This window comes from Streptomyces sp. HSS9-12 (assembly GCF_054963655.1).
In genome coordinates this window covers 56,630-112,323 of the sequence record NZ_JBUEGC010000006.1, presented here as the reverse complement: position 1 = coordinate 112,323, position 55,694 = coordinate 56,630, and the positions used below count along the sequence as shown (strand labels likewise).

At 70.9% G+C, this 55,694-nt stretch carries 49 protein-coding genes and 2 pseudogenes (1 of these 51 cut by a window edge); 28 read left to right on the top strand and 23 right to left on the bottom strand.

The annotated features are described in order from the left end of the window. A pseudogene (locus ACY34J_RS05250) lies at positions 1-228 on the bottom strand (TetR family transcriptional regulator); the annotation flags it as partial. A gap of 136 nt (positions 229-364) precedes the next feature. On the opposite strand from ACY34J_RS05250, the gene ACY34J_RS05245 reads away from it, so the two are divergent. Then, positions 365-1,807: a lipase maturation factor family protein gene (locus ACY34J_RS05245; protein WP_462725297.1), complete on the top strand. Its 1,443-nt coding sequence runs from the start codon at positions 365-367 to the stop codon at positions 1,805-1,807. Positions 1,808-1,853: 46 nt separating this feature from the next. Here ACY34J_RS05245 and ACY34J_RS05240 read toward each other — a convergent pair whose 3' ends face one another. Both ACY34J_RS05240 and ACY34J_RS05235 read right to left on the bottom strand, forming a co-directional pair. Next, entirely contained in the window at positions 1,854-3,068 is a 1,215-nt protein-coding gene (locus ACY34J_RS05240; protein WP_462725296.1) for a D-alanyl-D-alanine carboxypeptidase family protein, read from the bottom strand. A gap of 127 nt (positions 3,069-3,195) precedes the next feature. Beyond that, the gene (locus ACY34J_RS05235) at positions 3,196-4,227 is read right to left on the bottom strand and encodes a rod shape-determining protein (protein WP_462725295.1); all 1,032 of its coding nucleotides are present in this window, start codon (positions 4,225-4,227) and stop codon (positions 3,196-3,198) included. Positions 4,228-4,832: 605 nt separating this feature from the next. On the opposite strand from ACY34J_RS05235, the gene ACY34J_RS05230 reads away from it, so the two are divergent. Then, entirely contained in the window at positions 4,833-5,258 is a 426-nt protein-coding gene (locus ACY34J_RS05230; protein ID WP_462725294.1) for an OsmC family peroxiredoxin, read from the top strand. A 78-nt stretch (positions 5,259-5,336) separates the two neighbouring features. Here ACY34J_RS05230 and ACY34J_RS05225 read toward each other — a convergent pair whose 3' ends face one another. The 4 genes from ACY34J_RS05225 to ACY34J_RS05210 form a co-directional block, all read right to left on the bottom strand. Further along, a complete protein-coding gene (locus ACY34J_RS05225) occupies positions 5,337-5,987 on the bottom strand; it encodes a M23 family metallopeptidase (protein WP_462725293.1) in 651 nt (216 codons plus the stop codon). Between the two features lie 169 nt (positions 5,988-6,156). Further along, positions 6,157-6,654, bottom strand: a complete 498-nt coding sequence (locus ACY34J_RS05220; RefSeq protein WP_462725292.1) for a hypothetical protein — start codon at positions 6,652-6,654, stop codon at positions 6,157-6,159. Between the two features lie 555 nt (positions 6,655-7,209). Next, on the bottom strand, positions 7,210-7,641 hold the full coding sequence (locus ACY34J_RS05215) for an SPW repeat protein (RefSeq protein ID WP_462725291.1): 432 nt from the start codon (positions 7,639-7,641) through the stop codon (positions 7,210-7,212). Between the two features lie 463 nt (positions 7,642-8,104). Continuing rightward, positions 8,105-8,521 (bottom strand): ankyrin repeat domain-containing protein, encoded by a 417-nt coding sequence (locus ACY34J_RS05210; RefSeq protein WP_462725290.1) that lies wholly within the window; start codon positions 8,519-8,521, stop codon positions 8,105-8,107. A gap of 248 nt (positions 8,522-8,769) precedes the next feature. On the opposite strand from ACY34J_RS05210, the gene ACY34J_RS05205 reads away from it, so the two are divergent. Continuing rightward, the gene (locus tag ACY34J_RS05205; protein WP_462725289.1) at positions 8,770-8,964 is read left to right on the top strand and encodes a hypothetical protein; all 195 of its coding nucleotides are present in this window, start codon (positions 8,770-8,772) and stop codon (positions 8,962-8,964) included. 50 nt (positions 8,965-9,014) lie between these two features. Continuing rightward, positions 9,015-10,568 carry a hypothetical protein gene (locus ACY34J_RS05200; RefSeq protein ID WP_462725288.1) on the top strand — a complete coding sequence of 518 codons (1,554 nt, stop codon included), beginning with the start codon at positions 9,015-9,017 and terminating at the stop codon, positions 10,566-10,568. A gap of 69 nt (positions 10,569-10,637) precedes the next feature. On the opposite strand, the gene ACY34J_RS05195 is transcribed toward ACY34J_RS05200, so the two are convergent. Beyond that, positions 10,638-12,143: an SCO1417 family PLP biosynthesis transcription factor gene (locus tag ACY34J_RS05195; RefSeq protein WP_462725287.1), complete on the bottom strand. Its 1,506-nt coding sequence runs from the start codon at positions 12,141-12,143 to the stop codon at positions 10,638-10,640. A 112-nt stretch (positions 12,144-12,255) separates the two neighbouring features. Here ACY34J_RS05195 and yczE point away from each other — a divergent pair, with 112 nt between their 5' ends. The 4 genes from yczE to ACY34J_RS05175 all read left to right on the top strand — a co-directional run bounded on the left by yczE (position 12,256) and on the right by ACY34J_RS05175 (position 15,820). Continuing rightward, entirely contained in the window at positions 12,256-12,912 is a 657-nt protein-coding gene (gene yczE, locus ACY34J_RS05190) for a membrane protein YczE (RefSeq protein WP_462725286.1), read from the top strand. Then, entirely contained in the window at positions 12,909-13,670 is a 762-nt protein-coding gene (locus ACY34J_RS05185; protein ID WP_462725285.1) for a glycerophosphodiester phosphodiesterase, read from the top strand. The genes yczE and ACY34J_RS05185 overlap by 4 nt, the downstream gene beginning before the upstream one ends. Before the next feature lie 143 nt (positions 13,671-13,813). Next, on the top strand, positions 13,814-15,190 hold the full coding sequence (locus tag ACY34J_RS05180; RefSeq protein ID WP_462725284.1) for an MFS transporter: 1,377 nt from the start codon (positions 13,814-13,816) through the stop codon (positions 15,188-15,190). Positions 15,191-15,445: 255 nt separating this feature from the next. After that, complete coding sequence (locus ACY34J_RS05175; protein ID WP_462725283.1) at positions 15,446-15,820, top strand: RNA polymerase-binding protein RbpA; 375 nt, start codon at positions 15,446-15,448, stop codon at positions 15,818-15,820. A gap of 143 nt (positions 15,821-15,963) precedes the next feature. Here ACY34J_RS05175 and fxsA read toward each other — a convergent pair whose 3' ends face one another. Then, positions 15,964-16,554, bottom strand: a complete 591-nt coding sequence (gene fxsA / locus ACY34J_RS05170) for an FxsA family membrane protein (protein ID WP_462725282.1) — start codon at positions 16,552-16,554, stop codon at positions 15,964-15,966. Positions 16,555-16,738: 184 nt separating this feature from the next. Here fxsA and ACY34J_RS05165 point away from each other — a divergent pair, with 184 nt between their 5' ends. Both ACY34J_RS05165 and ACY34J_RS05160 read left to right on the top strand, forming a co-directional pair. Continuing rightward, positions 16,739-16,975 carry a WhiB family transcriptional regulator gene (locus tag ACY34J_RS05165; RefSeq protein WP_462725281.1) on the top strand — a complete coding sequence of 79 codons (237 nt, stop codon included), beginning with the start codon at positions 16,739-16,741 and terminating at the stop codon, positions 16,973-16,975. 120 nt (positions 16,976-17,095) lie between these two features. Further along, positions 17,096-17,368, top strand: coding sequence for a hypothetical protein (locus ACY34J_RS05160; protein WP_462725280.1), 273 nt, complete (start codon positions 17,096-17,098; stop codon positions 17,366-17,368). 36 nt (positions 17,369-17,404) lie between these two features. Here ACY34J_RS05160 and ACY34J_RS05155 read toward each other — a convergent pair whose 3' ends face one another. The 5 genes from ACY34J_RS05155 to ACY34J_RS05135 form a co-directional block, all read right to left on the bottom strand. Next, positions 17,405-18,373: an LLM class F420-dependent oxidoreductase gene (locus ACY34J_RS05155; protein ID WP_462725279.1), complete on the bottom strand. Its 969-nt coding sequence runs from the start codon at positions 18,371-18,373 to the stop codon at positions 17,405-17,407. Between the two features lie 300 nt (positions 18,374-18,673). Next, positions 18,674-19,489, bottom strand: coding sequence for a polyprenol monophosphomannose synthase (locus ACY34J_RS05150; RefSeq protein ID WP_462725278.1), 816 nt, complete (start codon positions 19,487-19,489; stop codon positions 18,674-18,676). Further along, a complete protein-coding gene (lnt, locus tag ACY34J_RS05145) occupies positions 19,486-21,282 on the bottom strand; it encodes an apolipoprotein N-acyltransferase (protein WP_462725277.1) in 1,797 nt (598 codons plus the stop codon). Before lnt ends, ACY34J_RS05150 begins: the two co-directional genes overlap by 4 nt. Before the next feature lie 635 nt (positions 21,283-21,917). Further along, positions 21,918-23,567 carry an amidohydrolase gene (locus ACY34J_RS05140; RefSeq protein WP_462725276.1) on the bottom strand — a complete coding sequence of 550 codons (1,650 nt, stop codon included), beginning with the start codon at positions 23,565-23,567 and terminating at the stop codon, positions 21,918-21,920. Positions 23,568-23,612: 45 nt separating this feature from the next. Further along, positions 23,613-24,053 (bottom strand): Lrp/AsnC family transcriptional regulator, encoded by a 441-nt coding sequence (locus ACY34J_RS05135; protein WP_462725275.1) that lies wholly within the window; start codon positions 24,051-24,053, stop codon positions 23,613-23,615. Between the two features lie 398 nt (positions 24,054-24,451). Between ACY34J_RS05135 and ACY34J_RS05130 the strand changes: the two genes are divergently transcribed. After that, entirely contained in the window at positions 24,452-24,892 is a 441-nt protein-coding gene (locus ACY34J_RS05130) for a hypothetical protein (RefSeq protein ID WP_462725274.1), read from the top strand. A 308-nt stretch (positions 24,893-25,200) separates the two neighbouring features. Here ACY34J_RS05130 and ACY34J_RS05125 read toward each other — a convergent pair whose 3' ends face one another. Further along, on the bottom strand, positions 25,201-26,373 hold the full coding sequence (locus ACY34J_RS05125; protein ID WP_462725273.1) for an acyl-CoA dehydrogenase family protein: 1,173 nt from the start codon (positions 26,371-26,373) through the stop codon (positions 25,201-25,203). A gap of 280 nt (positions 26,374-26,653) precedes the next feature. On the opposite strand from ACY34J_RS05125, the gene ACY34J_RS05120 reads away from it, so the two are divergent. The 5 genes and pseudogenes from ACY34J_RS05120 (at position 26,654) to ACY34J_RS05100 (ending at position 32,287) form a co-directional block, all read left to right on the top strand. Continuing rightward, positions 26,654-27,538, top strand: a complete 885-nt coding sequence (locus tag ACY34J_RS05120; protein ID WP_462725272.1) for an SDR family oxidoreductase — start codon at positions 26,654-26,656, stop codon at positions 27,536-27,538. 386 nt (positions 27,539-27,924) lie between these two features. Further along, positions 27,925-28,578: pseudogene (gene dhaL / locus ACY34J_RS05115) on the top strand (dihydroxyacetone kinase subunit DhaL); the annotation flags it as partial. A gap of 3 nt (positions 28,579-28,581) precedes the next feature. After that, positions 28,582-29,133 (top strand): PTS-dependent dihydroxyacetone kinase phosphotransferase subunit DhaM, encoded by a 552-nt coding sequence (locus tag ACY34J_RS05110; protein ID WP_462725346.1) that lies wholly within the window; start codon positions 28,582-28,584, stop codon positions 29,131-29,133. A 129-nt stretch (positions 29,134-29,262) separates the two neighbouring features. After that, positions 29,263-30,426, top strand: a complete 1,164-nt coding sequence (locus ACY34J_RS05105) for a PP2C family protein-serine/threonine phosphatase (protein ID WP_462725271.1) — start codon at positions 29,263-29,265, stop codon at positions 30,424-30,426. A 130-nt stretch (positions 30,427-30,556) separates the two neighbouring features. Further along, entirely contained in the window at positions 30,557-32,287 is a 1,731-nt protein-coding gene (locus ACY34J_RS05100; protein ID WP_462725270.1) for an ABC-ATPase domain-containing protein, read from the top strand. A gap of 41 nt (positions 32,288-32,328) precedes the next feature. Here ACY34J_RS05100 and ACY34J_RS05095 read toward each other — a convergent pair whose 3' ends face one another. From ACY34J_RS05095 to ACY34J_RS05080, 4 genes are all read right to left on the bottom strand, one after another. Then, on the bottom strand, positions 32,329-34,398 hold the full coding sequence (locus ACY34J_RS05095) for a SpoIIE family protein phosphatase (RefSeq protein ID WP_462725269.1): 2,070 nt from the start codon (positions 34,396-34,398) through the stop codon (positions 32,329-32,331). Positions 34,399-34,617: 219 nt separating this feature from the next. Beyond that, on the bottom strand, positions 34,618-35,580 hold the full coding sequence (locus ACY34J_RS05090; RefSeq protein ID WP_462725268.1) for an SCO0930 family lipoprotein: 963 nt from the start codon (positions 35,578-35,580) through the stop codon (positions 34,618-34,620). 151 nt (positions 35,581-35,731) lie between these two features. Further along, on the bottom strand, positions 35,732-36,520 hold the full coding sequence (locus ACY34J_RS05085; RefSeq protein WP_462725267.1) for an alpha/beta fold hydrolase: 789 nt from the start codon (positions 36,518-36,520) through the stop codon (positions 35,732-35,734). Between the two features lie 175 nt (positions 36,521-36,695). Then, positions 36,696-37,259 carry a TIGR03086 family metal-binding protein gene (locus ACY34J_RS05080; protein WP_462725345.1) on the bottom strand — a complete coding sequence of 188 codons (564 nt, stop codon included), beginning with the start codon at positions 37,257-37,259 and terminating at the stop codon, positions 36,696-36,698. A 501-nt stretch (positions 37,260-37,760) separates the two neighbouring features. Between ACY34J_RS05080 and ACY34J_RS05075 the strand changes: the two genes are divergently transcribed. From ACY34J_RS05075 to ACY34J_RS05045, 7 genes are all read left to right on the top strand, one after another. After that, entirely contained in the window at positions 37,761-38,012 is a 252-nt protein-coding gene (locus ACY34J_RS05075) for an SCO4226 family nickel-binding protein (RefSeq protein WP_462725266.1), read from the top strand. A 100-nt stretch (positions 38,013-38,112) separates the two neighbouring features. Then, on the top strand, positions 38,113-38,739 hold the full coding sequence (locus ACY34J_RS05070) for an amino acid permease (protein WP_462725265.1): 627 nt from the start codon (positions 38,113-38,115) through the stop codon (positions 38,737-38,739). Then, positions 38,736-39,062 (top strand): hypothetical protein, encoded by a 327-nt coding sequence (locus ACY34J_RS05065; protein ID WP_462725264.1) that lies wholly within the window; start codon positions 38,736-38,738, stop codon positions 39,060-39,062. The genes ACY34J_RS05070 and ACY34J_RS05065 overlap by 4 nt, the downstream gene beginning before the upstream one ends. A 306-nt stretch (positions 39,063-39,368) precedes the next feature. Beyond that, complete coding sequence (locus ACY34J_RS05060) at positions 39,369-40,781, top strand: APC family permease (RefSeq protein WP_462725263.1); 1,413 nt, start codon at positions 39,369-39,371, stop codon at positions 40,779-40,781. 104 nt (positions 40,782-40,885) lie between these two features. Then, the gene (locus tag ACY34J_RS05055; RefSeq protein WP_462725262.1) at positions 40,886-41,671 is read left to right on the top strand and encodes a (Fe-S)-binding protein; all 786 of its coding nucleotides are present in this window, start codon (positions 40,886-40,888) and stop codon (positions 41,669-41,671) included. Continuing rightward, positions 41,668-43,218: a lactate utilization protein B gene (locus ACY34J_RS05050; protein ID WP_462725261.1), complete on the top strand. Its 1,551-nt coding sequence runs from the start codon at positions 41,668-41,670 to the stop codon at positions 43,216-43,218. Before ACY34J_RS05055 ends, ACY34J_RS05050 begins: the two co-directional genes overlap by 4 nt. Continuing rightward, a complete protein-coding gene (locus ACY34J_RS05045; RefSeq protein ID WP_462725260.1) occupies positions 43,215-43,868 on the top strand; it encodes a LutC/YkgG family protein in 654 nt (217 codons plus the stop codon). The genes ACY34J_RS05050 and ACY34J_RS05045 overlap by 4 nt, the downstream gene beginning before the upstream one ends. Here the strand turns inward: ACY34J_RS05045 and ACY34J_RS05040 are convergent. Next, on the bottom strand, positions 43,858-45,672 hold the full coding sequence (locus ACY34J_RS05040) for an ABC transporter ATP-binding protein (RefSeq protein ID WP_462725259.1): 1,815 nt from the start codon (positions 45,670-45,672) through the stop codon (positions 43,858-43,860). The genes ACY34J_RS05045 and ACY34J_RS05040 overlap by 11 nt on opposite strands. Before the next feature lie 94 nt (positions 45,673-45,766). Between ACY34J_RS05040 and ACY34J_RS05035 the strand changes: the two genes are divergently transcribed. Further along, positions 45,767-46,222, top strand: a complete 456-nt coding sequence (locus tag ACY34J_RS05035) for a MarR family winged helix-turn-helix transcriptional regulator (protein ID WP_462725258.1) — start codon at positions 45,767-45,769, stop codon at positions 46,220-46,222. A 32-nt stretch (positions 46,223-46,254) separates the two neighbouring features. On the opposite strand, the gene ACY34J_RS05030 is transcribed toward ACY34J_RS05035, so the two are convergent. After that, positions 46,255-46,980 carry a L,D-transpeptidase family protein gene (locus ACY34J_RS05030; RefSeq protein ID WP_462725257.1) on the bottom strand — a complete coding sequence of 242 codons (726 nt, stop codon included), beginning with the start codon at positions 46,978-46,980 and terminating at the stop codon, positions 46,255-46,257. A 235-nt stretch (positions 46,981-47,215) separates the two neighbouring features. On the opposite strand from ACY34J_RS05030, the gene ACY34J_RS05025 reads away from it, so the two are divergent. After that, a complete protein-coding gene (locus ACY34J_RS05025; RefSeq protein ID WP_462725256.1) occupies positions 47,216-49,099 on the top strand; it encodes an ABC transporter transmembrane domain-containing protein in 1,884 nt (627 codons plus the stop codon). Further along, positions 49,096-50,877: an ABC transporter ATP-binding protein gene (locus ACY34J_RS05020; RefSeq protein ID WP_462725255.1), complete on the top strand. Its 1,782-nt coding sequence runs from the start codon at positions 49,096-49,098 to the stop codon at positions 50,875-50,877. Before ACY34J_RS05025 ends, ACY34J_RS05020 begins: the two co-directional genes overlap by 4 nt. An 11-nt stretch (positions 50,878-50,888) precedes the next feature. Here the strand turns inward: ACY34J_RS05020 and ACY34J_RS05015 are convergent, their stop codons facing one another. Then, positions 50,889-51,680 carry a metal-dependent hydrolase gene (locus ACY34J_RS05015; RefSeq protein WP_462725254.1) on the bottom strand — a complete coding sequence of 264 codons (792 nt, stop codon included), beginning with the start codon at positions 51,678-51,680 and terminating at the stop codon, positions 50,889-50,891. A 112-nt stretch (positions 51,681-51,792) separates the two neighbouring features. Between ACY34J_RS05015 and ACY34J_RS05010 the strand changes: the two genes are divergently transcribed. Both ACY34J_RS05010 and ACY34J_RS05005 read left to right on the top strand, forming a co-directional pair. Further along, positions 51,793-54,318 carry a DEAD/DEAH box helicase gene (locus ACY34J_RS05010; RefSeq protein ID WP_462725253.1) on the top strand — a complete coding sequence of 842 codons (2,526 nt, stop codon included), beginning with the start codon at positions 51,793-51,795 and terminating at the stop codon, positions 54,316-54,318. Positions 54,319-54,352: 34 nt separating this feature from the next. Beyond that, positions 54,353-55,213 carry an acyl-CoA thioesterase gene (locus ACY34J_RS05005; protein ID WP_462725252.1) on the top strand — a complete coding sequence of 287 codons (861 nt, stop codon included), beginning with the start codon at positions 54,353-54,355 and terminating at the stop codon, positions 55,211-55,213. 66 nt (positions 55,214-55,279) lie between these two features. Here ACY34J_RS05005 and ACY34J_RS05000 read toward each other — a convergent pair whose 3' ends face one another. Beyond that, on the bottom strand, positions 55,280-55,694 hold the 3' portion of the coding sequence (locus ACY34J_RS05000; RefSeq protein ID WP_462725251.1) for a DUF6397 family protein. 506 nt of this gene lie beyond the right edge of the window; only the last 415 of its 921 coding nucleotides appear in the window; its start codon lies beyond the right edge, outside the window; its stop codon occupies positions 55,280-55,282.

The window sequence follows — 55,694 nt, the reverse complement described above, 5'->3', positions numbered from 1 at the left end:
CGGCAGGGGGGCTCGGACCACGGCGAGGCCCCGCATCTGCAGCTTGGCAGGCCAGTGGCACACCGCCGTCTTGCCGGCTCCGGCAGGCCGGGCGACGGCCTCGATGGTCAGCCGCCCGTACCCGGCCACCGCCAGCTCCTGGAACACCGCCGCGCGGATGGCCGCCGTGACGTCGTCCTGGAGTACGGCGGCTCCCGCTGGAGCACGCCGGTGCCCCGGTCGCCCCAGAACGCAACGGTTGCGTACTGTCGTACCCCGCCATGCGGATGAATGGGACTGCGTGCCGTAGCCCGACCCGAGTGGCAGCGGCTGAGATGGTGGAAGGGAAGGCCCATCGGCGGACCGTGACCGAGGAGCAGGCGGTATGGAGTGGTTCACGGCACCCGAGTACTGGCTGAGCCGGCTGGTCTTCCAGCGGGGACTCGCCGCCTTGTATCTGATCGCGTTCCTGACAGCGGCCAACCAGTTCAGAGCGCTCATCGGGGAGCGAGGCATGCTGCCGGTGCCGTCGTTCCTGCGGCGGGTGCCGTTCCGGATGGCGCCCAGCCTTTTTCACTTCCACTACTCAGACCGCTTCTTCGCCGCCGTCGCATGGTTCGGCGTCGCCCTCTCCGCCGCTGTCGCGGCCGGCGCGGCCGACCATGTGCCGCTGTGGGCGGCGATGCTGATGTGGGCAGTCCTGTGGGCGCTGTATCTGTCGATCGTCAACGTCGGTCAGACCTGGTACGGCTTCGGCTGGGAGTCCCTGCTGCTGGAGGCGGGGTTCCTGGCGGTCTTCCTGGGCAACGAGCGGACGGCGCCGCCGGTGCTCGTGCTGTGGCTGACACGGTGGCTGCTGTTCCGGGTGGAGTTCGGCGCAGGGCTGATCAAGATGCGTGGGGACCGCTGCTGGCGCGACCTGACCTGCCTCTACTACCACCACGAGACCCAGCCGATGCCCGGGCCGCTGAGCTGGTTCTTCCACCATCTGCCGAGGCCCCTGCACAAGGTCGAGGTAGCGGCCAACCATGTGGCGCAGCTCATCGTGCCCGTGCTGCTGTTCACGCCGCAGCCGGTGGCGAGCGTGGCCGCGGGCATCATCATCGTCACCCAGCTGTGGCTCGTACTCTCGGGCAACTTCGCATGGCTGAACTGGGTGACGATCGTGCTCGCCATCCCGGCGATCGACGGGGCGATGGCAGCCGAGGTGCTGCCGCTGCCCACTCCGCCGAAGCTCCCGGCGCCACCGCTGTGGTACGAGGTCGTGGTGCTCGCGGCGACCGCCCTGGTGGCTGTGCTCAGCTACTGGCCGGCCCGCAATCTGATCTCCCGCACCCAGCAGATGAACCGCTCCTTCAACCCGTACCACCTGGTGAACACCTACGGCGCGTTCGGCTCCATCAGCCGCACCCGCCGGGAAGTGGTGATCGAGGGCACCGACGAGCCGCAGATCACGCCTGACACGGTGTGGAAGGAGTACGAGTTCAAAGGCAAGCCTGGCGACCCACGGCGGATCCCGCCCCAATGGGCCCCATACCATCTGCGGCTGGACTGGCTGATGTGGTTCGCGGCGCTGTCACCGGTCTACGCGCAGTCCTGGCTACTGCCGTTCGTCACCCGCCTGCTGGAGAACGACCGGGTGACGTTGAAGCTCCTGCGCTCCAATCCGTTCCCCGACACCCCACCCATCCATGTACGGGCGCGGCTGTACCAGTACCGCTTCACCACACGCGAGGAGCTGCTGCGGACCAGAATGTGGTGGCACCGCAAGCTCATCGGCGACTACCTGCCGCCCGTCGCACTTGAGAAGCAAAATTCCGGCACATGACCGCCGTTGACCGAGCATCCGGGGCGCGACCCACGCCCCCGGCGGGTCACGATCGTGCCGGACCGCGCGGAGTCCGCCGACGCCACAACACCGGGACGGCTCCGCACACCACGGCAGAAGCGGCGCCTGCAGCAAGCCACAGCCCGACCGGCGAGGTGTCGTGCCGGCGATCCGCGGAGGCCACGCGCGGGGCACCCATCGCCCCCATGACGGGGGGCCGGCGCAGCGTCCGGGATGTCGTGCTGCCGCGGGACGCGCCGAGCGGGCCGAGCGAGGAGACCTTGCCGCTTGCCGCGAATCCCCAGTCCAGAAGGGCACGGGCTTCCCGGTAGACGGCGTTGTGCAGCCCTGACCGGGGGTTCATGACGGTGACCACGAGGGTCCGGCCGCCACGGCGGGCGGCCACGACGAGGGTATTGCCGGCCCGGCTGGTGTAGCCGTTCTTCACCCCGATCAGGCCCCGGTACGGCTTCAGCCCGGGCGCACCGACCAGCAGGCGGTTGGTGTTCTGGATCTCGAAGGAGCCCGTGACTCTTCCGTCCCGGGCCCGCCCTTTGGGAAAGTCCGTCCTGCGCATCGAGCTGTACCGGACGAAGCGGGGGTCAGCGAGTCCGGCGCGGGCGAACACGCTCAAGTCGTAGGCCGAGGAGACCTGGCCGGGCGCGTCGTACCCGTCCGGTGTGACGACGCGGGTGTCCAGAGCACCGAGCGCACGGGCCCTGGCCTGCATCTGCCGGACGGTCTTCGGCATCGAGCCGTTCATGGCGGCCAGCGCGTGCACCGCGTCGTTGCCCGATCTGAGGAAGACCCCACGCCACAGATCCGCCACGGTGTACCGCTGCCCAGGCCGGATCCCAACCATGCTGCTGCCGGCGCCGATGCTCTGGAGGTCGCGGGCCCTCACCTTGCGGAGCCCGTCCTGCGGCAGTGCCGACAGCACCGTCACCGCGAACAGGGTTTTCAGCGTGCTTGCGGGAGGCATCCGCCGGTGGGCGTCCTTGGCTGCCAGCACCTGTCCCGTGCGCGCGTCCGAGACCACCCAGGAGAGCGATGAGAGTCCCCCGGGGAGGGCGGGCGCCCCGGGTTTTGGCAGTACGTGCACCCCCGGGCGCTCCAGCAGTGACCTGCCGGCCGCGGCGGCGGGCGCGTTCCGCTGTCCCTCGTCGTCGGCGTACGCGGGTGCCGACGGGCAGGCCACCGCCAGACATGTGACGACGGTGGCCACTGCGGTGCGCGTCTTCAGTCCAGGCATCGTGTCCATATCTGCACCGTAGGAACGATCAGCGGCGGGTGCCGCGCGTTTCTGCTCCATAAGGGGAGTCAGCCTGACGGAACATCAGTGACTCGTGGCATCAGTACGACTGATGATGTATCGGGAGCGACGGCTGTCACACCGGCGCGAGCAGCGGCTGGTGGGAGGACGGCTGCTCGAAGTCCGCGACGCAGCGGGCGGCGCCCTCCAGCACCGAGGTCAGCGGGGAGTCGACGAGGTGGAAGGCCAGGCCCGTCGTGCGGCTCAGCCGCTCCGTCAGGCCGCCCAGCAGCGCCCCGCCACCGGTGAGCACCACGCCCCGGCCGACGATGTCCTCCGACACGCTGGCCGGACAGTGGCTCAGGACCGAGCCCACGGTGAGGGCGATGCGTCTGATCACCGGCTCGGCCACGGGCATGAGCTCGCTCGCCAGGACGAGCACGGTCTTGGGCATGTCGGTGACGCGGTCACGGCCGCGCACCGGAATCCGGATGTCCTCACCGCCGGCCGTCGCCCGGCTCATCGTGAGCTTCACCTCCTCCGCCACCACCGTGCTCACGGCCAGCTGGTGCTCCCGCTGCAGATAGCTGCCGATCGCGGCGGTGAAGGCCTCGCCGGCGCAGGTCGTGGACTGGGAGGCCACCATGGTGCCGTAGTCGTAGGCGGCCACTTCGGTCGTACCGGCACCGACATCGACGATCATGGTGCTCATCGCGTCCCAGACGGGGATCCCGGCCCCGATGGCCGCCAGCGTCACCTTGGGAATCAGATGGACGGTCCGCGCTCCGGCGAATTGGAATGCCTCCTCGACAGCGCGCTTTTGCACCTCGGTGGCCTGCACGGGCACACCGGCGACGACTCGGGGCGGGCGCCATGACGTCAGGCGCCGACGGCGGTTTCCCAGGGCATGCCACAGCAGGCGGGTGACGACATCGAAATTGGTGATCACCCCGCGGCGGATGGGCAGGACGATGTCGAGGGAGGGGGGCGTGCGGCCTGCCATCCGTTTCGCCGCATCGCCGACCGCCACCACCTTGCCCGTACGGTTGTCGATCGCCACCACCGAAGCGCCGTCGAAGCTGGCGTAGTGTGCACCGCGTACCCGGGTGTTGGCCGTTCCTAGATCAACTGCCAGCTGAGGCCCGCCGAGTGCCTGAGACAAGGCCATGAGGAGTCCTTTCACCACTGGCGTCCAGGTCTGCCCCAAGATTCGCGCCTGAGGGAGCCCGCACCCGGTGCACCACACCGGCTCTCTCCCCCGAAAGAGTGCGACGATCGGTCTGTCATATCCGCCGTCCAGCCGCCCCGCGGGCCTTCGATGGCGTGTACGAGGCGGCGCCGATGCGGGTGAGGAAGTCGCGGAAAAGGTGACCGCCGGGCGGTGCGGAGCGTTGGCCCGCTGTGACAACGACGCAGCTTCGTCCGGCCACGCGACAGCGCAGGGCACTGGCCGAGCCTTCGCTCGCAGAAACGGTTGCCCGAGCCGGGGACGTTCCGATCTACGCCGCCATGGTCGAGCGCTGGGCCTCAGCCGGCAGGGCGGTGCCGGGACACTACGACCACGAGTGGATCACGCTGGTGCGACGACCGGCCTGGCCCGACAGGCCACGGCCGGAGAGGTAGCGGCCGGCGTCCGGTGGCGGCCCGGCCGGCATCCCCCGGGCTCGCGCGGGTACGGCAGGGGGATCGTACGGCGCGTCGGGAGCGGCATCCCCACGTGCGGGGGCGGACGATCGGGTTGGCCTCATCCGCTGCACAGAAGGGACTTCACTCATGGCCACCACGCGTACCGCACATACGGACTGGGAGGGTGATCTGCTGACGGGGGTGGGCGAGGTCACTCTCGACTCTTCCGGAGTCGGGCACTTTCCCGTCACCTGGGCGTCCCGGGCCGAGGAGCCGAGCGGAAAGACCAGCCCGGAGGAGCTGATTGCCGCCGCCCACTCCGCCTGCTTCTCGATGGCCCTGACCAACGGGCTCACCAAGGCCGGTAACAAGCCGACCCTGCTGGTGACCAAGGCGAATGTCACCTTCGAACCGGGCAAGGGCATCACCGGCATCATCATCGCGGTGGAGGGCCGGGTACCGGGGATCAGCGAGAGCGACTTTGTGGCAGCGGCTGAGGACGCCAAGGCGAACTGTCCGGTGAGCAAGGCACTCGCCGGCACGACCATCGGGCTGACCGCCGTGCTCCTGTGATATCCCGGGCCCTGCCGGCCGGTGCCGCCACCCGCAGGTGCGGGGCGGCGGCATCGGCACGGAGGATCTTCCGGGCTGTCACACGCGGACGCCCTTGTTGACGAGATACCCCAGCGGATCGATGTCCGATCCGTACTGTGAGGTCTTGCGTACCTCGAAGTGCAGATGCGGCCCGGTGGATCTGCCGGAGTTGCCGGACAGGCCGATCAGTGTGTTCGAGGTGACCCGCTGGCCGGGGCTGACGAAGACGCGCGAGAGATGGCCGAAGAGCGTGTAGTGCCCGTCGTTCATGCGGATCAGCACCATCCGCCCGTAGTCGCCGCCCGAGCCGGCGCGGACGACGACGCCGGGTCCGACGGAGTAGACCGGGGTGCCGATCGGGACCGTGAGATCGACGCCGGTGTGGTGACCGGCGATCCAGTTGCCGGGGACTCCGTAGGCGGCGGAGATGCGGGCCGCGAACACGGGCCGGTCCCAGGTGCTTCCCGGAGCCTGATGCAGCGCGATCCCCACGTCGCGGAACTCCGGCTCATCCGCTTGCGGTTCGGGCTGCCAGGGTTCGTCATCGATGGCGGTCAGGTCGTTGCCACCCCTGTCCGTACCGTGGACGTCCTGAGCCGGACCGCTCCATGGCGCGGGGACAGGATCGAAGTCTCGGCCCCAGGCGCTGCCTGCGGCGGGGACAACACTGAGGACGCCGAGCAGGCCTGCGGATATCAGATGGGCCATCAGCCTGCGGCGATGACACGCACGGGGTACACGGCCCAGGTCTACCAGTCTCACGAATCTGCCTTTCTGTCGGATCCGTTTACGCCGAGGCCTCCGGTTCTCCGGCGCCCGGGGCGGGGACGTCGGAGAACCGGAGGCGATGAAAGAGACGTCATGGTCTGCCAAGGAGTCAGGTGTCGTGGACGGCACGGCGGCGCATGGTGATCACAGCTCCGGCGGCGGCCGTCACGAGGAGAGCCTCACCGACGGCCACGGCGGCGGAGTTCCCGCCGGTGATACTGCCGCCTTCGCCGGCGCGGGATCCCTTCCGGGCGACCTGACCAAGCGTGAACCCGCCCAGAGTCGAGGAACCCTCGCCCGGGCAGTGCGTGGTCACCATGTACGGCCGGCCGGCCTTGGCGTGCGGCGACACCCGGGCCGAGCCCACATAGCGGCTCCCGCCCTTGTCGGTGAGCGTCGCCGTATCGGCCAGGCCCGCCGATGTCGCCCTGATCGACCGTGCCGCGCAACCGCCCTTCTGAACCAGCGTCACGTGGGCGGCCGGCCCCGGCGTCGATGGCGTCACACTCAACGATGGCTGCTGATCGGCCCACGACACCGCCGCCGAGCCTCCCACCGCCAGAGCCGCCGCAGCGGCCCCGACCACAGCCCGAGATGCAGTACGCATGGGCGATCTCCCTCGGCACGGATGCGGTTCCTTGCCGCCCGCGTTCGGCCTCCGCGCCGTGCACCCATGTCATCTCCACACCTCGTCCGGCGCGCGCGGCCGACGCGCGGCCGCCGTCCACCGGACGGACCATCACCGATCCCACGAATGGCGCGTCAGCGCAGGTGACCGAGGGGCCGAAGGACTGGGCGGGAACGCGCCGCCGAGCGCCGCCCAATGGGTGAGTGCGGCGCGCCGCAGCGTGATGCTGGAGGGCGAGGAACGGACGTCGCGGCTGCCCGGCGCGGTGCTGTTGACCCGTCCGGCAGGCCCCGTACCGCACCGGATCCTGCCGGACGGCTGCACCGACCTGATCTGGGCCGACGGGGCTGCTGGTGGTCGGCCCGGACACTCACGCACACCTCACAGAGGGCCCGGCGGGCACCCGGTACGCCGGGCTGCGCTTCGAGCCCGGCCGCGGACCGTCGCTTCTGGGTTCGCCACGCGCCCTCCGGCACGGAGAAGGAGGCCGCGCGCGCGGCCTCCTTCGATCCGGTGCTCGGTGAGTGTGTTCCACTAGGTCTGGGCTCGGGTTCCCTTCGCGAGGCCGCCCATGGCTGCCAGTCCGAACAGGCAGGTGAGCGCGCCGAGGATTACGTTGTTCCAGATCATTCCGGCATCAGGTCCACGGGTCACCACCCACGGCGAGATGATCAGCCACACGCCCATGGCCGCCATGGTCCAGCGCAGGCCCGCCCGGCCGGCCGTGAAGCCGAGTCCGATGGCGGCGATGGCGAGGCCGAGGACCAGGTTGTTGATGGTCAGGTCGGGGCGGGTGGCGGAGAAGTGGACTACCCAGGGGGAGATCGCACAGTAAAGGCCGACGAGGAGCACGGCTCCGTCGACGACCACAGGTTCCCGGTCGCGGAGCATCTGCGCGTACCGGGCTCTCATCTCGTGAACATCGGGGTGAGCCGTGATGTCACCGCGATGCGAGAGGTCGGCCATAAGACTCGCCTCCTTCGGTTCCTGCAAGTCTGGCGGCCGCGCGGCGCGCGGCCTGGGCCGCAGCACCATTGTGCTCTCAACGGGTGTTTATCGGTAGATGTCGCTCCAGCCCTGTCTTTGGCGAATTGCCGGGCCAGGGCGTCGAGATCGTCCGACATGAGGTGCCCAGCCGGGCGGCCGGGCCGCTCAGGGGGGATGTGCTGCAGCCAGGCAGCGGCCGGCCCGGGGTGACGGCCGTCCGCTCGGCCTCGGCGCGCAGCAGCTGCTCCGGTGAGGCGAAGCCTTCGGGCAGCCACGCGGCCGACCGCGCCGCACGCTCGGCGAGGTGCGCCACGTACGCCTCCCGCAGTTGCTCGGGCGAGTCGAATCCCGGTTCGCCGGCCAGCCAGTCCCCTGGGGCCAGGGCCAGGACCTCCCGCAGCAGGCTCTCCGGCTGCTGCGACCCTCGACCGGCGGGGTCCGGTCACTCCGCGCCGAACAGCTTGAGCAGCTCCGACTTGCCGAACATCCGCGCCGTGTCCACGGCCGAAGGGGTGCCCGCCTGCGGGTCGGCACCGCCTTCCAGCAGGACGCGTACGACCTCGTCCTCGCCCTTGAAGACCGCCCCGGCGAGCGGAGTCCGCCCGCCGTCGTTGATCCGCCCGGGGTCGGCGCCGCGCGCCAGCAAGGCCTTCACGGCGTCCGCGTGGCCGTGGTAGGCCGCGAGCATGACGAGCGAATCGCCCTTGTCATTGGTGAGATCGGCGGGAACTCCCGCATCCACATAGGCGGCCAGCGTGGCGGTGTCGCCGGTGCGGGCGAAGTCGAACACCTTGCTCGCGAGTTCGATGACCTCCGGATCCACCGGACCTGTGCCGTCTCCCGTTCCCGGAGCGCTCATCTCCTGATCCACCTTTCCAGGGCCTGCGCCCGTACGAGTGATCCGACGGCGTACTTGGGCCACCCGGACATCAGCCGGACCGGGCGGGGCAGTGATCAGCTCAGCGTCCGCCCGTGGGTGAGGCGCGCACCTCGACCCGCCGACGTTTCACGACAATTCCTCCATTTGCGGCTTTCCTCGGTTGGATACATGCTGTGACCCTGGAAGTACTCATGGTGAGAGTCCCCCCACCAGCACAGGAGAACCCCATGATTCTGTCCATGTCCGGCGTCGTGCTGCTGGCCATCATCGTCGTCCTCTTCCTTCGGAAGAGCGGCCTCAAGCCGTCCCACGCCATCGTCTGCGCCCTCTTCGGCTTCTTCCTGGCGAGCACCGCCATCGCACCGGGCATCAAGGCCGGTACGGCAAGCCTCGCCAGCCTGCTGGGCGGGATCAAGTTCTAGCCGGGCCGGGGAACCGAAGCATCCGCACCACTCACCACAGGAGAACACCGTTGGTCCGGCGACCGCTGCCCCGCATCCTCCGCTCCTGCGCGTCCATCGCCCGAAGCCGTGAGTTCGCGCGCACGGCCGCCGACAGCGCCACCGATGTCCTCCATCCGCTGATCATCATCAGTCGCGGACTGCGCCGCCTGGTTGCGACCGGGCGGCGCCGGTGGTCCGCAACCCCCAAGGAGCGCCGCGGACCGACGCTGTTTCTCGGGGCTGCCGCGCTCATGCTGGTCGCGCTCATGCCCTACGGCCCGCTGATCGCACTCATCGCGCTGATGGCCGCCGCGGGCTGGGCCGGACGGGGCTCTCGTACGCCCGCCCGGACCGGTCCCAGTGAGACCGAGGCCCTACGCCTCCGCGTTCTGTACGAGGCGCTCGTGCCGTACTTCTCCGCTCCCGACGACCCAAGGGCGCTCTATACCCACGGTGGTAACTGGAAAGCGGCCTTCCGGCAGTTCGCGTTCGACGACGACGGGCGACTGACGCTACTGCGGCTGCGCTACCCGCCCTACTTCACCGACAGCGACCCCGCCTCCCGCGCACGGATCGAGCAGCTGCTCCACGCCAAGTCCGGCCGGGGGCGCGAGTATCTCTTCGTGTGGAAGGAGGAGGCCAACCACCTGACGCTCACCGTGCTCGCGGCCCTGCCCACCGACATCTGCGCCCAACGCTTCGTCACCGCGCCGGGCGAGACCGTGCTCGGCTTCACCGACCCGGGCGGCGTGCAGCGCACGGTGCCCGTGGCCGGCGACGAGGCGACGCGGGACGCGCCGCCTGTGGTGTGGCGCACCGGGCCGCGATCCATGGAGCCGCATCTGCTCGCCCTGGGCCAGCCCGGCAGCGGTACCACCACGCTGCTGCGCTCCATCGCTCTCCAGGCGCTGCACCACGGGGACGTGCTGGTCGTGGACGGCAGTGGCACGGGCGAGTTCGCGTGCCTGGCCGGGCGGTCCGGGGTCCTGGCCGTGGAGTCCGGGCTCGGGGGCGCCCTGGCGATCCTGGAGTGGGTGGCACACGAGACGGAGCGCCGGCTGATCTCCGCGAGCCACGCCCGGCAGACCGGCCGTCCGCTACCGGAGGACACCCTGCGGCAGCTGTGGGTCCTCCTCGACCGGCCCGCCGTCCTCAGCCACCTCGCCACCGCCGAGGGACGGACCGACCCGCAGGATCTCCTGCAGGTGCCGCTGCGGCACGGGCGGGCCGTCCAGGTCACGGTCGCCATCGCCGACCAGCTGGACAGCCTGGAGTTGCTGGCCGAGACCGTGCGGGCGCACACCCGGGCGCGGGTCGTGCTCGGCCCGGCTCCTGCCGAGCAGGTCCGGGCGGTGCTGGGCGCGCCGCCGAACACCACGCCCCCGCCCGACGTTCCGCCGGGACGCGGCTATGCACGCCTTGGATCGGGCCCGGTGCACCGGCTCCAGGTGCCGGCGACGCCTGATCCGTACGACGACACGACGAGCGAAGCCCACCGGCAGGCCGTACTGGGTCTGCTGCCCGAGCGCACCGGCGCCCTCGGCACCGAGCCCACGGCGGTACCGGCCCCCGCCGACAACTGACGTGCTGTCGTCGCCGCTTGACAGGCCGGGATGCCCTGGGCACAGACCCGTACGGCCCGCCGGGAGGGTTCAGGCCACCAGGCTCCGGGGAGCGTCCGCCGCGACGGGGGCGCCGCTCTCCACCAGGCGGACCGCGGCAGCGAGTCGGCCGGCGGCCGTCTCGGCGAGCGCGCCTCCCACCGTGAACGGCAGCCGTACGAAGCCCTCGAAGGCGCCGTCGACGCCGAATCGCGGCCCGGAGGGCACCCGTACGCCCAGCCGCTCCCCCGCCTCGGCGATCCGGGAGCCGGACAGCCCGCCGGTGCGGGCCCACAGGGTGAGCCCGCCCTTCGGGACGGTGAACTCCCAGTCGGGCAGGTGCCGTCGGAGCGCGGCGACGAGGTCGTCGCGGTTCTCGCGCGCCTGCTGCCGGCGGATGTCGCCGGCCGCGGCCCAGCCTCCGTCCCGCAACAGCCATGTGACGGCGAGCTGTTCGAGGACCGGCGAGCCCAGGTCGGCGTAGGCGCGCGCGGCGACCAGGCTGCGGATGACGTCGGGCGCCGCACGGACCCAGCCGATGCGCAGCCCCGCCCAGAAGGCCTTGCTCGCCGAGCCCACGGTCACGACCGTGCTCCCCGCGGGGTCGAACGCCGAGACAGGGCGGGGCGGTTCGGTGTCCGCGTCGAGCCGCAGCTCGGACATCGTCTCGTCGGCGACGAGCACCGTGCCCGCGGAACGGGCGGCCTCCACCAGCTGCCGCCGCTGGTCCTCGGTCGCCAGCGCCCCGGTCGGATTGTGGAAGTCGGCCATGACGTAGGCCATGCGCGGTGCGGCGTCGCGCAGCACCTGCCGCCAGGCCGGGATGTCCCAGCCGCCGAGGCGGTCGCCCATGGCGACGGGCACCAGCCGGGCGCCCGCCTCCCGCATGAGCTGCAGGACGTTGGCGTAACTGGGCGACTCGACGGCCACGCGTTCGCCACGGGCCGCGAACAGGTGGCAGGTCGCGGCGACCGCGCCCATCGCCCCAGTGGTGATCATGATCTGCTCGGGCATGGTCGGGATACCGCGTGCGGTGTAGCGGTCGGCGAGGGCCTGCCGCAGGTCGGGCAGGCCCGCCGGATAGTCGCCGTGGGTGTGGGCGTACGGCGGGAGCTCCTCCAACGCTCCCTGGATCGCGCGGGAGAGCCACGGTTCGGGGGCGGGCAGGGCCGCACAGCCGAGGTCGATCATCGACTCGGCGGCGTCGGGCGGAAGAGGGTCCAAGCCCCGGGTGGGCAGCGGGCTGCCGGCGGGCACGGCGGTCCAACTGCCCGCGCCGCGCCGGGACTCCAGGAATCCCTCGGTGCGCAGCGCCTCGTAGGCGGAGGCGACCGTGGTACGGCTGAGGGCCAGGGCGGCGGCCAGTTCCCGTTCGGCGGGAAGCCGGGCGGCGACCGGGACGCGGCCTTCGAGGACGAGCAGGCGCACACCGTCGGCGAGCGCCCGGTAGGCCGGCACCCGGCGGCTGCCCGCCCCGTTCCCCCGTCCGGCCAGGTCCTGGGATCTCAGCAGCCGGGCCAGCTGTGCGGCCCCCACGGCCGAAGTCCAATGAGCCATGTTGCCAGTCCACCTTCCCGGAATTGGCCATGGAAACTCGAATGTTCCAGGCCACATGGTGTCATGGGTCAGGCCAGTGCCACCACCAGGGAGGGTTCTTTTGTCTGGATCCATGAGGTCTCGTCGTCTCACCCGGCGGCTGCTCCAGCTGTACGCCGGGCTTGTGCTGTACGGGGTGGGTGCGGCGTTGCAGGTGCGGGCCGGGCTCGGGCTGGCCCCGTGGGACGTGTTCCATCAGGGGGTGTCGAAGCACTCGGGGCTGTCGATCGGTGTGGTGTCGATCGTCGCGGGCGCCTGCGTACTGCTGCTGTGGGTCCCCCTGCACCAGCGACCGGGGCTCGGCACCGTGTCCAACGTCGTGATGATCGGCCTGTCGATGGACGCGACGCTGGCCCTGATCCCGGACGCGCGCGGCCTCGCGCTGCGGGGCTCACTACTGGCCTTCGCGATCGTGCTGGGTGGTGTCGCGACGGGCCTGTACATCTCGGCGCGCTTCGGGCCCGGCCCGCGGGACGGCCTGATGACCGGTCTGAGCCGGCGTACGGGCCGCTCCATCCGCCTGGTGCGCACGGGGATTGAGCTCTCGGTGCTGGCGAGTGGTTTTCTGCTGGGCGGTTCGGTCGGGGTCGGCACGGTGGCGTACGCTCTGGCGATCGGCCCGCTGTCCCAGTTCTTCCTGCGGGTGTTCGCCATTTCCCAGTCTGACGGCACCCGTTCACCGGTAGTGGCTCACGGCGGCGGAAGGCAGGACGCCATACTGCCGCGGTGACCGACCTGCATCCCTTTCTCGATCATCCGGCTCCGCTCGCCTTCGCTCACCGCGGCGGAGCCGCGGACGGCCTGGAGAACACCGCAACCGCCTTCCGTCGGGCGGTGGCCGCCGGCTACCGCTATCTGGAGACCGATGTCCACGTCACCGCGGACGGCGCGCTGGTCGCCTTCCACGACGCGACGCTGGACCGGGTCACCGACGCCAGCGGCCGGATAGCGGCGCTGCCGTGGTCCGAGGTGCGGCAGGCGCGCGTGGCGGGCCGCGAGCCGCTGCCGCTGTTCGAGGAGCTGCTGGAGGCCTTTCCGGACGCGCGCTGGAACGTCGACATCAAGGCGGAGGGGGCGCTCGTCCCGCTGGTGGAACTGGTACGCCGCACCAGCGCCTGGGACCGGGTGTGCATCGGCTCCTTCTCCGAAAGCCGGGTGGCACGCGCCCTGAAACTGGCCGGGCCCCGCCTGGCGACGTCGTACGGCACCACCGGGGTGCTGGGACTGCGGCTGCGCTCGTACGGGCTGCCCGCGTGGATGCGGCGCACCGGAGTCGCGGTGCAGGTGCCGGAGCGGCAGTCGGGGATCCGGGTCGTGGACCGGGCGTTCATCCGGGCCGCGCACGCCCACGGTCTGCAGGTGCATGTGTGGACGGTGAACGAGGCAGATCGCATGGCGGCGCTCCTCGACCTGGGTGTGGATGGCATCATGACCGACCACATCGATACGCTGCGCACGGTGCTGACCGACCGGGGAGTCTGGGTCTGACCTTTGCCCTGGCCCCGCTCCGTCGCGGCGGTTCGCGAGCCGCACGGCGCGCCCATGGCCGAAACTCCCGGCCCCGTCCCGGGGATTCGGCACCGGGCCCACGCGCCCTCGGCGAGCGAGCCTTCAGGAGCAAGGGGGACCGTATGGGCATCGACACCGCGGCCGGAGCCACGGCCGACGCGGCTGACGAATCGGCTCGGCGGCGCCGGGAGCAGCGCGGCTGGTACTTCTACGACTGGGCGAACTCGGTCTTCTACGCCAGCGTGATCACGGTCTTCCTCGGGCCCTATCTCACCGATGTCGCCGAGGCCGCGGCCGACGCGGGCGGATACGTCCATCCCCTCGGGATACCGGTGCGGGCGGGCGCCTACTTCGCGTACGTGGTCTCCGCCTCCGTCCTGCTGTCGGTGTTCGTGATGCCGCTGGCCGGCGCGATCGCGGACCGGACCGGCCGTAAGAAGGCACTGCTCGGGGTGTTCGCGTACACCGGGGCCACGGCGACGACGGCGATGTTCTTCGTCAGCGGGGACCGGTATCTGCTGGGCGGCGTACTGCTGATCATCGCCAATGCCGCCTTCGCGGCCTCGATCGTCCTCTACAACGCCTTCCTGCCGCAGATCGCCGAGCCGCACGAACGGGACGCGGTCTCCTCACGCGGCTGGGCGTTCGGCTACGCCGGCGGCGCGCTGATGCTGATCGCCAACCTGGCGCTCTTCCTCGGCCATGACGCGGTCGGGATCTCGGGGGGCATGGCCGTACGGATCTGCCTGGCCTCGGCCGGACTGTGGTGGGCTGCGTTCACGGTCGTGCCGCTGGTGCGGCTGCGCGACCGCGTGGGCGACACCCCGGGCGCCGACGGCGCGGACGCGGGGTCGTTGCGCCAGAGCTGGCGGCAACTGGCGGACACCGTCAAGCACATGCGCCGGCATCCGCTCACCCTCGCGTTCCTCCTGGCGTATCTCGTCTACAACGACGGCATCCAGACGGTGATCTCACAGGCGTCCCTCTACGGCCGCAAGCAGCTGGGCCTGGACGAGACGGCACTGATCGGCGCGATCCTGCTGGTGCAGGTGCTGGCGGTGTTCGGCGCCCTGCTGCTCGGCCGGCTGGCCGCGCGGTACGGGGCACATCGCACGGTGCTCGGCTCGCTGGTGGCGTGGACGCTGACGATCGGGGCAGGGTTCTTTCTGCCGGCACACCAGCCCGTGGGTTTCTTCGTCCTGGCGGCGGCGATCGGCATGGTGCTGGGCGGCAGCCAGGCGCTGTCGCGGTCGCTGTTCTCCCATCTCGTACCGCGCGGCAAGGAAGCCGAGTACTACTCGGTGTACGAGCTGAGCGATCGGGGCACGAGTTGGCTCGGCCCCCTGCTGTTCGGTCTGGCCTACCAGCTGACCGGGAGCTACCGGACCGCGATCGTCTCGCTGGTGGTGTTCTTCGCCGTGGGATTCGTGCTGCTGGCTCGGTTGCCGGTGCGGCGCGCTGTGGAGGCCGCAGGCAATGCCGTACCGGACCGGATTTAGGGCTGGCGCATGAAGGCCGGTAGTGTACGCCCTTGGACCCCCGGGCGTACCGTTACTGCGCGCTAAAGCTCCGAAAACGCTGGGTGACATCTGCTGCCAGATGTGACAAACCGGGCGCCGGTGGGTACAAAAAGGGGCGGCACGACGGGCGACGCATGACCCGGAACGGGAATCTTCACCGCCGACCGGACGTTGACCGGATGACAACGACAGCGACACCTGTCCTGTGGGCGAGAAGCCCGGGAGGCACAATTCATGAGTGAGCGAGCTCTCCGCGGCACGCGACTCGTGGTTACCAGCTACGAGACCGACCGCGGCATCGATCTGGCCCCGCGCCAGGCGGTGGAGTACGCATGCCCGAACGGCCATCGATTCGAGATGCCGTTCTCGGTAGAGGCGGAGATTCCGCCGGAGTGGGAGTGCAGGGCGTGCGGCGCTCAGGCGCTCCTGGTGGATGGCGAGGGCCCCGAGGAAAAGAAGGCCAAGCCCGCGCGTACGCATTGGGACATGCTCATGGAGCGGCGGACCCGCGAGGAGCTGGAAGAGGTGCTGGCCGAGAGGCTGGCCGTGCTGCGCTCTGGTGCCATGAACATCGCTGTGCATCCGCGGGACAACCGCAAGTCGGCGTAAAACCGCCCGCGGCGGGCGTACTGACAGCTACGGCCGCGGGCTGTGCGGATACCGGAAGGTGTCCGCACAGCCCGCGGCCGTAGTTATGTGACCGGGGCTCGCCGGTGGCGGGCGCTGGGTGACCAGGGTCACCGACAACCGGCTCAGCGCATGAGCGGCGGGGGCTGCTCGTCGTCGCCCGGCGTGGTACCCCCGGGCCGGTCCTCGCGGATCACCTCGCCCTGGACGACCTTGCCGTCGGGGCGGTGGATCCGGACCTGCTGAAAGAGGTGGCCGAAGGACCCCGGCTGCGCGGTGTGCATCTGCCGGGTCATGGCCCCCTCCAGCCGGCGCCGCAGCAACGACCTGGTCGGCGGGAAGAGGCACAGCAGGCCGGCCACGTCGGATACCAGCCCCGGCACCATCAGCAGCAGGCCGCCCAGCATGGGCAGGGTGTTGCCGGTGCTCTCATCGTTCGCCGTCGCCGGCTCATCGCCGTTCTGTGCCGCCCGAACGTTCGCGGTGAAGCCCCGCCAGGCCCGTCGGCCGGCGCGCTTGATCACGTAGCCGCCGAGCACCGCCCCGGCCAGCAGCAGGAGCAGGACCGTCAGTCCACCGGCCGCGTCGGCCACGAGGGTCAGCAGCCAGATCTCGAGCACGAGCCAGGCAGCGACGGCCAGGGGCACGACGGTGCGGGCGCGCGAGTGCTGCGGCCCGCGGGGCGGCTGGGTCTGGTGCGATGCGCCGGTTGTCATGCCTCCCAGTGTGCCTGTGCTCCGCGGCGGCCCGGGAGGCGGAGAAGGGTTGCGGCGCTGTCATCGGGTACCCGGGCGGCTGATGCCGTCGCACACCGCGACGGCTCGCAGCGGTACGTATCGGCCGACGGGTACCGCTTGCGGTGCACGCCCCGACACAGACAGGAGGAGTGTCTTGTCATCCATGGACTGGCGTCAGAGCGCGGAGTGCCGCGACGAGGACCCAGAGCTGTTCTTCCCGATCAGCGGTAAGGGCCACGGGCTGCGGCAGGTCGAGCAGGCGAAGGCCGTGTGCCGGCGCTGTCGGGTCGCGGCCGAGTGCCTTGACTGGGCCCTGGAAGCGGGGCAGGAGTCCGGGGTCTGGGGCGGCACCAGCGAGGACGAGCGCCGCGTGATGCGGGCCGCCCGGGTCAGGGGCTGACGTGCGGGACTCCCGGCCCTTGCGCTCGGCGACGGTGATCGGGCCGCTGCCTGCATGTTCGTGCACTGCTTCGGGTACGCGCCGCAGTGCACGAACCCCGTGGACGAGTAAGGAGAGGCCATGATCGACCGGCGTACGGACCCGCCGGGTCCGAACGGCTACGGTCACCCGACGCCGGCATCGGATCGCCCGCAGCCCCGGGACCTGCCGGACCAGCAGGCGGACACGACGGACGAGACCCCCGACCGCTGGGACGCCGAGGAACCGCTTCAGCGGGACGCGGCTGAGGAGGAGCTGCCGGACACCGATGTGGCGGGCACCGGGCCTCGGGGCACGCCGGAGCCGGAAGCCGTTCACCCCGAGCAGCCGCCACCACACGAGCCCACGGACTGATCCGCGGACCTCCGCAACGGGTCCCCGCCCCCGCCCTCACCATGCCTCGCGCAGCGCGGGCAGGAGAGTCCTGTGCGCCCAGTCCAGGAAGGCGTGCTGGGTGTCGCCGCCGATCTGCACCATGGCGATCTCGGTGAACCCGGCGTCCACAAAGGGGCGTACGGCTTCGACGAAGGCGCCGGGGTCGTCACCGCAGGGGACGTACGCCGCCACGTCTTCGGGCCTCACGAACCGTGTCGCGGCGTCGAAGGCGGGCGGGCCGGGCAGTTCGGAGTTGACCTTCCATCCACCGCCGAACCAGCGGAACTGCTCATGTGCGCGGCGCACCGCCGCCTCCCGGTCCGGGTCGTAGGCGACCGGCAGCTGCCCCACCCGGGGCTTGCCCGTACCGCCGTACCGGTCGAAGGCGTCGAGCAGTCCGGCCTCGGGCTCGACGGCGACGACGAGATCGGCGAACTGGCCGGCGATCCGGCAGGACTGGTCTCCGGAGACCGCGATGCCGATGGGCGGGGGCGCGTCGGGCAGGTCCCAGAGCTTGGCCGACTCCACATCGAAGTGGGTGCCGCGGTGGTTGACATAGCCGCCGCGGAACAGAGCGCGGATGATCCGCACGGCCTCTTCGAGCATCTCGTGCCGCACATCCACCGACGGCCAGCCGCCGCCCACCACATGCTCGTTGAGGTGCTCGCCCGAGCCGAGGCCGAGCCGGAACCGGCCCTCGGACAGGAGCTGCGCGGTGGCCGCTTTCTGGGCGACGACGGCCGGGTGGTAGCGGAACGTCGGGCAGGTGACATAGGACATCAGCGGGATGCGGGAGGTCGCTTGTGCCGCCGCGCCCAGGACGGTCCACGCGTGCGGGGCGTGGCCCTGGGAGTCCAGCCACGGGAAGTAGTGGTCGGAGGTCACGGAGAAGTCGAACCCGACCTCTTCGGCACGGACGACATGCTCGACAAGGTCCCGCGGCCCGGCCTGTTCGGTCATCATCGTGTAGCCGAATTGCACCATGGGTCCCCAAGTGCCCCTCGGGACTCTGGGGAAACCCGGAGGCCGTCCGGCACACGGGCGGACGCCGGACGGCCCGCGGGGCTCCGCCCCAGACTCCTGGGCCGGGCTCCGCCGCGCGGCCGACCCCCGGATCGCTCCTGCGACATGGGGGTGCCCCAGTGCCGCTCCTCCGGGCCGGTCGGCCCGGCCTCAGCGGTAGCCGGGGGCGGGGCCGGTCGGCCCGGCCTCAGCGGTAGCCGGGGGCGCCGGCGGGCACAGCCGCCGCCGGCGGAGGCTGCGGAGAAGATCCCCGGACAGGCCTTATGAACGCTTGCGGCCGAGCAGGCGGTTCATGCGCGAGCCCACACCCCAGGCAGTGACTCGCCACAGCGCCTCGGCGACGATGTCACGGCTCATCTTGCTGTCGCCGCGCACGCGCTCGACGAAGGTGATGGGGACCTCGACCACGTGGAAGCGCGACTTCACGGCCCGCCATGCCAGATCGACCTGGAAGCAGTAGCCCTGGGAGGCGACCTCGTCCATGCCCAGGCCCTCCAGGGTCTCCCTGCGGAAGGCCCGGTAGCCGCCTGTCACATCCCGGAGGGGTACGTCGAGCATCAGCCGGGAGTACGTGCTGCCGCCGCGGGACAGGAACTCCCGGTACTTCGGCCAGTTGACGACCCGGCCACCGGGGACCCAACGCGACCCCAGGACCAGGTCGGCGTTCTTCAGGGCGGTCAGCAACCGGGGCAGTTCCTCGGGCTGGTGGGAGCCGTCGGCGTCCATCTCGACGAGCACGCCGTAGCCGTGCTCCAGGCCCCAGTGGAAGCCCGCGAGATAGGCGGCGCCCAGGCCCTCCTTGCCCCTGCGGTGCAGCACGTGGACGTGGTCGTCGGTGGCCGCGAGCTCGTCGGCGAGCTTGCCGGTGCCGTCCGGGCTGTTGTCGTCGGTGACGAGGACGTGTGCGTCCGGCACGGCTTCCCGCACCCGGGTGACGATCGGCTTGACGTTCTCGGCCTCGTTGTAGGTCGGGATGATCACCAGGACCGTGCCGAGCGGGCCGTACTGCCTCCCCTGGGCTCCTCCCCCGGCCACCGCCGGGGACGCCCCCAGTGGAACCCCACTGCCATCTTTCACTGCTGCCCCTTCTCCTCCGTACGTCCCCGTCGGCCGAGCATGATCGCTGCAGCGCAGGACAGAAGGCCCACGATAGCGAGAGCCCACTCGGGACCTGCGCCGACGCGGTCGGCGACCGTCGTGTCGTCACGCAACGGGAGGCGTGTGGTGATGACCTGGCGGGTGAACTCCGGACTGCGCTGCCGCACGGTGCCGTCGGGCGCCACGACGGCGCTGATACCGCTGGTGGCCGCGGTGACGACGGCGCGGCCGTGCTCGACCGCGCGCAGCTTGGACATGGCCAGTTGCTGCTCGGGCTGGCCGGTGCGTCCGTAGGTGGCGTTGTTGGTCTGGACGACCAGGGCGCGGGCGCCCGCGACCGCGGTGTCGCGGACGATCTCGTCGTACGCCACCTCGAAGCAGATGACGTCGCCGAGCCGGGCCGGGCCGACGTGGAGGACGCCGGTGTGATCGCCGGGGTAGAAGTCGTGCGGGACACGCTGCAGCCGGCTGATGACCTTGCCGAGCTGCTGCCGGAAGGGGACGTACTCGCCGAAGGGCACGGGGTGCTGCTTGGTGTACGAGGCGCCGGGTCCCTTCCTGGGGTCCCAGACGATGCCCTGGTTCTCGATGTAGCCCTGCCGGCCGGGGTGGTCGACGAGGGCGCCGACCAGGACGGGCACGCCGATCGCGTTCACCGCCTCCTGGATCCGGCCGTACGCCTGCGGGTACTGGAAGGGGTCGAGGTCGGAGGAGTTCTCGGGCCAGATCACCAGGTCCGGCTTGGCGGTGCGGCCGGCCTGCACGTCCTGGGCCAGGTCGAGGGTGGCCTCGACGTGGTTGTTGAGGATCTTCATGGGCCGGCCGAGGAAGTCCATGCCGGGCTGCTGGACGTTGCCCTGGACGACGGCGATGTTCACGGTGTCGTCGGCGTCGGTGGGCACGGGGACGGCGAAGCCGGCGCCCGCGACCACCGCGGCGAGGGCAGCGGCTCCGGCGGCCGGGAGGGCCGCCCGTGCGCTCCGCGGGCCGCGGAGAGGCCGCGCGGCCGCGACGGCCGCCGCGGCGAGCAAGGTGCCGCTCAGTGCGACGGCGAAGGTGACGAGCGGGGCGCCGCCGAGGGCGGCGAGCGGTGTGAACGGCGATCCGGTGTTGGCGAACGCGAGGCGGCCCCAAGGGAATCCGCCGAAGGGAACCCGGTCCCGGGCCCACTCCTCGGCGACCCACAGGCAGGCCGCCCACAACGGCCACAGCGGCAGCCGGGAGGTCAGCGCCAGGCACGCGCCCAGTCCGACGAGGAAGACGGCCTCGACGAGGGAGAGGCCGAACACCGCGTCGTAGCCGACGACATGCAGCCAGCGCAGCAGCACGAAGAAGAACGGCAGACCGAAGGCCAGGCCCGTCCAGGCGCCCTGCCGGACGGTACGGCCACGGGTGAGCAGACTCAGCGCCGCGACGGCGAGCACGGACAGCGGCCAGAGGTCGTACGGCGGGAAGGCCACGGCGAGCGCCACTCCGGCCACGGCCGCCGCGAGGCTGCGGGGCGTCTCGCGGCGCACGGTCTGTACGGCGCGCCGCGCCCGGCCGGGCCTGGATGTGCCGGCGGGCGGCTGCACGGCGGCATCAGCGGCGTCCGACGCGACGCGTGCCGGGTCTTCCGGCCGGTCGGCCCGGCGGGAAGCCGTTCTGGCGGTGTCCGCCCCGGGACGTGCAGCGGGGCCGGAGGCGGCTCCTGCCGGGTCCGCCGCGATGTCGCGGCGAGGGGTGCTGCCGGACGACAGATGGGCGGCGGTGGTGTCAGAGCCCGAGGGCACGGTCAGCGGCCTTCCTGCAGGTGATGCGGTGGTGAGGCGACGGTACCTCGATCAGGCGTGCTGCGGAGTGCCAGGCCGACAAGCGTTCCGGAGCAACTGGGTCCGGTTCCGGGCCGTCGGGCCGCGAAGTCCTTCGTTACCGGCTCGGGTCCGCCCCGCTGGTGAGAAGCGCACGTGCGCCATCCCTCGCAGCCCGGCCTCTGCGCTGACGCGCGCCGACGGCGCTGCCGCTTCGGATCGGGGCCCGGCGCCCTTCGGGCCGACCTGGGACCCGCTGGCTGCGGGTCGACCGAGTGCCGTTGTCTACTGAGCGTCCGGGCCCCACCCGGGTCGCACCTGCCGACCGGCCGGATCCGTCCCCCGCCCCCGTGGCGCGGGCACTGGACCTGGCTCCCAGTGGTGGTGCACCGCGCGGCACACCACCCCCTGGCCCAGCGGCGTTCGGCGACTGCGTGGAGGTTCCCCGGTCGGGCGTCCAGTGGTGGACTCGGCCGAACCTACCGGCCGTCGACCGCTCCCTGTCAACAGCCGTTTGACCTGCGGTGATGCCTCGATTCGCCAGGTCAGCGACGAAGATCCGCAGGTAGCGCGACGGGGCGCCGGCACGACTTTCGGTGGCGCGCCACCCCAGGACGTCACTCGTTCGGCCGTGCGTAGACCGTACGTCCGCCCACTACGGTCCGCAGGCACACCGGCAGTGGTCCGCCGGGGGTGAGGTCGGGAAGGCCGGGGGTGCCCGAGCGTGGGTCGGTGGACCAGCGCGCGACCCGGTCGTCGGGGGCCTGGACGAGCAGTTCGCCCGCTCGCCAGACGGCGTAGTCGGCGGGGGCGCCGGGGACGAGCACGCCCGCGTCGTCGCGTCCGACGGCCCGCCAGCCGCCCCGCGTGTGGGCGGTGAAGGCGGCGCGTACGGAGATCCGGTGCTCGGGGGTGCGGTGGAAGGCCGCGGCGCGCACGGTCCCCCACGGGTCGAGCGGGGTGACCGGGCTGTCCGAGCCGAGGGCGAGCGGAACACCGGCCCGCAGCAGGGCCGCGTACGGGTTCAGGGTGCGGGCCCGCTCACGGCCCAGACGCTGGGCGTACATGCCGTCCTCGCCGCCCCAGGCGGCGTCGAAGGCGGGCTGGACGGAGGCGGTCAGCCCGAGTTCCGCGAACGTCGCGATCGTCTCCGGGGTGAGCATCTCGGCGTGTTCGACGCGGTGCCGGGCGGCCCGGACGCGCGCCAGGCCGAGCTGCTGCGAGGCGGCCCGTACGCCGTCCGCGACGGTGGTCAGCGCGGCGTCTCCGATGGCGTGGAAACCGGCCTGCAGCCCGGCTTCCGTACAGGCCGCGACATGGGCGGCGACCGCTGCGGCGTCGAGATACGCGGTACCGCTGTGGGGAGCGTCGGCGTACGGCGTGTGGAGGCAGGCGGTGTGCGAGCCGAGGGAGCCGTCGACGAACAGGTCCCCGGCCGCGCCGATGGCGCCGATCTCGCGGATCCGGTCGGCGCCCTTGGCGTCGGTGACCGGCTCGGCCCAGTAGCCGAGGACGCGGGGGCCTGGCTCCGTGGCGGCCAGGCGCAGCAGTCCGGCGAGGTCCTCCTCGTCACTGATGTCGGGACCGGCGCACTCGTGGAGCGAGCCGATACCGAGGGAGGCGGCGCGGTGCAGGGCGGCCCGCTGCGCCTCGGTGCGCTGCGCCGGGGTGATGGCGGCATGGGCGGTGCGCCGTACGGCGTGGTGGGCGTCGCCGGTGAGCGGCGCGTCGGGGCGGTACCCGGGCAGGTCGGCGACCCCGGGGACGAGATCCAGCATGGCGCTGGTGACCACCGCCGAGTGCACATCTACGCGTGTGAGGTAGAGGGGGCGTCCGCCGGCGGCCTCGTCCAGCTCCGCACGGGAGGGGGGCCGCTGCTCGGGCCAGCGTGTGGCGTCCCAGCCGTGGCCGAGGAGGACGGTGTCCGAGGGGCGCGCTGCGGCATGGGCGCGGACGCGGTCCAGTGCCTCGGACAGCGTCCGGGCGCCGGCGAGATCGAGGCCGGTGAGGGCGAGACCGGTGGCGGTGGTGTGGACGTGCGCATCGGTGAAGGCGGGGGTGACCAGCGCTCCGTCGAGGTGAACGACCTCGTCGACGCCGTCGGCGAAGGCGTCCGCCGCCCCCTCGGACCCGACCCAGGCCACGCTGCCGCGCTCGACGACCATGGCCGTGGCGAAGGGGTCGGCAGGGCTGTGCACCGTCCCTCCGCGCAGCAGCACGGTGCGGATGTCGTCCCTGTCGTCCCTGTTCGCGGGGGTCTCACTCATGGTGACCAGTCTCTCGCCCCGCCCGGCCGCGCCGGGGACCGGGGGTCAGATGCGCGGCGGGCGGGCCTCGTACGGCGTGGACAGCACGACGGTGGTGCGGGTGGAGACGCCGGACTTGGAACGGATCCGGGCGAGGAGGTTCTCCAGCTCAGCCGGTGTGGCGACGCGCACCTTGAGGATGTAGTTCTCGTCGCCCGCGACGCTGTGGCAGGCCTCGATCTCCGCGATGTCCGCGAGGCGGTCGGCGATGTCGTCCGGGGCGCTCGGGTCGAAGGGCTTCACCGAGATGAACGCGGTGAGCGGGAGGCCCACGGCCTCGGGGTCCACCACGGCGGCGTAACCGCGGATGACCCCCCGCTGCTCCAGCCTGCGGACACGCTGATGCACCGCCGACGTGGACAGGCCGGTGGCCTTGCCCAGGTCGGTGTAGCTCATCCGTCCGTCCTTGACGAGCAATTCCACAATCTGCCGATCGAGTTCCTCCACAGCGCAAGAACCTACAGGGACCCGCATGCCTTGGCACACCTTCGATCCGCAGGTCTCGGACCCTGGACAGCCGGTGCGGCGCTGTCAGCGCGTCCTTGGACAAGACCGCCCGGTGGCAGCCGATCCCTCCTCCCGGGGCTTCAGCGGCGCGAGCGCGGATCACCACTGACGCGCCCGTGCCCCGCCCTGTCCGCGACGCCCTCGAGGGCGTCCGCCGCGGGTGCTTGAAGGGGCTCGCATTCCAGGAGTGGGCACCTGCGAACGGCATGTGACGAACGACACAGCCTCGCGGCAGTGTCCACCGGAGTGCCGCGATTACCCGCTCGGCCTGCAGGGAAATGCTTGCTGTGGTCGAGGCCGCAGCGCCTTGTCGGCCCAACCGAGGGGGAGATGAACCCATGAAGAGTGTGAAGCGTCCGACTCGCAGCGACCGCACCCAGCCCGCTCCCGCCGGCGCGGAACTCGGGTCGGAGAGCGTTGATGCGGCCGAAGACGTCGACGAGGACGGTTTCGACATCGACGAGACCTATGAGATCTTCCGGGTGATCTGCCCGGACTGCGCGCGGCCGATCGCGCTGCTCGCCGACGAGGACGTCCTTCCGGAGCATGCGCTGTGCCCGTCGCCGTGGAATCCGTTCGGCCTGACGGTGTGCGCCGGCTCCGGACGTGGGGTCGCGGAGACGGCGCCCGCGGACGACTCGCTGGACGCCCAGGAGCAGGACGCGGCACTGCTGTTGACGCTGCCGGAGAGCCTGGACTGGCGTAGGCAGCCGTTCTCGCACATCGGCGGGCCGGGGTCGCGGCCCATCCGGGTGCCGCGGATGCGCGCCCGAAGGTAGCCGCCCGCCTCACTCCGCAGGGGCGCCGTCACCCGTGCGCCCCTCCACACCCCCTCCAGGCTCGCCCGGGTGCCCAACCTGGCCGCTGCAGCACCTCATTGACGCTGCGCCAGGAAGGCTGCGTAACCGGGGCTTGATATGCCCATCGCCTCCGACTGACGGCCCACCCGCCCGGCCGCCCGGCCCATGTGCCGTCGGCCGGTGCTGGCTGTTTCCACCCATCCGCCCCGATGTATGCGGCGCCGCCTGGGAAGGACGCCGCAACAAGCAGGGTGACCAGGTGGGTTGGGGCAGTGGGCCGCGCAGCGTCAGCGGGACTCGGGACCCGCGATGTGACGGGCCACCACCATGCGCTGGATCTGGTTGGTGCCCTCCACGATCTGCAGGACCTTCGCCTCGCGCATATAGCGCTCCACGGGGAAGTCGGCGGTGTAGCCGTAGCCGCCGAGGAGTTGCACCGCGTCGGTCGTGATCCGCATCGCCGCGTCCGTACAGAACAGCTTGGCCATCGCCGCCTGCTTGGCGAAGGGCTTGCCCTCGTCGCGCCGGCGCGCGGCCGCGAGGTAGAGGGCCCGGCCCGCCTCGATCTGGGTGGCCATGTCGGCGAGTATGAAGCGCAGTCCCTGGAAGTCGGCGATGGGGCGGCCGAACTGCTGCCGGGTGGCGGTGTACTCCAGTGCCTCGTTCAGGGCCGCCTGGGCCACGCCGATCGCACAGGCGGCGATGCCCAGTCGCCCGGAGTCGAGGGCCGACAGGGCGATCGTGAATCCCTGGCCCTCCTCGCCAAGGCGGCGGGCGTCGGGCACCTGGACCCCGTCGAAGTGGACCTGGGCGGTGATCGAGCCCTTCATGCCCATCTTGCGCTCGGGGGCAGCGGCGGACAGCCCCGGGGCGTCGCCGGGAACGAGGAACGCCGTGATTCCGCGGGGGCCTTCGCCGCCCGTCCGGGCCAGGACGGTGTAGAAGTCGGCGATCCCGCCGTGGGTGATCCAGGCCTTGGTGCCGGTGATGGTCCAGGTGTCGCCGTCGCGTACCGCTCGGGTGCGCAGCGAGGCGGCGTCGGAGCCGGAGGCCGGCTCGGAGAGGCAGTAGGCACCCAGCAACCCGCCGCCCAGCATGGCGGGAAAGTGCTCGGCGCGCTGCTCCTTGCTGCCGAAGACGGCCAGCGCGTGGCAGGCGAGGGTGTGGACGCTGACGCCGAGGCCGACGGTGAGGCGGGCCGCGGCAAGCTCCTCGAGAACCTGCAGATAGACCTCGTACGGCTGGTCACCGCCGCCGTACTCCTCGGGGTAGGGCAGACCGAGCAGGCCGGATTCGGAGAGCAGGGTGAAGATTTCGCGCGGGAAGCGGCCCGCTTCCTCGTCCTCTGCCGCCTTGGGGGCGATCTCCCGCTGGACGAGCTCGGATACGAGCGCGAACAGATCCCGTGCCTCCTCGGTGGGCAGTTGGCGTTCCACCGGCTGTGGGGCGTGGTCGGGCATGGCGGCGCTCTCCTCCCTGTAGGGCGCTACGGCGGTCGCGCGCCGGAGATGTGGCGGCGCCGCAAAAGGTGATGCTGTAGAACTGACGCTGCCGTTCCGGATCACGGAAGCGGCTGCTCAGCGGCTGTGGCGCGTTGAGTATGCCCCATCGAGGGCGCCTCGTCACGGGGCTGCCGGGAGCCGGCGGACGGCACCGGATCATGGGGCCTGTTTTCGGGTGACAGCGCGGGGAACCCGCCGGTTCCCCGCGGTTTGCAGTCCCCACCGAAGGGCGCCCGCCATGAGCGACCAGCACCGGCAGTACCCCGGCGAGCAGTACCCTCAGCCCAGCTTTCCCGAGCAGGAACAGCCGCACCCGGGATGGACCGACCGCATGGAGCCGCGGCCCGACCACGGCGAGTCCACCTACCGCGGCAGCGGAAAGCTGACAGACCGGCGGACCGTGGTCACCGGCGGCGATTCGGGGATCGGCCGGGCGGTGGCGCTCGCCTTCGCCCGTGAGGGCGCGGATGTGCTGTTCACCTACCTGACACAGGAGGAGAAGGAAGCACAGGAGACGACGCGCCTGCTGGAGGAGGCGGGCCGGCGGGCGGTCGCGGTGTCCTGCGACATCCGCGAGGAAGGCGAGTGCCGGCGCCTGGTCGACCGGGCGGAGCGGGAGTTCGGACGCATCGACGTCCTGGTGAACAACGCCGCCTTCCAGATGGCCCGGACCGAGGGCATCGAGGGCATCACGACCGAGCAGTTCGACCGGGTGATGCGCACCAACGTGTACGGGATGTTCTGGCTGTGCAAGATGTCCCTGCCGCATATCCCCGAGGGCGGCAGCATCATCAACACCACATCCGTCCAGGCCTACAAGCCCAGTCCCCCGCTGCTGGACTACGCGACCACCAAGGGTGCCATCGTCACCTTCACCCAGGGCCTGGCCAAGGACCTCGCCGAACGGGGCATCCGCGTCAACGCTGTCGCCCCTGGCCCGGTGTGGACCCCGCTGATCCCCGCGACCATGCCGGAAACCTCCGAGTTCGGGGAGCAGTCCCCGCTCGGGCGCCCGGCGCAGCCGGCCGAGATGGCTCCGGCGTACGTCTTTCTCGCCTCCGAGGACGCGACCTACATCACCGCCGAGATCCTCAACGCCACCGGCGGAACTCCCCTGCCATAGCACTGGCATCGCGAGCCGAGATCTCATGGGACCGCCTGCGATGGCTCATGGGTTCCGGGCTGCCACTCGATCATCACGGGGCTCTCGACCGGCCGACCTGCCGGCCGGCGAGCTGTCGACATCCAGGGACTGGCCGTCCGGCCCCCGCCGGGCACACTCGCATCCGTCATGAAGTCACTTTATTGCGTAAATGTCGGACAGGTTCTTTGACCGCTTCGGCGCTCACGCCTCTCACACGGGAGCGCCCGAAGCCCATGGCGGCACAGGGGACTGAACGGCGGCCACGGGAGCAGACTGGGGCCGTACGGTCGGTGCGGGGGTATGAGCCGTGTCCACCTGCCCCGGCCACGCGCACAGTGTCCGTCTCTGCCGAGGAGTTCCCGCCCATGACCGTTCCTCCGGGCAACGCCGCAGTCCTCGACGCACCCTTCTTCCGGCGCTGGCTGGACCGGGCCACGGAAGTGATCGCAGAGCAGGCCGCGTATCTCACCGAGCTCGACTCGGCCATCGGCGACGCTGACCACGGTGTCAACCTCAAGCGCGGCTTCACCTCCGCCCAGGCAGTCGTGGCCGCCGAGGAGCCCACCACGCCGGGCGCGTTGCTGAAGGTCTTCGGTACCCATTTGACCAGCACGGTCGGTGGCGCCTCCGGACCGCTGTACGGCACGGTGCTGCGCCGCGCGGGGCGGGCGCTGGGGGACGAGGCGGCCGTGAGCGCCGAGGCACTGGGTGAGGCGCTGTCCGCGGCGGTGGCCGGGGTGCAGCGACTGGGCAACTCCGCGCCCGGCGACAAGACGATGGTCGACGCGCTCGCGCCCGCCGCCGAGGCGTACGCCGCTGCGCTGGCGGGTGGTGCGCAGCTGACCGACGCACTGGCCACGGCCGCGCGCGCCGCGCGCGACGGCGCTGAGGCCACGATCCCGATGCTCGCCCGCCGGGGCCGTGCGAGCTATCTGGGTGAGCGCAGCGTCGGCCACAAGGACCCGGGGGCCGCTTCCTCCGCCCTGCTGATCACAGCCCTGTACGACGCCCTCACCGAGCCGGTGGCCGAGGCCGGGGCCGCCGCCGGGGGCCAGGCTGAGGCCCTCCCCCGGGGCGAAACCACGGCGGGCGAGCGGGCTGGTGGCGCCGCACCCGCGGAGGCCGGCCAGGTCCCGGCCGGCCCGCGCGGGGCCACAGCCGAAGAGCAGGGCCGCGTCGGCGTCGTGCTCGTCTCGCACAGCCGCGAGGTCGCCGAAGCCACCGCCGATCTGGCCCGGGCCCTGGTCGGCACGGGCGACCCGGCGCCGATCGCCGCCGCGGGCGGCGGCGACGACGGCGGCATCGGCACCAGCGCCACGCTGATCCGGACCGCGATCAAGCGCGTCGACGCGGGCCGGGGCGTCGTCGTGCTGTGCGACATGGGCAGCGCGGTGCTGACGGTCAAGGCGCTGCAGACCGAGACCGGCGCGGGTGCCCTGCCGCCCGGCGTACGGATCGCGGACTCGCCATTCGTGGAGGGCGCGGTGGCCGCGCTGGTCACGGCATCGACCGGGGCGGACATGGATGCGGTACTCGCGGCGGCGGACGACGCCCGCGCCTATCGGAAGGCCTGATCGCTCCCGCCTTCTTGAAAGCGCTGAAAGAGCAGGCACTGGCGCCTGCAGGGAGGTCCGGGTGGCCGCCGGTCACCCAGCGTGCCAGCCTGGGGAGCGTCCATCCTCGTACGCGGAGGTCGCCACCCGGTGCCGAGCATCTCCCGCGACCGCGTTGCCGCCAGGCGCCGTGCCCATCGGCCGGGACGTGGCGCCTACGCACTGGTGCTGCTCTACCTGCTTGGCGTCGTCATCGCCGACGGAGTCACGACAGAGGACGTACGGCTGGATGTGTATGCCGCCGCCGCCCCGATAGCCGCCGCGGCGCTGTGTACGTACCGGCAGACCGTGTTCATCGCGGCGGTCGACCTCGCGGCCATGGTGATCATTCATAGCGTCCTCCCCGAGCAGACTTCGGGGATCAACCGGTTCGCGGCCATCTTCGGCAACGTTCTGATCGTCACCGCGAGCATCGCCGTCGCCAGACTGCGCCGGGAGCGCGAGAGCCTGCTCGAACGGGTGCGCCGCACCGGCGAGACCGCCCAGCGCGCCCTGCTGCGCGAGCTGCCCCTGCGGACCGAGGACGCCACGGTGCACGGCTTCTATGTCTCCGCGCAGCAGGACGCCCTCGTGGGCGGGGACATCTACGAGGCGGTGGAGACCCCGTACGGCACCCGTATGACGATCGGTGACGTCCAGGGCAAAGGGCTGGGGGCGCTGGGCACCGGTTCCGCGGTCCTCACCGCCTTCCGCGAGGCGGCTTACCACCGGCGCAGCCTGGAGAGCGTGGTGGCGGCGATGGAGGAGGGGCTGTACCGCCATTACCGTGCGGCGGCCGGGGAGGACGACAACCGGTTTGTCACGGCTCTGGTGTTCGGCACTGAGCAGACCGGCCGGGGGAAGGATCGCGACGGCGCGGGGACCGTAGCGCTGTCCCTCGTCGGCTGCGGCCACGGGGCGGCGCACGTCCTGGCCCCCGACGGCACCGTGAGCGAGCTCCCGCCCGACGACCCGGGCCTGCCGCTGGGCCTCGGTGAGCTGGACGCGCAGGTACGCCGGGCCCAGCGGGTGGAGCTGTCGAAGGGCAGCCGCCTGCTGGCGTGCACCGACGGGGTGACGGAGGCGCGCAACGCGGCAGGAGAGTTCTATCCGCTGGCCGCCCGCCTCGACCAGTGGGCCAACCTCCCCAGCCCTGACCTGCTGCGCCGGCTCCAGGAGGACCTGCTCGCGTACACCGGCGGCAGGCTGGATGACGATGTGGCCGTGTTGGTCCTCGACCCGGCCACCGACACGAACAGCGCGCCTGACAAGTGATCACGCTCCTGCCCCGCGCCGATGGCCGGGCTGGTTACGCTGGGTGCGAAGACGGGCAATCCATGGCGATCCCTGGCCAGTTCCTGGCGCATGACCGACCAATCCCGAACACGACGAAAGGCCGGCACGCATGCAGCGCCCAGTAAGCCGTCCACGCTCCGGTCCCCCGGCACGCGGCATCCGTCACGGACTGGCCGAGGAGCTGCGCCGGATGGACGGCGCCCCGTATGGCCGGTACAAGTCGCTGCTCGGCACCTGGCAACTGCCCGGCTTCACCCTGGAGGTCGTACGCGGACAGGTCGACCCCTTCGCCCCGCCCGCCCGGGTCGCCGTGCACGTCCCCGCCGAACGCGCCGGATTTCCAGCCGCGTTGCGCAACACGCCGGTGCGCCGCCGGGCACTGGCCGGATATCTCGCCCGCCAGGCCGCGCAGGCCGCCGCTCGCAGTCCCGTGCGCATCGACGGCGGCAGACAGGAGGTACTGGAGCGCAGTTCCTGCCGGATCGAGGACGAGTCGGGTGAGCCTGGCGCGGTGACGGTCCGTATGGGCGTGGAGCTGCCCGGGCGGGGGCGGCGGATCGACGGCCTGGCCGCCGAGGACATCCTGTGCCGGCTGCTGCCGGAAATCGTCGAGGAGGCCCTGCGGTACGAGGCGCTGGACGCGGACGCGGTGCGGCGGTTCGTCGACACGGTGGAGGACTCCGACGCCCTGCGGCGAGCACTGGAGCCATTGGGGCTGGTGGCGTTCGTCGCCGACGGGGCGGTGCTGCCGCGCCGAAGTGGCGTGGACGACCGCCCGCTGACCGGGAGCGGCGTCGTACGGTTCGCATCCCCTGAGTCCTTCCGGGTGGCGGTGGACCTGCCGAACGCGGGCCGGGTGACCGGCATGGGTGTGCCGGAGGGCGTCATGCTGATCGTCGGCGGCGGTTTCCACGGCAAGTCGACGCTGCTGCGGGCGCTGGAGGCCGGGATCTGGGACCACGTGCCGGACGACGGGCGCGAGCTGGTCGTCTCCCGCGCCGACACGGTCAAGATCCGCGCCGAGGACGGGCGCCGGGTCGAGAGGGTGGATGTGCACGCCTTCGTCAGCCATCTGCCCAGCGGCGCCGACACCGACGACTTCTCCACCGACAACGCCTCCGGGTCGACGTCACAGGCCGCCTCGCTGGTGGAGGCGCTAGAGGCGGGCGCGCGGACCCTGCTGATCGACGAGGACACCGCGGCCACGAACCTGATGATCCGTGATGCCCGGATGCAGGCGTTGGTGGCCAAGGACCGGGAGCCGCTCACTCCGTTCGTCGACCTGGTCCGCTCCCTGCACCGGGACCACGGGGTGTCCACGGTCCTGGTCATGGGCGGCTCGGGCGACTACATCGACGTGGCCGACCGGGTGTTGATGATGGATGCCTACCGGCCGTCCGATGTCACCGAGCGGGCGCGGGAGCTGGCGAAGATTCCGACGGGACGGCACCCCGAGGCGGACGCCTTCCCGGCCGTCACCCACCGCCGCCCCGACCCGTCGTCCGTGGACTCCACCGTGCGGGGCCGTACGCGCATCCGGCCCCGGGGCACCGACGGGCTCTCCTTCGGCGGGGAGCACGTGGATCTGCGGGCCGTGGAGCAGATCACCGACGTGGGTCAGGTGGCGGGCATGGGGTTCGCCCTGGAGCTGCTGGTGCGCCGCCGCCACCTCGACGGCCGGCGGACACTGGCCCAGGCGCTGGATCTGCTGGACCGCGACCTCGCGGCCCGCGGTGTCCAGGAGCTGATGACGGTGTTCGACGACGACTGTGCGGTGCCGCGGCGGCATGAGGTCGCGGCGGCGCTCAACCGGATGCGGAGCCTGCGCGTGATCCGCTGACCGGGCCGCGCCTGGGGGCTCACCCCTGGAGGACTGGGGGCTCACCCCTGGAGGGCGAACTCACTCCATACGCTCTTGCCGGTCCCCCGGGACTCCACGCCCCAGACATCGGCGATCCGGTCCACCAGCAGCAGTCCGCGCCCCGAGACGCCCAGCTCACCGGGCTCCCGGCGGCGGGGCCAGCTGCTGGACATGTCGGCCACCTCCACCCGCACCCTCCCCTCGGGCCCGGGCAGCATCCGGACGGTGACCACGGCGCCGCCGTCGGTGTGCAGCAGGGCATTGGTGATCAGCTCGTCGGCGATCAGCTCCACCTCGTCGGCGCGGCCCCGTGCACCCCAGGTACGCACGGCTTCGCCGATCATGTGGCGGGCGGCGGCCAGGCCCTCCGGGTCGGCCGGGGCGATGTGCTGGTGCAGCCGTCGGCCCAGCTCGGGGACGGGGGTGCCCTCCCGGCACAGGAGCAGCAGGGCCATGTCGTCGCCGCCGGTGCACTCCATCATCACCGCGCACACATGGTCGGCAAGCGCCTCGACGCGGTGCGGCCCGCGCTGTATCGCGTCGGTCAGCAGCCGCACTCCGTCGTCGAGGTCCTCGCCGGGCTGCTCGACCAGGCCGTCCGTGAACATGATCAAGGTCTCTCCCGGGTCGAGCTCGACCCGGGTCACGGGATAGTCGGTGCGGCCGAAGACGGCGGACAGGCCGAGCGGCAGTCCGCCGACCACCGGCACCGTGCGACAGCTGCCGTCCGCGTGCCGCAGCAGGGGGTCCATATGGCCCGCCCGGACGAGCTGCAGCGTCCCGGTTCTGGGGTCCGCTTCGGCATAGCAGCAGGTGGCGAAGCGTTCGGTGTCCAGCTCATGCAGGAAGTGGGAAGCCCGCGCCATGACGGTGGCCGGCGAGTGGCCCTCGGATGCGTATGCGCGCAGCGCGATGCGCAGCTGACCCATGACGGCGGCAGCGTGCGTGTCGTGACCCTGTACGTCACCGATGACAGCCCCCACCCGGCCGCCCGGCACGGGTATCACGTCGTACCAGTCGCCGCCGATGTCCCTGCCGACGCGACGCGCCGAGCGGTAGCGGACGGCGGCCTGGGTGCCGGCGACAGAAGGGATGCTGCGCGGCAGCATCGCCGTCTGCAGGCCCTCGGCGATGTCGTGCTCCTGGTCGAAGAGCATCGCGCGCTGCAGGCTCTGCGCGATGCCACTGCTCAGCGCGATGAGCAGATTGCGCTCCTCGGGAGAGAAGGAGTGCTTGTTCCGGTAGAGGAACCCGATGGCGCCAAGGGGGCGGGCCTGGGCGATCAACGGCACATACGCGGCGGCGGACACGTCCAGTGGCTCGATATAGGGCCACAGCCCCGGGTAGGCCGCGGCGAACTCTTGCGGCGAGGTGATCAGGCGGGGGCTGAGGGTGCGCACCACGTCGCTCATGGGGAAGGCGTCATCGACCCTGGTGTACGCCAGTTCGGGCACCCAGGTGTCCGTCTGCTGCTCGGCGACGATGTGGATCCGTCCGTTCTCCAGCAGGCCCAGCACCAGGCTGGCGACACCGAGGCGCCCCAGGCCCTGGCTGTCGCTGAGCACACCGAGGACGTCCTGCACGCTGATGGCGCGCGCCAGCGCGGCCGTGGTCTCCTCGATGACGCTGGTCTGGCGGCGGCGCTCCTCGTCCATCGCCATGCGTTCCGTGGAGTGCGTCAGCTCCTCGGTGGCGTCCCGGAGGATGCCCAGGATGCGGTGCGGGCGGCCTTGGGCGTCGCGCTGGATATGGCCCTGGGTATGGGCCCAGCGCAGGGAGTCGTCGCGGCAGCGGACGCGGAAGTACGCGCCATAGGTGGTACTGCCGTCCTTGAGCGCCTGCGCGACTACGGCGTCCAGGCGCTCGCCCTCGCCCGCCGGCACCCGGCCGCCGAGAGTGGCCGGGTCTCCGTCGTACTCCTCCGGGCGGAGATCGAAGATCGCCAGGGCCGATGCGTTCATGTGCATGCGCCGACCGTCCAGGTCCCAGTCGAAGCTGCCCATGCGATTGAGCGCGAGGCTGGTCTCCGCCCCGATGGGCCAGTCGTTCGGCGGGGCGGCGGTGGACGGGGCTGTTCCGCGATCAACCATGTCGGCCTCCACAAACGGAGGACCGCGCTGGGCGGTGCCGTGGCTTGCTTCGCACTCAGCGCCACTCTGTCATCTTTTGCTGTGTTTTTCGAAAGTTCTGCGGTGGTGGAGGTGTACGGCGGAGGGCCGACAACTGGGGGGAGTCCCTCCCCACCGCTGGCGGGCCCCACCCGGCGGGGGTGACCGGGTGGGGAGAGTACCGGCCCTGCGCCGCGCCGGTCAGCTCGCGGGGGTCTCGATCTTCTTGCCCTCCGGCGAAACGACCCACCAGGTGCCGCCCACGCCTTGCCCATTGGTGTCGCCGGGGCTCTTGTCGCCCTTGAACGTGTACAGCAGCCAGCAGTTGATGGCCAGCTGCTTGGTGCCGTCGGGCCGGGTGAAGGTGGTCAGCTTGCCCTTGACGCCCTCGACCTTGGACGCGTCCACCGGCTTGACCGGCGTCCACTTGTCCAGGCACGCGCCGACGCACGCGGTCTTCATCGGCCACGCGGAGTCCTTGTCGAAGCGGTAGACCGTACGGCCCTGGCCGTCCTGGAGGATCTTGCCGAACGTGGGGTTGTCGACCGCGGACAGCTCAGGCTGGCCGGCGGCTCCCGCTCCGGCGTCCGCCGACGCCTTCTTGCCGTCGGGCGCCGAGGCGAACCAGGTTCCGCCCACGCCCTCGCCCTTGGTCTGCCACGGCTTGGTGTCCTTGATGTAGCGGTACATCGGCCAGCCGGCCACCGTCAGCTGCTTGGTGCCGTCGGCGCGGGTGACCTCCCCCAGCAGCGAGGCGTCGATCCCCGCCACGGACGACACATCGGCGGCGGGCACCGGCGGCCACGTCGTGGCGCAGGCGCCCTCGCAGGCACTCTTCGGAGGCTTGGGGCTGTCCTTGTCGAACCGGTAGAGCGTGAAGCCTTCGCTGTCGGCCAGGACGGAGCCGAGCTTCTTGTCGTCGCTGATCATCAACTGCCCCGCGGGCTTGCCGGACTCCCCGGCCTTCTTCGCCGCGCCGCCGTTCGCGTTGCCGTTCGCGTTGCCGCCTGAGCCGTACGCGTCGTTCTTCGGGTAGGCGGCGTTCGCCTGTCCAGCCGGCTGGACCGCGGCGGCCTGCGAGTCACTCTTCTCCGCACCACACCCCGTCGTCAGCATGATCGCCGCAGCCGTCACCGCGAGCGAGGCGCTCTGCCACTTCCTCATGTCCACTCCTGCAGTCCGCTTCTCGTCCGGCGCGGGTGTGCGCCACTGACGGGTCTATGTACGGACCGGAGTGGGCCGTGCACTCAACAAGAGGGGCAGAAAATTCGGCACTTCCCTTGGCCGACCGGCCGGATTGCCTACTGACAGACCGTCAACGCAGCTCAGACACCGGGGCGGGCGCCCGCAGGAAGTCCTCCACCACCCGGACGAGTTCCAGTGGGGTCTCATCGGCCGGGTAGTGACCGGCACACGGCAGCTCGACGAGGTCGGCACACGGGTACCAGCGCAGCCACGTCTTCCGCATGACATCCGCCGACAGCGTCGGGTCGTGTGCGCCCACAACGACGCGGACCGGCACCGGGGATCCCGCGATCTCGTCGTGGAAGTCCTCGCGAGCCCAGGAGTCCAGCCACGCCCGGAAGGCCTTCGCGTCGCTGTGCTCGACCGAGTGACGGACCATCAGGTCAAGCCAGGCGGCCGGATGGCGGCTGCCGGTGGTCCGGTCGATGATCAGGCGCCGGTTCTCCGGACGCTCCGCGGCGGAGGCGAACAGGTCCCACTGCTCCCCGTCCAAGGGCACACCGCACGCCGGCACGGGCGCGATCCCCACCAGCCGCCGCACCCGGTGCGGCGCGGCGGCGAGGACCCGCTGCACCACGGCGCCGCCCATGGAGTGCCCGACGAGGGAGAAATCCTGCCAGCCGAGGCGGTCGGCGAGCGCGATCAGGTCCCGGCCCGCCTCGTCGGTGCTGTACGCGCCCTGGGTGTCCCGCGCCTCCCCGTACCCCCGCAGATCCGGAATGGCGTAGGTGAAGGCTCCTCGGTCCACGTGCGGCAGCACGGCGGCGTACGCGGCGCGGTCGGCGAACCAGCCGTGTACGGCTATGACCTTGTGCGGACCGGTGCCGATGAGTTGGTGGGGCGGTACAACGGGGCCCATGCTGCCTCCGGTCCGGTGCGGGGTGAGGGTGGAACGCGCACGTACGGGACAACAGTGGCCTCAAGTCGCCTGTCCGGCAAGCCTGTAGAAGCGTTTCGGAACGGTTCAGAGCGCACCGTAGGGAAGGCCCGGCCCCACCCGGCCGGGCCGTAGGGCCGCCCGGGTGGGGCGGGAGTCATGGCCGGCGGCCCATGAGTGCGACCAGCTTGTCCTGCAGGGGCGCGGAGTCCGGGACGGGCACGGGCGGTGCGAAGACTCCCGCGCCCTGCCAGCTGTCCACCTGGGGTTCGACATACGCGTAGATCTCGGCGACCAGCTCCTCGTCCAGCGTGTCGTCGTCCTTGATGCCGCGGGCCAGGTCCCAGGCGTGGACGGTGAGATCGGAGGTCATCTGCCATCCGTACTCGGTCGCGGGAAGGAGGCCGATGCTGGTGTGGACTTCCCCGTCGAGGGCGCCTGGGCGATGGAAGGCCGTATGTGACTCGGCCGAGGCGCGCTCCCAGGCTCTGGCGGGCTCGGTGCCGAGCACATCGCCGTCGAAGCGGTCGCCGACCTCCTCCAGCGCGGCGCCGCGCAGCAGCAGCGGAGCCCACAGATGCTCGGCGACCAGATGATTGACCAAGTCGTACACCGACCACTCGGTGCACGGTGTGGCACCGTCCCACTGCTCCTCCGCCACCCGGTGCACTCGGCGGTCGAACTCTTCGCGTGCCGTGTCGAAGGCGTCGAGCAGTTCCATTGCGATCACCTCCTGATCATTGCCGCACGCCGGCCGGCCCGGGCTGGGGCTCCGGGTCGGGGCCCGGCGTCGGCGGCCGTTCCGGACCGGGTCCGGGCTGGGGCTCGGGCACCGGCTGCGGATGGTTGGGGCCGGGGGGAACCGGCGGGATCGGTTCGGGGCTCGGGGGCACGGGCCCCGGGCCGGGCGGAGGGACGGGTGAGGGCGGTACGGGAGGCTCGGTCATCGCAGTTCTCCATGACGACGGTCATCACGCGTCGGCTCCCGCCGAAGACGACGCACGAATGGGTACCCCGTCGCTGGGGCTTCAGACCTCTGCCTGCCGGTTTTCGTACGCCAGTTCCACCGCAGGCGCCGGCCACCCGCGACCGTGACTTTCGCCGCCTGCTCCCGCCGCCGTCCGCGCCCGGCCACAAGGCCTGGGCGGCCCGGGAGCCTCCGGAGGCGGTCTGCCTACGGCGAGCGCAGCATGGACGTAGGCGGTGGGAGGAGGGCTGAGCGATGGCCAAGTTCATGGACGTCCACCACGGCATGCAGGGGATCACGGCCACCCAGCTGGCACAGGCGCACAAGGCCGACCGAGCCCTGGAGGCCGAGGAGGGCGTGCACTTCGAGCGGTCATGGGCGGATCCCGAGGCGGGCATCGTGTACTGCCTCTCCGAAGCCCCGTCGAAGGAAGCGGTCCAGCGCGTTCATGAACGGGCCGGGCATCCCGCCGACGAGATCCACCCGGTGCCGCTCATGGTCTTCTGACGGCTTCCGCGACAGCGACGGAAACCGCCCGCGGGCCCCGGCGGTTTGCACCGCGGGGCACACCCAGCGGCAGTACGTTGCCGCGCTGTTCACGGGCACGGTGCTGGTGTATGGCATCCGGCACGGCTTCGCCGGTCTGGAGCATGCCGGCTACAGCCCGAGTGCCGCGGGCTTCCTGGCCCTGGTCCCGGTGCTGCTGTTCGCCTACGTGGGCTTCGAGGCTCCCAACGCGGCCGCCGACGAGATGCTCGATCCGCAGCGGGACGTGCCCGTCGCCATCGGCTCCGCCGCAGTCATCGCCGCCTGCTGCTACCTGGCTCCCGTCCTCGCCATCCTCACCGTGGCTCCCGCCGGCAAGGTCACCGGCATCGGCGGCTTCATGGACGCGGTCGCGCTGGTCTTCGGCATGTACGGGAACTGGGGCGGTCCGCTGCTCACCGCGGTCGCCGTGCTGTTCGCCTTCGCCCTGCTCACCCAGGGCAGCGCGTGGATGATCGTGGCCGACCGTATGCAGGCCATGGTGGCCGCCGACGACGGGTTCTTCAGCCACCGTCTCGGCGCCTTCCATCCGCGCCTGGGCACCCCGGTCCGGATGAACCTGGTGTCCGGCATCACCGCGACGGTCTTCGTGGTCGCCGCGATGAGGCTGGTGAAGGGGGACAGCGGTGCGCTCTTCGGCATCGTCCTCACGGTCGCGATCACCACGCTGCTGCTGTCGTACTGGTGATCATTCCGGCGCTGGTCGCACTGCGCGTACGCCGTCCCGAGGTGCACCGGCCGTACCGGGTGCCGGGCGGCACCCGGGGCGTCTGGGTCTGCGGGTTCCTGGTGTACGCCTGGATCATCCTCGGCTCCTGGGATGCGCTGTTCCCCGGAACCCTGGAGCCACTGTTCGGCACCCCGTACCACTTCGTGGACACCTGGGGCGTCTCGCGGGCCGTCTTCGAGACATTCACCCTCGGCACGGTGCTGCTTCTGTTGGCTGTCGCCGCAGTCGGCTACGCCGTGGCCGAGCATCGGCACAGCGCTGCTCCGAACCGCAGTAACTAATAGAGATTCCACTCGTAGGTTTTCCTTCGAAGGCTCAGCCCTTGATTTACCTTTCTTTCCATATCCCTCGACCTCGAGTCGAGGGATACGAAATAGCCACCTCATGGGCCATCAGAAAGACCAGAAGGGCATTGAGAGTGGTCTTGCGCAACGGATTTCGTTGAAGTGAGCCCTTGACGCCACACATCGTCAGGAGTTTTTATTCGCTGACCGGAACTGCGGTTCCGGTTTTCGTACCGCACCGCTGTGCGGTGTTCCTCCGGAGGCGATACCGCTCCCCCGTCCAGCACGATCGGAATCACCTGCATGACCGACAAGCTCGACCAGGCCGCCCCGCCCCAGCTGAAGCGCTCCATCGGCGTCGTGGGCGGGACCCTGCTGACCCTGTCCTGTCTGACTCCGGCGTCCTCCCTCTTTGTGATCGTGCCGGACTCCTTCGGCACGCTGGGCACCGGAACGGCGCTCACCATCACCATCGCCGCGCTGCTGTGCATCGGCGTGGCGTTCACCTACTCCGAACTCGGCACGCTGATACCGAGCTCCGGCGGTGAGTACGCCATGGTCGGCACGCTCATGGGCCGGCTCGCGGGCTGGCTCGTCTTCATCCTCTCGCTGATCGTTGTCATGATCGTGCCGCCGATCATCGCGCTCGGCACGGCCGACTATCTGGCGCCGATCGTGCACCTCGATCCCCAGGTCACGGCCGCCGCGGTCATGCTGCTGGCCACCGCCATGGGCCTGCTGGACCTGCGCGCCAACGCCTGGATCACCGGCATCTTCCTGGTCCTGGAGGTCGTGGCCTCCGCGATCGTCGCCTTCCTGGGCTTCTCGCACACCAACCGGTCCGCCTCGGTGCTGGTGCACCCCGTGATGGACGCCGGACACGGCCACACCACCGTGGTCACCGCCGGACTGATCGTCACCGGCCTCGCCACGGCACTGTTCATCCTGCAGGGCTTCTCCACCGCCGTGTATCTCGCTGAGGAGATGGAGAACCCGCGCCGCACCGTCTCCCGCACCGTGCTGTGGACGCTCGCCATCGGCTTCGCCGTCGTCATCATCCCGGTGGTCGCGATCACCCTGGGCGCGCCGGATCTGCAGACGCTCACCGGCGGTGACATCGCCGGCATGGTCCAGGCCTGGAGCAACTCGGCCGTCGGCGCCTTCATCAGCCTGTGCATCGCGCTGGCGATCATCAACGCCGCGATCGTCATGGTGATCCAGAACTCCCGCGTCGTATTCGCCTCGGCCCGCGACGCTGCCTGGCCGAACCCGGTCAACCGAGCCTTCTCCCGGCTCGGCAAGCGCTTCGGCTCGCCGTGGATCGCCACCCTGGTGGTGGGTGTACCCGGCGCGGTGCTGTGCTTCGTCAACCTGGACACGCTGAGCGAGGTCACCGGTGTGGCCGTGGCCGCGATGTACGGGTTCGTCGCGCTCGGCGCCCTCGCCTCGCGGCGCGGTGCGTTCAAGCAGCGGGCGGCGTGGCGTATGCCGCTGTGGCCCGCCGTCCCGGCGCTCCTGACGCTCGTGCTGGTGTGGGTGCTCGCTCAGCAGAGCGTGACGAGCCTGGCCATCACCGGCGGCATCGTCGTCGCGGCCGCCGTGTACTGGGCGCTCTACCTGCGGCCGCGCCAGGACACGCACTGGGTGATCTCGGTCCCCGAGGAGCAGCAGGCCCCGGTCCAGGAGGAGCGGCACAACGAGCTGCAGCCCGCCTGATCCCGGCTCCGACACCCGTACCGGTACCCGGCGAGGTTGCCTCGCCGGGTACCGGCGTCTCTGCCACCTGCTACGCGTATCGTCGACGAGGATAAGGAGGAGCCGTGCGCGTAGCGTTGTTCGTCACCTGTGTCAACGACAGTTTGTATCCGCGTACCGGGCAGGCGACGGTCACGCTGCTGGAGCGACTGGGCGTCGAGGTCGACTTTCCGCAGGAGCAGAGCTGCTGCGGGCAGCCGCAGTTCAACACCGGGTACCGCCACGAGACCGAGCCGCTACTGCGCCGCTACGCCGCGGCCTTCCGCGACCACGACTACGTGGTGACGCCCTCGGGGTCGTGCGCAGCGATGGTGCGGGACAACTATCCGCGCATCGGCGCGAAGGCCGCGCGTGAGGGGCGGGGGAGCGACCTCGCCGAGGCGGCGAAGAGTGCTGCGGCGAAGACGTACGAGCTCACCGAGTTCCTGGTCGATGTGCTCAAAGTCAGCGACGTCGGCGCGTACTTCCCGCACACGGTCACCTACCACCCGACCTGCCACGGGCTGCGGGTGCTCGGCCTCGGGGAGCGGCCTCGGCGACTCCTGGAACAGGTCAACGGCATCCGGCTGGTGGAACTGCCCGGCGCCGGGGAGTGCTGCGGATTCGGCGGCACGTTCTGTATCAAGAACGCGGCGGTCTCGGCGGCGATGGGCGCGGACAAGGTCTGCAACATCAGCAGCACGGGCGCCGAGGCCGTGTGCGCGGTCGACAACTCGTGTCTGATGCACATCGGCGGCACGCTGTCCCGCCAGGGTTTCGGGATCCGTCCGATACACATCGCGGAAATCCTCGCCTCGACCGAAGAGTCCCCGTACTCCCTCTCCTCCCCCACCACGGCAGGCGCCCGATGAGCGGCACGTACCTCGGCATGCCCTCCCTCCCGTCATCCGACCGCCACCCCTCATCGAGCGCTGGCCCGCACCCCACTTTCGCGAAGGCCGCGGCCACCGCCACCCGGGACAGTCAGCTGCGGAGCAATCTGCGGCACGCCACGCACACCATCCGCGCCAAGCGCGCCGCGGCGGTCGCCGAGCTGGAGGACTGGGCAGCCCTGCGGGCGGCGGGGGCCGCCATCAAGGACCGGACACTGCGCCACCTGGACCATTACCTGGAGCAGCTGGAGGCGTCGGTCACGGCCGCGGGCGGGCATGTGCACTGGGCCGCGGACGCCGCCGAGGCCAACCGGATCGTCACTCGTCTGGTGCAGGCCACGGGTGAGAGTGAAGTCGTCAAGGTCAAATCGATGGCCACGCAGGAGATCGGGCTCAACCAGGCGCTGGCCGATGCCGGGATCCGGGCGTACGAGACCGATCTCGCCGAGCTCATCGTGCAGCTGGGAAACGATCTCCCCTCCCACATCCTGGTGCCGGCGATCCACCGCAACCGCTCGGAGATCCGCGACATCTTCCGGGAGCGCATGGCCGACTGGGGCCGCCCGGCACCCACGTCACTGTCGGACTCTCCGGCGGACCTCGCCGAAGCCGCCCGGCTGCATCTGCGGGAGAAGTTCCTTCATGCCAAGGTCGCTGTCTCCGGGGCCAACTTCATGGTCGCCGACACCGGCACCCTGGTGGTCGTGGAGTCGGAAGGCAACGGCCGGATGTGCCTGACCCTCCCCCAGACCCTCATCTCTGTCGTCGGCATCGAGAAGGTCATCCCTACCTGGCAGGACCTGGAGGTGTTCCTGCAGTTGCTGCCGCGCTCCTCCACCGCGGAGCGGATGAACCCCTACACCACCACCTGGACCGGCACCATCGACGGCGACGGGCCGCAAAGCTTCCACCTCGTCCTGCTCGACAACGGCCGCACCGACACCCTCGCCGACACGGTGGGCCGTCAAGCGCTGCGCTGCATCCGCTGCTCCGCCTGCCTGAATGTCTGCCCGGTCTATGAGCGGGCCGGCGGTCATGCCTACGGCTCGCCCTATCCCGGACCGATCGGCGCCATCCTCACCCCGCAGCTGCGGGGTACGGCGAGCGAGCTGGACGCCTCGCTGCCATACGCCTCGTCGCTGTGCGGCGCATGCTACGAGGTCTGCCCGGTGGCCATCGACATCCCCGAAGTGCTGGTGCACCTGCGCGAACGTGTCGTCGAGGGCGGCGAGGTGACGCTCCGCGGCACCCGGACCACGATCAAACCCGCCAAGGGTCATGCCGCCGAGCGGGCCGCCATGCGCGCCGCCCGCTGGGCTCTGGACCACCCCCGCGCTTTGCGCACCGGTCAGCGTCTCGCCGCCCGTGCTCGCGGGCTGCAACCCAGGCGTCTGCCCGGCCCGGGGCGTGCCTGGACCGACACCCGTGATCTGCCGCCTGTGCCCGCCGAATCCTTCCGCGACTGGTGGCAGCGCACCCGCGGCGACTCGGTGAGCAACGACAAGCGGAAGGGGAGTTCCACATGAGCAGCCGGGACGTGGTGCTGGGACGGATTCGCCGGGCGCTGGCCGATGTGCCGCGCGACGAACAGCCGCAGGACGTTCCTGTGGAGCGGGCCTGTCTCCGGGTTCACGGCGAGCGCACTGCAGAGGGGACGGTCGAGCTCCTTGCCGAGAATCTCGCCGACTATCGCGCGATCGTCCACCGTACGGATTCCACCGGCCTGCCGCCGCTGATCGCTCGCCTGCTGGCCGGCCGCAAGGCTCGTACGGTCCTGGTGCCGGAGGGGCTTCCTGGGGCCTGGACCGCTGAGGCCGCAGCGGCAGGTGTCGAACTGGTCCCGGACGCCGCTGAGTCGAGGGCCGCCGACCTCGACGCGGTGGACAGCGTGGTCACCGGCTGCGCGGTCGCCATCGCCGAGACCGGCACCGTCGTCCTGGACGCCGGCCCCGACCAGGGCCGCCGCCGTATCACCCTCATCCCCGACCACCACATCTGCGTGGTCCGGACCCCAGGTCAGGTCGTGGACTCCCTGCCGCAGGCCCTGGAACGCCTTGACCCGGCACGCCCGTTGACCTGGATCTCGGGTCCGTCCGCGACCAGCGACATCGAACTCGACCGGGTGGAAGGCGTCCACGGCCCGCGCACTCTTGAGGTCGTCCTGGTCACTGGCTGACCGTGGCGATCTCCGGGGTGATCTCGGCATCGCGGCGCACCAGGGCGGCGTACCGCCCGTCCCGTGCGAGCAGTTCCTCATGGGTCCCGCGCTCGGCTATGCGTCCGCCATCGAGGACGACGATCTGGTCGGCCGCGCGAATGGTTGAGAGCCGGTGGGCGATGGTGATGGTGGTGCGGCCGCGGGAGAGCGCGTCGATGGCCTGCTGCACGGCGTGCTCGGTCCGGGTGTCGAGGGCGCTGGTGGCCTCGTCGAGGATGAGGACCGGCGGATCGCGCAAGATGGTACGGGCGATCGCGAGGCGCTGTTTCTCGCCGCCGGAGAAGCGGTAGCCACGCTCGCCGACGAGGGTGTCGTAGCCGTCCGGCAGGCTCGCGATGAACTCGTGGATCTGCGCGGCCTTCGCGGCCTCCTCGAGCTCCTGGTCGGTGGCCTCCGGCTTGGCGAAGCGGAGGTTGTCGGCGACGGAGGCGTGGAAGAGATAGGTCTCCTGGGAGACGACGCCCACCGAGCGGGCGAGGGTGTCGAAGTCGAGGTCCCGTACGTCCACGCCGTCCAGCAGGACATGACCGCCGGTCACGTCGTACAGGCGCGGTACGAGATAGCCCAGCGTGCTCTTTCCGGCGCCGGTCGGGCCGACCACCGCGAGGCTGGTTCCGGCGGGGACGACCAGGTCGATGCCGTGGAGGGTCGGCGGGGCCTGCGGGTCGTAGGAGAAGGCGACGTCCTCGAAGCGCACATCACCTCTGACCTTGGCCAGCCGGGTGGGCTCTGCGGGCTCGGTGATGTTCACCGGAAGGTCGAGGTACTCGAAGATGCGCTGGAACAGCGCCAGGGATGTCTGGATCTGAACCCCGGTGGACAGCAGGCTCACGGTCGGCCGGAACAGGCCCTGCTGGAGGGAGACAAAGGCGACCAAGGTGCCGATGGAGACGGCCGGGCCGCCCAGTTGGAGCGCCAGCCCCGCGGCCCAGTAGATCACGGCGGGCATCGCGGCCATGACGATGCCGATGACGGACATCCGCCAGCGCCCGGCCATGTTGGACCGCACCTCCAGGTCGACCAGCCGCTCGGACTCGCCGGCGAAGCTGGTGGTCAGGGAATCGGCCCGGCCCATCGTGCGGCCGAGCAGGATCCCGCTGACGGACAGCGACTCGGTGACCATGGCGGCCATCGCGGCCATCTGCTTCTGCCGCTGCGAGGTGATCTTCTTGCGTTCGCGGCCGACCCGGCGGCCGATCCAGACGAAGAGCGGCAGCAGGAGCAGCGAGACGACGGTCAGCCGCCAGTCGAGGGCGAGCATCGCGACGACGGTGGCGACGACGCTGGTGAGGTTGGAGACCAGCGAGGTGGCGGTGGAGGTGACGGTGGCCTGCATGCCGCCGATGTCGTTGGCGATGCGGGACTGCACCTCGCCCGTGCGGGTGCGGGTGAAGAAGGCCAGCGGCATCCGCTGCAACCGCCCGTACACACCGGTGCGCAGGTCGTGCATGACGCGCTGGCCGACCGTGGTCGACAGCAGCGTCTGCAGGACGTTGAAGATGCTGCTCACAACCGCGGCGGCGATCATGCCGAGCGCGAGCAGGCTCAGCAGCCCCGTACGCCCCTGGGGGATGGCGGTGTCAAGCACCTCACGCAGCATGAACGGCGAGGCCACGGACACGAGCGAGGAGGCAGCGACGAGCAGCCCGACGAGGGCGAGGCGGCCGCTGTACGGGCGGAAGAGCCGCAGGATGCGGCGCAGTTGGGCGGGCTGCTCCGGATCTGCGGGCGGTGGGGTCCAGTCCGGTGCGTCGTGATGCATGGGCTCCTTCGGCGGGTGAGGCGGCGACAGCTCATGGAGCATAGCTCATCGTTACCTATATTCACAATGAGCGAGATCCTGATAATCTTCGGGCATGCCCTCCACCGACACCGCCTCCGCGGATCCGTCCGGCCTGCTCGCCGAGCAGCTGCTGTGGCTCACCCGCCGGCTGCACCGGGCGCAGCGGCGCCATCTCGAGCCGCTGGGTCTCACCCCCGCCCAGTCGCGGCTGCTGCGCGCGGTGACCCACTTCGACGAACCTCCGCGGATGGCGGATCTGGCGCAGCGGCTCGAGGTGGTGCCCCGGGCGGTCACGACGCTGGTGGACGCTTTGGAGGCGAACGGCTGCGTACGGCGCGTACCGGACCCGGTGAACCGCCGTGTGGTGCGGATCGAGCTGACCGACGCCGGGCGGGCCACGTTGAGGGCGCTGCGTGCGGCGCGCCGCGCCGCCGCCGAGGACATTCTGGCGCCGCTGACCGCCGATCAGCGCACGGTGCTCGGCGGCCTGCTGTCCGAGCTGCTGGTGGGCAACGGTCAGCGCTGCTGAGAATCCCCGACAGCGCTCCCGTCGGGGTTGCTTCACCCGGCGAGGTGCGGTGTGTCCCCCATGACGACGACCGGGTGTTTCGCCGGGTCGAGAGCCCGGAGCAGGTAGCGCATGCCGGACTTCGGCAGGCTCACGCACGCCGAGGTGCCGCTGCCGTGGTCCAGGTGCAGCCAGATGCCACCGCCCTTCGACTGCCCCTGGGGCCGCGTCGGGTCGATCGGGGACGTGCCCGTGACGCGGTTGTAGTCGATGGCGATGACGTAGTCGAAGTCGTGCCAGTGCGTCTTCGGCCAGTAGTGCGGCGCCGTGAACGCCGCGGAGTGGTGGTACGGCAGGCCGGAGCCCGGGTCGGGCAGCGCTCCCCCGGCGTCGGAAACGGTGAACACCCCGACGGGGCTGCGCTTGTCGCCCTCCCGGTGGTGGGTGGTCCAGCCGCGCTTGCCGTTGTGCGCGGTCCAGCTGCGCGTGCGCCGCCAGGTCGTGCCCTGCTTGGTGTAGAGGACGACTCTGGCATTCGGGGAGTTGACGCCTTGGCCGTAGACGGCGACGACCTGACGCGAGTCGGCCGGAATCTTCGACTGGAGCCTGTCCCCCACCTCCGGGATGCGGGTGAGGCCCGACGCCGGCGAGGCGTTCGGTGCCGCCGCCCCGTGGCCCGCACCTTTCCGCGCAGGAGCGCTGCCGTCGCCACAGCCCGCGAGAAGGGCGATGCCTGCCGCCGCGGCGGCCACTGTTCGCACGATGCCGGATACGCGCATACGCCCCATACTCCCATCGGCGTATGTCAGTCGTGGAAGCGGACCGGCCGCCGGCTCAGCCGCCTCTGACGAGACCCCGCCCAGCTCATACGTCACTCTCGTGGTCGGGAGAGTTCGGTCCTCATGGCCGATTTTCGTCCGAATGCGGTCTCGCCACCGGAAATTCAATTGAAAGCGATGTCACCGGAGCGCCAACCTTCACTTCCCACCGCCGAGACCGATGCCTGGGAACGTCATGCAGATTCGCGATCTTCCGTATCCCGATCCCGGCGTCCCGGACGTACGGTCCGGCTCCCGGTTCCTGCTGTGGCTCGGCAGACGTCAGCTGGGCGGGCAGGTCAAGTCCCTGTTGTGGGGCACCCTGCACATGGCGGGCGTCGCCCTGCTGCCCGCGGCCGTTGGTCTGGCCGTGCAGGCGGTGGTGGACCGCTCCGGCCACGGACTGGCTCTCGCCGGCGGGCTGATGGTCCTGCTGGGCGCAATCATCGCGCTGGGCGACACCATGCTGCACCGTGTCGCGATCACCAACTGGATCACCGCGGCGGCGCGCGTGCAGCAGCTCCTCGCCCGCAAGACGGCGGAGATGGGGGCCACCTTGACCCGCCGCGTGGCCGCGGGCGAGATCACGGCGGTGTCGACCGGAGACGTGGAGAAGATCGGCTGGTTCGTGGAAGCCCTCTCCCGCTTCGCCGCGGCCGCCCTCACCACCCTGGCCGTGTGCGTCGCCCTGGTTGTCTACCAGCCGGCCCTGGGACTGGTCGTCGCTGTCGCCGTACCCGTCCTGGCGCTCGCCGTCCTCCCGCTACTGCCGCCCGCCACCCGGCGGGCCGACGAACAGCGTGAGAAGGCGGGCCGGGCGACCGAGCTCGCGTCGGACACCGTGGCGGGTCTGCGGGTGCTGCGCGGCATCGGCGGCGAGGAACTGTTCCTCGGCCGCTACCGGCGCGCCTCCCAGGAGGTGCGCAGAGCCGCGGTGCGCAGTGCCCGGATGTGGGCCCTGATCGGCGCGGTGCAGGTGGCGCTGCCGGGCCTGCTGCTGATCGCGGTCGTCTGGTACGGAGCGGCTCTCGCCCACGCCGGCCGGATCGCCGTCGGGCAACTGGTCACGGTCTACGGCGCGGTGACGTTCCTGCTGTTCCCGTTGCGTCACTTCGAGGAGATCGCGATGGCCTACTCCTTCTCCCGGCCGTCGGCGAAGCGAGCCGCAGGTGTGCTGTCGCTGCGGCGCACGGCGGACACATGCGCTGACCGAGAAGTCCAGGTGCCGCTCAAGGGCGATCTGTACGACCCGGTCAGCGGGCTGCTCGCTCCTGCCGGACAGTTCACCGCGGTGGCGTGCGGTGACCCGGACGCGGCGGGGCGGCTCGCCGACCGGCTCGGCGGGCACCCGCCGCGAGAGGCGGAGGACGGGCCCGAACCGTCGGTTCTGCTCGGCGGGGTGGCGCTCGACGAACTGCCGCTGGAACGGGCCCGGGCCGCCGTACTCGTCCAGGACAAGGACCCGGTGCTGCTGTCCGGGACGCTCGCCGAACTCCTCGACGTACCCGCATCCGGGGCCGTCGGGGCGGTGCAGGCGCTCGCCGCCGCGCAGTGCGCGGATGTTCTGGCGGCGCTCACGCCGTCGTCCGTGGACGACTCCGGCGACCCTATGCGAAGCCGGATCACCGAGCGCGGGCGGTCACTGTCCGGCGGTCAGCGACAGCGGCTGGCCCTGGCCCGCTCGCTGGTCGCCGACCCGGATGTGCTCGTCCTGGACGAACCGACGAGCGCCGTCGACTCGCACACCGAGGTCCGGATCGCGGACGGGCTGCGGGGCGTCCGCGCGGGCCGTACCACGGTGGTGTTCACGTCGAGTCCGCTGTTGCTGGACCGGGCCGACCAAGTGGTGTTCCTGCCGGAGGGCAAAGTCGCCGCGGTCGGCCCCCACCACGAACTGCTGCGCACCCACCCCGCATACCGGGCTGTCGTCACCCGCGAGACGGACGACGAACTGCGCACGCAGCCCGGACCGGCGGAACAGGCGGCATGCGATGGGCCGCGCGCCCAGGCCGGGCAGACGGCCGGAACGGCAGAAAGGGCAGAGCAGGCGGAGCTGGCGCAGATCGAGGAGTCGGCATGATTGGCGTGGCACCCCCGGTGCACGACCCCGCGGCACCGGAGACGGCGACGACCCTGCCGGTCGGTTCGCCCGCGACCGTACGCCGTTATGTGAAGGAGCTGCTGCGGCGGCATCGCCGCGCCTTCGCACTGCTGCTGACCGTGAACGCGGTTGCGGTGGTCGCCTCTACGGTCGGCCCCTGTCTGCTGGGCGGTCTGGTGGAAGAGCTGGCGAAGGGCAGTCGCGATCTCCACTTGGCACGCACGATCGCACTCTTCGCGGCGGCGCTCGCCGTACAGACAGCGTTCCAGCGGTTGGTACGGCTGCGCGGCGCGATGCTCGGCGAGCAGATGCTGGCGGACCTCCGCGAGGACTTCCTTGTGCGGTCCGTGGCCCTGCCCCCGGGCGTCCTGGAACGGGCCGGCACCGGTGATCTGCTGTCCCGCATCACCACCGACATCGACCGGCTGTCCGATGCCATGCGCCAGGCGGTGCCGCAGCTGGCGATCGGCGTGGTGTGGACCGCACTGCTGCTCGGTGCGCTGGGGGTCACCGCACCGCCGCTGGCTCTCGCCGTCCTCGTCGCGGTGCCGGTCCTGCTCATCGGCTGCCGCTGGTACTACCGTCGGGCACCCGGCGCCTATCGGTCCGAGGCCGCCGGCTACGCGGCGGTGGCCGCGGCGCTCACCGAGACCGTGGACGCCGGGCGGACCATCGAGGCGCACCGGCTCGGCCCGCGCCGGGTGGCCCTGTCCGAGCAGCGGATCCGGGAGTGGACCGCGTGGGAGCGCTACACCCTGTGGCTGCGCTCCGTGCTCTTCCCGGTGATCAACGTCTCGTATGTGCTGATCCTCGGCTCGGTGCTGATGATCGGGGGCGGGTGCGTGCTGCGGGGGTGGATCACGGTCGGGGAGCTGACGGCGGGTGCGCTGCTGGCGCAGATGCTCGTGGAACCGATCGGATTGATCCTGCGCTGGTACGACGAGCTGCAGGTGGCCCAAGTGTCCATCGCCCGGCTGGTGGGGGTCCGGGAGATCGAGTCGGTCGATACGGACCAGCGCATCGGTCCCGACGGCCGCGAGGTCCGGGCGAAGCAGGTCCGCTTCGGCTACCGCGCGGGCAGTGATGTGCTGCACGAGGTGTCGCTGACGGTCCGGCCGGGGACGCGACTGGCACTGGTCGGACCCTCCGGCGCGGGGAAGTCCACGCTGGGCCGACTGCTGGCCGGCATCTACGCACCGCGGGCGGGCGAGGTCACTCTTGGCGGTGCCCAGCTGGCCCGGATGCCCGCCGAGCGGGTGCGCGAGCATGTCGCGCTGGTCAACCAGGAGCACCACGTCTTTGTGGGCACCCTGCGGGACAACCTGCTGCTGGCACGTACCGGCGCCTCGGACGCCGAACTGTGGGCGGCGCTGGACGCGGTGGACGCGGACAGCTGGGCGCAGGCGCTGGAGGACGGCCTGGACACGGAGGTCGGCTCGGGCCGGCTGGCGCTCACCCCGGCGCAGGCGCAGCAGGTCGCTCTGGCCCGGCTGGTCCTGGCGGATCCGCACACGCTCGTGCTGGACGAGGCCACGTCGCTGCTGGATCCGCGGGCGGCACGGCACCTGGAGCGGTCGCTGGCGCGTCTGCTGGACGGTCGCACGGTCGTGGCGATCGCGCACCGGTTGCACACCGCGCATGACGCGGACGTGATCGCCGTCGTCGAGGACGGGCGGATCAGGGAACTCGGCAGCCATGACGCGCTGGTCGCGGCGGACGGTGCGTATGCGGCGCTGTGGCGCTCCTGGCACGGCTGACGCGCCCGCGGTCAGAGCACCCCGAGCGCTCCGAGGCCGCTCATTCCTCCCAGCAGCATGAAGACGGGCATGAGGACCTTCAGTTCGACCCAGCTGCCGGCCCGGAAGCGCATGGCCTTGGGCGGGCCGACCGGGTACCAGCGCTTGCGGCCGACGGGTATCGGCCACAGGATCGGGCAGCCGGAGATGGTGATGGCGTCGCCGATGTCGTGCACCAGGGCCCCGAGAACAATGGGCAGGGCCAGCCAGAGGTATTCCTGACCGGGCGCCGAGAACAGCCAGTCGGAACCGCCCCCCGGTTTGTTCAGCACATCCGCGAGGATCCAGGCGCTGGTGGCGCCGAGCAGCCACACCAGGATGTCGCTGGACACCCGCGCCGCGCGCCACAGCAGGCCCTCGACGGCGAGCACCATGTGGACGAAGAGGATGCCCAGCACGGCCCAGCGGCCACCGATCATCGCCAGCGCGGCCGATCCGACACCGATCAGTACCGCCCACAGCCAGGTGTGGGTGAGTGTGCGGTGACCGCCCGAGCGGCGTGCGTCGCCCGGCGTCTTCGTGGCCTTGTAGACGGCGTGCGAGATCTTGTCGATGACCTCGCACAAGGTCCGGGAGACGGGACCGAATGCCCGCGATATCGTCGCTGCCTTGTGGTCGAGGTCCGGGGCGAGCGCCGCTCCCGCGCAGATGAAGCCGCCGGCGACAAGCACCGGCCACGGCATCGGGTGGTCGGTCGCGGCGGCTGCCGCACCCACCCCCAGCCAGGCCGCGGCTCCCGACAGCGAATGCGCCGGTCCCATCATGGTCGTTCCCCACCCCTTTGCTGTTGTGCTGACCCCGCTGGCGCCACAGCGTATCGTCAGACGATCTTCGATCTGTCGGCCGGTTCCCTTCTGCGGCCCGCGGGCAGGCAGTATGGAGGGCGTGACGACCCTTATCGATCATCTGCCGGACAACGCCGATCCCGATGCCCTCTTCGAAGCGTTCTCGACGTGGGCCGAAGGGCGGGGCATCTCGCTCTACCCCGCCCAAGAGGAAGCGCTGATCGAGGTGGTCTCGGGGGCGAACGTCATCCTGTCCACACCCACGGGCTCGGGTAAGAGCATGGTTGCGGCCGGTGCTCACTTCACCGCGCTGGCCAACGACCAGGTGACCTTCTACACCGCGCCGATCAAGGCGCTGGTGTCGGAGAAGTTCTTCGACCTGTGCAAGCTCTTCGGCACCGAGAACGTCGGCATGCTGACCGGCGACGCGTCGGTCAACCCGGACGCGCCCGTGATCTGCTGTACCGCCGAGGTGCTGGCCTCCATCGCGCTGCGGGATGGCAAGGACGCGGACATCGGCCAGGTGGTGATGGACGAGTTCCACTTCTACGCCGAGCCGGACCGTGGCTGGGCGTGGCAGATCCCCCTGCTGGAACTGCCTCAGGCGCAGTTCATTCTGATGTCGGCGACGCTCGGCGACGTCTCCCGGTTCGAGAAGGACCTCACCCGCCGCACCGGCCGGCCCACCGCCGTCGTACGGTCCGCGACCCGGCCCGTACCGCTGTCGTACGAGTACCGCACGACGCCGCTCACCGAGACGCTCACCGAGCTGCTGGAGACCCACCAGGCGCCGGTCTATATCGTGCACTTCACACAGGCGGCGGCGGTGGAGCGGGCGCAGGCGCTGATGAGCATCAACATGTGCACGCGCGAGGAGAAGGACGAGATCGCCGCACTGATCGGGAACTTCCGGTTCACCACCAAGTTCGGCCGCAACTTGTCGCGTTTTGTCCGGCATGGCATTGGTGTTCACCACGCCGGGATGCTGCCGAAGTACCGACGGCTGGTGGAGCGACTGGCGCAGGCCGGGCTGCTGAAGGTCATCTGCGGCACGGACACGCTCGGCGTCGGCGTCAACGTGCCCATCCGCACTGTGCTGTTCACCGCGCTGACGAAGTACGACGGCAGCCGCGTGCGTACCCTCAGGGCCCGGGAGTTCCACCAGATCGCGGGGCGCGCCGGCCGCGCGGGCTTCGACACCGCCGGTTTCGTCGTCGCCCAGGCGCCCGAGCACGTCATCGAGAACGAGAAGGCCTTGGCGAAGGCGGGCGACGACCCGAAGAAGCGCCGCAAGGTGGTCCGCAAGAAGGCCCCGGAGGGCTTCGTCAACTGGGGCCAGAACACCTTCGAGAAGCTGATCGCCTCCGAACCCGAGCCGCTGACCTCCCGCTTCCGTGTGACACACGCGATGCTGCTGTCCGTGATCGCCCGGCCCGGCAACGCCTTCGACGCGATGCGCCGGCTGCTGGAGGACAACCACGAGGACCGGCGCTCCCAGCTGCGCCACATCCGCCGGGCCATCGCGATCTACCGCTCCCTGCTGGACGGCGGGGTCGTCGAACGGCTTGAGGAGCCGGATGCCGAGGGCCGGATCGTACGGCTGACGGTGGACCTGCAGCAGGACTTCGCCCTCAACCAGCCGCTGTCGACCTTCGCGCTCGCGGCCTTCGAACTGCTGGACCCCGAGTCGCCGTCCTACGCCCTGGACATGGTGTCGGTCGTGGAATCCACGCTCGACGACCCGCGCCAGATTCTCGCCGCCCAGCAGAACAAGGCACGCGGCGAGGCCGTCGCCGCGATGAAGGCCGAGGGCGTGGAGTACGAGGAGCGGATGGAGCGGCTGCAGGACGTGTCGTACCCCCAGCCGCTGGAGGAACTGCTGTCCCACGCGTACGGCGTCTACCGCAAGAGCCATCCGTGGGTGGGCGACCACCCGCTCTCGCCGAAGTCGGTCGTCCGCGACATGTACGAGCGGGCCATGACCTTCTCCGAATTCATCTCCTTCTACGACCTCGCCCGCACCGAGGGCATTGTGCTGCGCTATCTGGCCGGCGCCTACAAGGCCCTGGAGCACACCGTCCCGGACGATCTGAAGTCCGACGACTTCCAGGATCTGGTCGCCTGGCTCGGGGAGATGGTCCGGCAGGTCGACTCCAGCCTCCTGGACGAGTGGGAGCAGCTGGCCAATCCGGAGGAGGAGTCCGCGGAGGAGGCACAGGACCGCGCCGACCAGGTCAAGCCGGTCACGGCCAACCCCCGTGCCTTCCGGGTGCTGGTGCGCAACGCGATGTTCCGCCGGGTGGAGCTGGCGGCCCTCGACAAGGTCGAGGAGCTGGGCGAGATGGACGCCGAGTCCGGCTGGGACGAGGACGCCTGGGCCGAGGCGATGGACGCGTACTGGGACGAGTACGACGACCTGGGCACCGGCCCGGACGCACGCGGACCGAAGCTGCTGCAGATCGAGGAGCAGCCCGAAAACGGCCTGTGGAAGGTCCGGCAGACCTTTGCCGACCCGAACGGCGACCATGACTGGGGTATCAGCGCCGAGGTGGACCTGGCCGCCTCCGACGCGGAAGGCCGCGCGGTCATCCGGGTCACGGACGTGGGCCAGCTGTAGTCCACGCGACGCGACCGAAGAAGGAGCAGCGACGATGACAAACCCGGCCGACCGACTGGTTGATCTGCTCGATCTGGAACAGATCGAGCAGAACATCTTCCGCGGCCGCAGCCCCGATGAGTCGCTGCAGCGGGTGTTCGGCGGCCAGGTCGCCGGGCAAGCGCTGGTGGCGGCCGGGCGGACCACGGACGGGGACCGACCGGTGCACTCCCTGCACGCGTACTTTCTGCGGCCGGGCCGGCCGGGCGTGCCGATCGTGTACCTGGTAGAGCGCGTACGTGACGGGCGCTCCTTCACCACGCGCAGGGTGGTGGCCGTGCAGCAGGGCCGCACCATCTTCAACTTGACCGCCTCCTTTCATCAGCCGGAGCCAGGCTTCGAACAGCAACTGCCCATGCCCGAGGTCCCCGGGCCGGAGGAGCTGCCGAACCTGGCTGACGAGATCCGTGAACACCTCGGCGTCCTGCCCGAGTCCCTTGAGCGGATGGCACGTCGGCAGCCTTTCGACATCCGTTATGTGGAGCGGCTGCGCTGGACCAAGGAAGAGCTCGAAGGCGCCGAGCCTCGAAGTGCCGTATGGATGAGGGCGGTGGGTCCGCTCGGCGACGACCCGCTCGTCCACACCTGCGCGGTCACCTACGCCAGCGACATGATGCTGCTGGACGCGGTGCGCGTTCCGATCGAACCGCTGTGGGGCTCGCGCGGTTTCGACATCGCCTCCCTCGACCACGCCATGTGGTTCCACCGGCCGTTCCGAGCCGACCAGTGGTTCCTGTACGAGCAGGAGTCGCCCACCGCCACCGGGGCCAGGGGCCTCGCCCGCGGTCAGATCTACGACCGCGAGGGCCGGCTTCTGGTCTCTGTCATGCAGGAGGGGCTGTTCAGACCGGTATGACGACCGCAGACGTGTCAGCCCGGCGCAAGGGGAACTGCTCGCAACAGCTGGGCAGCTGACGGGCTTTCATTGTCCACGGCCCTGCAGCCACTTTCTCAGTCCGCGCGGCCGCGGCCTCGGCGCCGTATGCTCCTGCCCCTCCCTCGGGCGGGCTTCCGGTGCCGGCGCGGGCTCCGGGCCGAGGTCCGGCATGGACGCCGGTGAACCGGGCCGCGGCGCCTGCCGTACCGAGCGGGCCGCGTCCAGGGCGAGGATCAGGCTGAGGCGCTGCCAGAGAATCTCATCCGGGTCGTCGGCCGTGAGCAGCCCCTCGACCACGCTCCAGGATGGGCCGGCGTCGGCACGCACGGGAACCAGCGCGGGCCGCAGTCTGCGCAAGTAGGCTCGCTCATAGGGATCCTCGACGACGTCGGCGAGCTCATCCCCACCCAGCACCGCGGCCGATACCGCGGCCCGCTCCCATGGATCGTCCGTCTGCCGG

Bases quoted from the DNA above. Each gene is read 5' to 3' on its own strand.
- ACY34J_RS05245 (WP_462725297.1), top strand. From the start codon at position 365: ATGGAGTGGTTCACGGCACCCGAGTACTGGCTGAGCCGGCTGGTCTTC.
- ACY34J_RS05240 (WP_462725296.1), bottom strand. From the start codon at position 3,068: ATGGACACGATGCCTGGACTGAAGACGCGCACCGCAGTGGCCACCGTC.
- ACY34J_RS05235 (WP_462725295.1), bottom strand. From the start codon at position 4,227: ATGGCCTTGTCTCAGGCACTCGGCGGGCCTCAGCTGGCAGTTGATCTA.
- ACY34J_RS05230 (WP_462725294.1), top strand. From the start codon at position 4,833: ATGGCCACCACGCGTACCGCACATACGGACTGGGAGGGTGATCTGCTG.
- ACY34J_RS05225 (WP_462725293.1), bottom strand. From the start codon at position 5,987: ATGGCCCATCTGATATCCGCAGGCCTGCTCGGCGTCCTCAGTGTTGTC.
- ACY34J_RS05220 (WP_462725292.1), bottom strand. From the start codon at position 6,654: ATGCGTACTGCATCTCGGGCTGTGGTCGGGGCCGCTGCGGCGGCTCTG.
- ACY34J_RS05215 (WP_462725291.1), bottom strand. From the start codon at position 7,641: ATGGCCGACCTCTCGCATCGCGGTGACATCACGGCTCACCCCGATGTT.
- ACY34J_RS05210 (WP_462725290.1), bottom strand. From the start codon at position 8,521: ATGAGCGCTCCGGGAACGGGAGACGGCACAGGTCCGGTGGATCCGGAG.
- ACY34J_RS05205 (WP_462725289.1), top strand. From the start codon at position 8,770: ATGATTCTGTCCATGTCCGGCGTCGTGCTGCTGGCCATCATCGTCGTC.
- ACY34J_RS05195 (WP_462725287.1), bottom strand. From the start codon at position 12,143: ATGGCTCATTGGACTTCGGCCGTGGGGGCCGCACAGCTGGCCCGGCTG.
- yczE (WP_462725286.1), top strand. From the start codon at position 12,256: ATGAGGTCTCGTCGTCTCACCCGGCGGCTGCTCCAGCTGTACGCCGGG.
- ACY34J_RS05180 (WP_462725284.1), top strand. From the start codon at position 13,814: ATGGGCATCGACACCGCGGCCGGAGCCACGGCCGACGCGGCTGACGAA.
- ACY34J_RS05175 (WP_462725283.1), top strand. From the start codon at position 15,446: ATGAGTGAGCGAGCTCTCCGCGGCACGCGACTCGTGGTTACCAGCTAC.
- fxsA (WP_462725282.1), bottom strand. From the start codon at position 16,554: ATGACAACCGGCGCATCGCACCAGACCCAGCCGCCCCGCGGGCCGCAG.
- ACY34J_RS05165 (WP_462725281.1), top strand. From the start codon at position 16,739: ATGGACTGGCGTCAGAGCGCGGAGTGCCGCGACGAGGACCCAGAGCTG.
- ACY34J_RS05160 (WP_462725280.1), top strand. From the start codon at position 17,096: ATGATCGACCGGCGTACGGACCCGCCGGGTCCGAACGGCTACGGTCAC.
- ACY34J_RS05155 (WP_462725279.1), bottom strand. From the start codon at position 18,373: ATGGTGCAATTCGGCTACACGATGATGACCGAACAGGCCGGGCCGCGG.
- ACY34J_RS05140 (WP_462725276.1), bottom strand. From the start codon at position 23,567: ATGAGTGAGACCCCCGCGAACAGGGACGACAGGGACGACATCCGCACC.
- ACY34J_RS05130 (WP_462725274.1), top strand. From the start codon at position 24,452: ATGAAGAGTGTGAAGCGTCCGACTCGCAGCGACCGCACCCAGCCCGCT.
- ACY34J_RS05125 (WP_462725273.1), bottom strand. From the start codon at position 26,373: ATGCCCGACCACGCCCCACAGCCGGTGGAACGCCAACTGCCCACCGAG.
- ACY34J_RS05120 (WP_462725272.1), top strand. From the start codon at position 26,654: ATGAGCGACCAGCACCGGCAGTACCCCGGCGAGCAGTACCCTCAGCCC.
- ACY34J_RS05100 (WP_462725270.1), top strand. From the start codon at position 30,557: ATGCAGCGCCCAGTAAGCCGTCCACGCTCCGGTCCCCCGGCACGCGGC.
- ACY34J_RS05095 (WP_462725269.1), bottom strand. From the start codon at position 34,398: ATGGTTGATCGCGGAACAGCCCCGTCCACCGCCGCCCCGCCGAACGAC.
- ACY34J_RS05090 (WP_462725268.1), bottom strand. From the start codon at position 35,580: ATGAGGAAGTGGCAGAGCGCCTCGCTCGCGGTGACGGCTGCGGCGATC.
- ACY34J_RS05085 (WP_462725267.1), bottom strand. From the start codon at position 36,520: ATGGGCCCCGTTGTACCGCCCCACCAACTCATCGGCACCGGTCCGCAC.
- ACY34J_RS05080 (WP_462725345.1), bottom strand. From the start codon at position 37,259: ATGGAACTGCTCGACGCCTTCGACACGGCACGCGAAGAGTTCGACCGC.
- ACY34J_RS05075 (WP_462725266.1), top strand. From the start codon at position 37,761: ATGGCCAAGTTCATGGACGTCCACCACGGCATGCAGGGGATCACGGCC.
- ACY34J_RS05060 (WP_462725263.1), top strand. From the start codon at position 39,369: ATGACCGACAAGCTCGACCAGGCCGCCCCGCCCCAGCTGAAGCGCTCC.
- ACY34J_RS05050 (WP_462725261.1), top strand. From the start codon at position 41,668: ATGAGCGGCACGTACCTCGGCATGCCCTCCCTCCCGTCATCCGACCGC.
- ACY34J_RS05045 (WP_462725260.1), top strand. From the start codon at position 43,215: ATGAGCAGCCGGGACGTGGTGCTGGGACGGATTCGCCGGGCGCTGGCC.
- ACY34J_RS05040 (WP_462725259.1), bottom strand. From the start codon at position 45,672: ATGCATCACGACGCACCGGACTGGACCCCACCGCCCGCAGATCCGGAG.
- ACY34J_RS05035 (WP_462725258.1), top strand. From the start codon at position 45,767: ATGCCCTCCACCGACACCGCCTCCGCGGATCCGTCCGGCCTGCTCGCC.
- ACY34J_RS05030 (WP_462725257.1), bottom strand. From the start codon at position 46,980: ATGCGCGTATCCGGCATCGTGCGAACAGTGGCCGCCGCGGCGGCAGGC.
- ACY34J_RS05025 (WP_462725256.1), top strand. From the start codon at position 47,216: ATGCAGATTCGCGATCTTCCGTATCCCGATCCCGGCGTCCCGGACGTA.
- ACY34J_RS05020 (WP_462725255.1), top strand. From the start codon at position 49,096: ATGATTGGCGTGGCACCCCCGGTGCACGACCCCGCGGCACCGGAGACG.
- ACY34J_RS05015 (WP_462725254.1), bottom strand. From the start codon at position 51,680: ATGATGGGACCGGCGCATTCGCTGTCGGGAGCCGCGGCCTGGCTGGGG.
- ACY34J_RS05010 (WP_462725253.1), top strand. From the start codon at position 51,793: ATGGAGGGCGTGACGACCCTTATCGATCATCTGCCGGACAACGCCGAT.
- ACY34J_RS05005 (WP_462725252.1), top strand. From the start codon at position 54,353: ATGACAAACCCGGCCGACCGACTGGTTGATCTGCTCGATCTGGAACAG.